39 protein-coding genes and 7 pseudogenes are annotated in these 50,891 nt (G+C 59.0%); 13 read left to right on the forward strand and 33 right to left on the reverse strand.

Translation table 11 applies throughout. The annotated features are described in order from the left end of the window. The 4 genes from FNJ47_RS10705 to FNJ47_RS53890 all read left to right on the forward strand — a co-directional run. The coding region (locus FNJ47_RS10705; RefSeq protein ID WP_163153049.1) for a tyrosine-type recombinase/integrase at positions 1-413 on the forward strand (413 nt) is incomplete at its 5' end. Further along, positions 413-1,318 (forward strand): tyrosine-type recombinase/integrase, encoded by a 906-nt coding sequence (locus tag FNJ47_RS10710; RefSeq protein WP_163153050.1) that lies wholly within the window; start codon positions 413-415, stop codon positions 1,316-1,318. The genes FNJ47_RS10705 and FNJ47_RS10710, both read left to right, overlap by 1 nt. Then, on the forward strand, positions 1,315-1,665 hold the full coding sequence (locus FNJ47_RS53885) for a site-specific integrase (RefSeq protein ID WP_347341651.1): 351 nt from the start codon (positions 1,315-1,317) through the stop codon (positions 1,663-1,665). Before FNJ47_RS10710 ends, FNJ47_RS53885 begins: the two co-directional genes overlap by 4 nt. A gap of 43 nt (positions 1,666-1,708) precedes the next feature. Further along, the gene (locus tag FNJ47_RS53890) at positions 1,709-2,305 is read left to right on the forward strand and encodes a tyrosine-type recombinase/integrase (protein WP_347341652.1); all 597 of its coding nucleotides are present in this window, start codon (positions 1,709-1,711) and stop codon (positions 2,303-2,305) included. A gap of 81 nt (positions 2,306-2,386) precedes the next feature. Here FNJ47_RS53890 and FNJ47_RS10720 read toward each other — a convergent pair. The 8 genes and pseudogenes from FNJ47_RS10720 to FNJ47_RS10750 form a co-directional block, all read right to left on the reverse strand. After that, positions 2,387-2,605, reverse strand: a pseudogene (locus FNJ47_RS10720) (transposase zinc-binding domain-containing protein); the annotation flags it as partial. A gap of 21 nt (positions 2,606-2,626) precedes the next feature. Next, entirely contained in the window at positions 2,627-3,487 is an 861-nt protein-coding gene (locus tag FNJ47_RS10725) for a tyrosine-type recombinase/integrase (RefSeq protein ID WP_163153052.1), read from the reverse strand. A gap of 466 nt (positions 3,488-3,953) precedes the next feature. Then, on the reverse strand, positions 3,954-4,256 hold the full coding sequence (locus FNJ47_RS10730) for an HU family DNA-binding protein (protein ID WP_163153053.1): 303 nt from the start codon (positions 4,254-4,256) through the stop codon (positions 3,954-3,956). A 528-nt stretch (positions 4,257-4,784) separates the two neighbouring features. Then, positions 4,785-5,606: pseudogene (locus FNJ47_RS10735) on the reverse strand (ATP-binding cassette domain-containing protein). Between the two features lie 117 nt (positions 5,607-5,723). Then, a complete protein-coding gene (locus tag FNJ47_RS10740) occupies positions 5,724-6,677 on the reverse strand; it encodes a class I SAM-dependent methyltransferase (RefSeq protein WP_163153079.1) in 954 nt (317 codons plus the stop codon). Between the two features lie 369 nt (positions 6,678-7,046). After that, positions 7,047-7,285: pseudogene (locus FNJ47_RS10745) on the reverse strand (acyltransferase family protein); the annotation flags it as partial. Positions 7,286-8,279: 994 nt separating this feature from the next. Further along, positions 8,280-8,414, reverse strand: coding sequence for a hypothetical protein (locus FNJ47_RS53185; RefSeq protein ID WP_283811232.1), 135 nt, complete (start codon positions 8,412-8,414; stop codon positions 8,280-8,282). 210 nt (positions 8,415-8,624) lie between these two features. Further along, positions 8,625-9,341, reverse strand: a complete 717-nt coding sequence (locus tag FNJ47_RS10750) for an SPASM domain-containing protein (RefSeq protein ID WP_347341653.1) — start codon at positions 9,339-9,341, stop codon at positions 8,625-8,627. Positions 9,342-9,681: 340 nt separating this feature from the next. Here FNJ47_RS10750 and FNJ47_RS10755 point away from each other — a divergent pair. Beyond that, a pseudogene (locus FNJ47_RS10755) lies at positions 9,682-9,860 on the forward strand (isocitrate lyase/phosphoenolpyruvate mutase family protein); the annotation flags it as partial. After that, positions 9,830-9,997, forward strand: a pseudogene (locus FNJ47_RS10760) (IS630 family transposase); the annotation flags it as partial. The pseudogenes FNJ47_RS10755 and FNJ47_RS10760, both read left to right, overlap by 31 nt. An 895-nt stretch (positions 9,998-10,892) precedes the next feature. On the opposite strand, the gene FNJ47_RS10765 reads toward FNJ47_RS10760, so the two are convergent. The 10 genes from FNJ47_RS10765 to FNJ47_RS10810 form a co-directional block, all read right to left on the reverse strand. Further along, on the reverse strand, positions 10,893-11,567 hold the full coding sequence (locus FNJ47_RS10765) for a helix-turn-helix domain-containing protein (protein WP_430649371.1): 675 nt from the start codon (positions 11,565-11,567) through the stop codon (positions 10,893-10,895). A gap of 592 nt (positions 11,568-12,159) precedes the next feature. Continuing rightward, positions 12,160-12,636 (reverse strand): Lrp/AsnC family transcriptional regulator, encoded by a 477-nt coding sequence (locus FNJ47_RS10770; protein WP_163153054.1) that lies wholly within the window; start codon positions 12,634-12,636, stop codon positions 12,160-12,162. 207 nt (positions 12,637-12,843) lie between these two features. Then, positions 12,844-15,165 (reverse strand): N,N-dimethylformamidase beta subunit family domain-containing protein, encoded by a 2,322-nt coding sequence (locus FNJ47_RS10775; protein WP_163153055.1) that lies wholly within the window; start codon positions 15,163-15,165, stop codon positions 12,844-12,846. Positions 15,166-15,265: 100 nt separating this feature from the next. Further along, complete coding sequence (locus FNJ47_RS10780) at positions 15,266-15,625, reverse strand: N,N-dimethylformamidase alpha subunit family protein (protein ID WP_163153056.1); 360 nt, start codon at positions 15,623-15,625, stop codon at positions 15,266-15,268. Positions 15,626-15,651: 26 nt separating this feature from the next. Further along, the gene (locus FNJ47_RS10785) at positions 15,652-17,988 is read right to left on the reverse strand and encodes a N,N-dimethylformamidase beta subunit family domain-containing protein (RefSeq protein WP_163153057.1); all 2,337 of its coding nucleotides are present in this window, start codon (positions 17,986-17,988) and stop codon (positions 15,652-15,654) included. Between the two features lie 45 nt (positions 17,989-18,033). Next, positions 18,034-19,689, reverse strand: a complete 1,656-nt coding sequence (locus FNJ47_RS10790) for a branched-chain amino acid ABC transporter permease (RefSeq protein ID WP_163153058.1) — start codon at positions 19,687-19,689, stop codon at positions 18,034-18,036. A gap of 3 nt (positions 19,690-19,692) precedes the next feature. Further along, the gene (locus FNJ47_RS10795; protein ID WP_163153059.1) at positions 19,693-20,574 is read right to left on the reverse strand and encodes a branched-chain amino acid ABC transporter permease; all 882 of its coding nucleotides are present in this window, start codon (positions 20,572-20,574) and stop codon (positions 19,693-19,695) included. Positions 20,575-20,577: 3 nt separating this feature from the next. Then, positions 20,578-21,354, reverse strand: a complete 777-nt coding sequence (locus tag FNJ47_RS10800) for an ABC transporter ATP-binding protein (RefSeq protein WP_235999816.1) — start codon at positions 21,352-21,354, stop codon at positions 20,578-20,580. A gap of 1 nt (position 21,355) precedes the next feature. Beyond that, entirely contained in the window at positions 21,356-22,126 is a 771-nt protein-coding gene (locus tag FNJ47_RS10805) for an ABC transporter ATP-binding protein (protein WP_163153060.1), read from the reverse strand. After that, positions 22,126-23,412 (reverse strand): ABC transporter substrate-binding protein, encoded by a 1,287-nt coding sequence (locus FNJ47_RS10810; protein WP_163153061.1) that lies wholly within the window; start codon positions 23,410-23,412, stop codon positions 22,126-22,128. Before FNJ47_RS10810 ends, FNJ47_RS10805 begins: the two co-directional genes overlap by 1 nt. A gap of 1,015 nt (positions 23,413-24,427) precedes the next feature. Between FNJ47_RS10810 and FNJ47_RS10815 the strand changes: the two genes are divergently transcribed. Then, entirely contained in the window at positions 24,428-25,450 is a 1,023-nt protein-coding gene (locus tag FNJ47_RS10815; RefSeq protein ID WP_163153062.1) for a helix-turn-helix transcriptional regulator, read from the forward strand. A gap of 87 nt (positions 25,451-25,537) precedes the next feature. Here FNJ47_RS10815 and FNJ47_RS10820 read toward each other — a convergent pair whose 3' ends face one another. From FNJ47_RS10820 to glnT, 5 genes are all read right to left on the reverse strand, one after another. Beyond that, positions 25,538-26,080 (reverse strand): hypothetical protein, encoded by a 543-nt coding sequence (locus FNJ47_RS10820; RefSeq protein ID WP_163153063.1) that lies wholly within the window; start codon positions 26,078-26,080, stop codon positions 25,538-25,540. Between the two features lie 1,127 nt (positions 26,081-27,207). Continuing rightward, complete coding sequence (locus tag FNJ47_RS10825) at positions 27,208-28,536, reverse strand: FMN-binding glutamate synthase family protein (RefSeq protein ID WP_163153064.1); 1,329 nt, start codon at positions 28,534-28,536, stop codon at positions 27,208-27,210. Beyond that, positions 28,536-29,252, reverse strand: a complete 717-nt coding sequence (locus tag FNJ47_RS10830; RefSeq protein ID WP_163153083.1) for a GltB/FmdC/FwdC-like GXGXG domain-containing protein — start codon at positions 29,250-29,252, stop codon at positions 28,536-28,538. Before FNJ47_RS10830 ends, FNJ47_RS10825 begins: the two co-directional genes overlap by 1 nt. A gap of 48 nt (positions 29,253-29,300) precedes the next feature. Next, on the reverse strand, positions 29,301-30,197 hold the full coding sequence (locus FNJ47_RS10835; RefSeq protein WP_163153065.1) for a class II glutamine amidotransferase: 897 nt from the start codon (positions 30,195-30,197) through the stop codon (positions 29,301-29,303). A gap of 26 nt (positions 30,198-30,223) precedes the next feature. Then, positions 30,224-31,621, reverse strand: a complete 1,398-nt coding sequence (glnT, locus tag FNJ47_RS10840) for a type III glutamate--ammonia ligase (RefSeq protein WP_163153066.1) — start codon at positions 31,619-31,621, stop codon at positions 30,224-30,226. 145 nt (positions 31,622-31,766) lie between these two features. Between glnT and FNJ47_RS10845 the strand changes: the two genes are divergently transcribed. Then, complete coding sequence (locus FNJ47_RS10845; RefSeq protein ID WP_347341654.1) at positions 31,767-33,140, forward strand: NAD(P)/FAD-dependent oxidoreductase; 1,374 nt, start codon at positions 31,767-31,769, stop codon at positions 33,138-33,140. An 11-nt stretch (positions 33,141-33,151) separates the two neighbouring features. Continuing rightward, a complete protein-coding gene (locus FNJ47_RS10850) occupies positions 33,152-33,550 on the forward strand; it encodes a Rid family hydrolase (RefSeq protein WP_163153067.1) in 399 nt (132 codons plus the stop codon). Between the two features lie 597 nt (positions 33,551-34,147). Here the strand turns inward: FNJ47_RS10850 and FNJ47_RS10855 are convergent. The 10 genes and pseudogenes from FNJ47_RS10855 to FNJ47_RS10905 all read right to left on the reverse strand — a co-directional run bounded on the left by FNJ47_RS10855 (position 34,148) and on the right by FNJ47_RS10905 (position 44,787). Beyond that, the gene (locus tag FNJ47_RS10855) at positions 34,148-34,837 is read right to left on the reverse strand and encodes a helix-turn-helix domain-containing protein (RefSeq protein WP_347341655.1); all 690 of its coding nucleotides are present in this window, start codon (positions 34,835-34,837) and stop codon (positions 34,148-34,150) included. Between the two features lie 247 nt (positions 34,838-35,084). Beyond that, positions 35,085-36,194: a histidine decarboxylase gene (locus tag FNJ47_RS10860; protein ID WP_163153069.1), complete on the reverse strand. Its 1,110-nt coding sequence runs from the start codon at positions 36,192-36,194 to the stop codon at positions 35,085-35,087. A gap of 98 nt (positions 36,195-36,292) precedes the next feature. Then, complete coding sequence (locus FNJ47_RS10865) at positions 36,293-36,961, reverse strand: GNAT family N-acetyltransferase (RefSeq protein WP_163153070.1); 669 nt, start codon at positions 36,959-36,961, stop codon at positions 36,293-36,295. Between the two features lie 441 nt (positions 36,962-37,402). Next, positions 37,403-38,451 (reverse strand): annotated as a pseudogene (locus FNJ47_RS54655) (LLM class flavin-dependent oxidoreductase). Beyond that, positions 38,375-39,166, reverse strand: coding sequence for an ATP-binding cassette domain-containing protein (locus FNJ47_RS10880; RefSeq protein WP_163153073.1), 792 nt, complete (start codon positions 39,164-39,166; stop codon positions 38,375-38,377). Before FNJ47_RS10880 ends, FNJ47_RS54655 begins: the two are co-directional and overlap by 77 nt. Before the next feature lie 32 nt (positions 39,167-39,198). Continuing rightward, complete coding sequence (locus FNJ47_RS10885) at positions 39,199-40,548, reverse strand: ABC transporter substrate-binding protein (protein WP_206685306.1); 1,350 nt, start codon at positions 40,546-40,548, stop codon at positions 39,199-39,201. Between the two features lie 80 nt (positions 40,549-40,628). Next, a complete protein-coding gene (locus FNJ47_RS10890) occupies positions 40,629-41,696 on the reverse strand; it encodes a branched-chain amino acid ABC transporter permease (RefSeq protein ID WP_163153074.1) in 1,068 nt (355 codons plus the stop codon). A gap of 3 nt (positions 41,697-41,699) precedes the next feature. Continuing rightward, entirely contained in the window at positions 41,700-42,581 is an 882-nt protein-coding gene (locus FNJ47_RS10895) for a branched-chain amino acid ABC transporter permease (RefSeq protein ID WP_163153075.1), read from the reverse strand. A gap of 7 nt (positions 42,582-42,588) precedes the next feature. Then, a complete protein-coding gene (locus FNJ47_RS10900; RefSeq protein WP_163153076.1) occupies positions 42,589-43,359 on the reverse strand; it encodes an ABC transporter ATP-binding protein in 771 nt (256 codons plus the stop codon). Between the two features lie 6 nt (positions 43,360-43,365). Next, positions 43,366-44,787, reverse strand: coding sequence for an LLM class flavin-dependent oxidoreductase (locus FNJ47_RS10905; protein ID WP_163153077.1), 1,422 nt, complete (start codon positions 44,785-44,787; stop codon positions 43,366-43,368). 527 nt (positions 44,788-45,314) lie between these two features. Between FNJ47_RS10905 and FNJ47_RS10910 the strand changes: the two genes are divergently transcribed. The 4 genes and pseudogenes from FNJ47_RS10910 to FNJ47_RS10920 form a co-directional block, all read left to right on the forward strand. Next, positions 45,315-46,538 carry an acyl-CoA dehydrogenase family protein gene (locus FNJ47_RS10910; RefSeq protein WP_163153078.1) on the forward strand — a complete coding sequence of 408 codons (1,224 nt, stop codon included), beginning with the start codon at positions 45,315-45,317 and terminating at the stop codon, positions 46,536-46,538. A 293-nt stretch (positions 46,539-46,831) separates the two neighbouring features. After that, positions 46,832-47,209: a styrene monooxygenase/indole monooxygenase family protein gene (locus FNJ47_RS54660; RefSeq protein ID WP_430649372.1), complete on the forward strand. Its 378-nt coding sequence runs from the start codon at positions 46,832-46,834 to the stop codon at positions 47,207-47,209. A 264-nt stretch (positions 47,210-47,473) separates the two neighbouring features. Continuing rightward, on the forward strand, positions 47,474-47,884 hold the full coding sequence (locus tag FNJ47_RS54665; RefSeq protein ID WP_206685308.1) for a hypothetical protein: 411 nt from the start codon (positions 47,474-47,476) through the stop codon (positions 47,882-47,884). Between the two features lie 1,319 nt (positions 47,885-49,203). Next, positions 49,204-50,891: pseudogene (locus tag FNJ47_RS10920) on the forward strand (hypothetical protein); the annotation flags it as partial.

Below are 50,891 nucleotides of genomic sequence, written 5' to 3' on the forward strand. Positions count from 1 at the left end.
AGTGGCAAACGGGATCGCTGCGGGTCTGCGGCAAGTCGCGCTACGAGGTCCGGCTGCCGCTACCGCAAGACGTCGGAGATGCGATCGCCGCCGACCTCGAATGCCGGCCGTCTACCTGCCGGAACGATCTCTTGTTCCTGCGCACGATCGCGCCGTGCCGGCCATTCCGACGAGGCGACGGCATCTCGTCGGTGGTCAAGCGTATCATGAAGCGGGCCGACATCGCGGCGCCGGTCAAAGGGGCCCACGCTCTGCGGCACACCGCGGCGACCGAGATGCTGCGCCATGGCGTGCCGCTCGACAAGATCGGCCTCGTCCTTCGGCATCGTGGCATCGACACGACGGCCTATTACGCAAAGGCCGACGTCGCGCTGCTGAAGCAGGTTGCTCAGCCCTGGCCGGAGGCGCTCTGATGCTCGACGCCATCGAGACCTATCTCGCGCTCCGCCGCACCACGGGCTTCGCGATGTCGACCGCGGAGCACCTGCTGAAGAGCTTTGCCGTCTTCGCGGCCGAGCGCGGACAAACGTACGTCGAGACAAAAACAGCGATCGACTGGGCCGCGCTCGGACCATCCGTCGCGCAACGCGATGCACGGCTCAGAGCCGTCTGTCGCTTTGTACGCCATGTCCGGGTGGAGGACGTCGGGCACGAGCTGCCGCCGGCAAATCACTTCGGCGCCCGCAAGAAGCGTCGCACGCCGCACATCTACACGACAGACGAGATCAGTCGGCTGGTCGAAGCTGCGCTGCGGCTTCGACCAACGCGCGGCTTGCGCCCGCACACGCAAGCGACCTTGATCGCGCTGCTCTCATCCACCGGGCTCAGGATCTCCGAAGCCCTGAAGCTGACGATCGCGGATGTGACCCGCGACGGTCTGCTGGTCCGCGAGACCAAGTTCCGCAAGACGCGACTGGTGCCGCTGCACGACACGGCGGTCGCCGGCTTGCAGCGATACCTGGCACGTCGCGGGCCCGGCTCAGACGATGATCCGGTCTTCATCGACAAGCGCGGTCGGCCGCTACGCTACATTGCCGTCAAGGAGACCTTCGACAGGCTGGTCGACAAGGTTGGCATCAGATCGACGACGGCTCGCCGTCCTCGCCTGCACGATCTACGGCACACGTTTGCGGTGCGCGCGCTGCAAGGCAGCCCTACCGGCCGAGGCCGGTGCGGGGCGCACATGGCGGCACTCGCGACCTACATGGGTCACGTCAACATCTATGCGACCTACTGGTATCTCGAGGCCACGCCCGACCTCTTGCGCGATGTCGCCATGGCCAGCGAAGCGTTCATGTCCGAAGGGAGGTCAGCATGACTCCGATCGCTCCTCTCATCGAGACGTTCCTGTGCGACACCCTCGCTTGCCAGCGGGGCGCCAGCCGGCACACGAGGGACTCCTATGCCTCGAGCTTCCAGCTGCTGTTCGTGTTCGCCGCCGACCGGCTCAAGGTCAAACCTTCGGCGCTGACGCTCGAACAGATCGATGCCGGGCTCGTCAGCGCCTTCCTTGAGCATCTTGAGGACGAGCGCAAAAACGCGGCCGTGACGCGCAACGTTCGCCTGGCGGCGATCAAGTCGTTCTTCCGCTTCCTCGAGTACCGGCAGCCGGCGGCGCTCGAGCAGATCCGCCGTGTACTGGCGATCCCGTTCAAAAAAAACTGACACGCGCCTGGTGCCCTACCTTCTGCGCGAAGAGCTCCAAGCCGTGCTCGACGCTCCCGATCCGGCGACACGCGATGGCATCCGCGATCGCGCAATGCTGCACGTGGCCGTCTGCGCAGGGCTGCGCGTCTCCGAACTGACGGGCCTCAAGGTCGATGACATCGACCTGCCTTCGATGAGCATCCGCGTGCTCGGCAAGGGACGCCGGGAGCGGACGCTGCCGTTGTGGAAGCCGGCGGCCGTTGCACTGCGTGCCTGGCTGGCCATCCGCGGGCAGGTCGCGACACCCGAGGTGTTCGTCAACGCCCGTGGTGAGCCGCTGAGCCGATGGGGCTTTGCCTATCTGCTCAGGCAGCACGCCGCGACTGCGGCTCGCAAGCAGCCCGGTCTCGCCAAGAAACGCGTCTCGCCCCACGTGCTCAGGCACACCTGCGCGATGGTCGTTCTGCAAGCGACCGGGGACATCCGAAAGGTGTCGCTGTGGCTGGGCCACGCTACGCTGACGACCACCGAGGTCTACACGCGCGGCGATCCAACCGAGAAGCTCGATGCGATGGAGGCGATCGTGCCGCCCCACCTGCGGCGCGGCGTCTTCCAGCCCACCGACCAGCTGATCGAACTCCTCAGGCGTACCTCGTAATGGAGAGCGGGGTTGGCGGTGATTGGTGCAGGAGCGCGATCAAATTGCCGCCAGCTCCCCATTACCGGCTTTGCCCATAAGACAGGAATTATAGGCGATCCGCGTCATGCCGCAGTCGTCGCAAGCCTCCATGTGGCCGCCTAGCGCCTCGGTCCGGCACGCCACGATCGCGCTCATCACGCGCCGCTCGACCCGACCGAGATGACCGGCACGGTCACGACGATAGGCGTCGCCATGCCAGCGCAGGACATTGGCGAACTCGATGGCGGGTCTGGGTGGGCGGACGTCGGGGCGAGCCATAACCCGCATCCCGACGCGCTGTCATCCAGATGGCGTAACTTCCAGCGATAGGCGGTCGAGCGGGCTCTGCGTCGCCCGGATCGTATGGGTGGCAACCTGCGTGTAGCGCGCCGTCGACGACAAATTGTTGTGCCCGAGAAGAACCTGGATGATCCGGATGTCGGTTCCGTTCTCGAGAAGATGCGTCGCGAAGCTGTGGCGCAGCGTGTGCAGCGTGACGCGCTTGGTCAGGCCCGCAGCCTTCACCGCCGACCGACAGGCGGCGTGCAACACGGTCTGATCGATCGGATGATCTTCGTCACGACCAGGGAATAGATAAAGCCGCGGCCGGGCGAGCCGCCAGTACGTGCGCAGGATGCCCAGTAGCTGGGGCGACAGCATCACGTTGCGATCCTTCGCCCCCTTGCCGTGGCGCACCTGGATGACGCCGCGGGCGCTGTCGATGTCTTCGATCCGCAGTCCCGCAACCTCCGAGGCCCTGAGTCCTGCCGCATAGGCCGTGGTGAGCGCGGCGCGGCTCTTCAGGCTGGACACGGCCTCGAGGAACTCAACCACTTCGTCGGCGCTGAGCACGACCGGCAGCTTGCGCGGTTCTCGCGCATAGGGAATGCGCTCCGGGATCAGCGCCTCGCCGAGCGTGACGCCGTAGAAAAACCGTAGCGCACAGACGATCTGGTTCAGCGCCGGCCATGAGATGCCGGTCGAGACCAGATGCACCTGGAAGGCGCGGACGTCTTCCAGCTCTAACCGGTCAGGCGATCGGCCAAAATAGCGGCTGAACTTCGAAACCGCGCTGATGTAGGATCGTTGCGTCGCCGGCGACAGATTGCGGACGGTCATGTCTTCGATCATGCGGCGGCGAAGAGGGCTCAAATCGGCCATCTCGATACTCCTGGCTAAGGGGGTGGGCTCCAACACCCACATCCTCTCAGCCAGGAGGCGATCTACGCCACCTTGCCTCTCACGCCGCGGTAGCGGCTTCGTTCAATCCTCAAAAATGAAACTGCAAGCTTCTGGGCCGTCAAAGCCCGAAAGCTTGCAATCTCAACGCCCGTCTCGCCCGGAAAACCGATTCTTGATCAGCCGCTTGGATGGTTCTTCACGAACGACGAGCCGTAATCAACCGGAACGGGACTGCTTCCCGGCGTCTGTTCGCGGTGGGCCCCTGACCCGCGCCGCGTCTGGGAGATCGTCGCGATTCCCGACATCCGCAACCAGTGCGCCGAGCTGGCGGCGCGCGTCACGGCCGGCAGCGATCCGATCATCGTTCCGCCGGACTTAGCGACGTTGAATGGAGAAGCGTCGTCGCCGACAGCGTCGATGCCCGCAAAGCCGCTGTAAGGACCAGCTATACCGCGACTGCGTCTTTGGCAACCTTGAGCGGTGACGCTTTAACCGATTTGCTGGCAGCCTTGGCCGCGAATTTCATCGGCTCCTTCGTGAAGGGATTAATCCCCATGCGGGCCTCGGTAGCAGGCTTGTTCACGACCGACATTTTGACGAAGCCGGGAACGACGAACTCACCGGACTGATTCAATTCCTTGTAACCGACAGTCGCCAGCTCCTCGATGACGGCCTTTACGTCAGTCTTCGATAGCTGCGTTCCTTCCGCAATCGCGTCAATTACCTGGTTCTTGGTCATCTTGGCCATGATTAATTCCTTTGAGAGGCGCAGAACGGTTCATATCCGTGAACTACGCCGATTCCCTAATGTTGTTCGAGCACGGCATTGCCGCGAATCGCTTCCCGTTCACGCCGAGGTCATGACGCGACGGGCTTAAAACCTATCGGAAGCCAAAACACAAGGATCGGTTTGATGTGCTTCCGGCATTGTGGAATGAGATGGAATGTCCAGCGGCAGGCGGAGCGCTCGCAGCAGTCCTCACTCGGGTGCTTTCGATGAGACAAGTACGATGCAATTCTGACGTGATTATGCGCGGAAGCGCAATATGAAGCTACTCTGTTTACCTTCGACAACCTCAACCGTGCCGAATATCAGCCAATCAAGTTTCATCGAACAATGATCCACCGCGGATGCAGCGATGTATACTCGCTGAGATTGTCAAGCGCCAGCGCCGTGGCGCAAAGTACAATGTGTAGTGTGAGATAGGTCGGAAGCAGACGCCAGGCGTCGAACAAAGCGTCCAATTGGGCACCGGAAAGCAGCCCTGCACCAGCATCAGGCACGGGCAGGTTCGTTCCTGGTCGCAAGCGCGGCGATGCGCTCCGCCTGACGTCTCGGCACTTCCATCAAGGCGGCAACGTCCGGATCGTCGGACCCATCATGAGAGTGTGCGGCGTATCGTCGGCAAGCACGCAGCCGTTCTTCATGACGACGATCCGATCAGCCATCAGCACAGCTTCCTGGATGTCATGGGTGACCATCAGAGTGGTGATGCCGAACCGATCGTGCAGCTCGCGGTAGGAGGACCCCAGGCTGTCGCGGGTGACAGGATCGAGCGGACCCAACGGCTCGTCCATCAGAACGATACGCGGTCGGGCGGCGATTGCACGCGCGACGCCAACCCGTTGGCGCTGACCTCCGGACAGCATGTGCGGAAAGCGGCCGGCGTAGTCCTGCGGCAACTCCACCATATCCAGCATCTGGGGCCACCTGCGTTTCGATCTCGTTCGCCTTCCAGCCAAGCAGCCTGAGTGTCACGGCAATGTTGTCGGCAACGCGCATGTGCGGGAACAAACCGATCCCTTGAAAGACATAGCCTATGCTCCGCCGCAGCATTGGCGGTTCGGCTTCGCTGACAGGCACTCCGTCGATCCTGACCTCTCCAACGTCAGGATCGACGAGACGATTGATGGTCTTCAACAGCGTGGTCTTGCCAGATCCAGAGCCACCTACGAGCGCGACCAGCGAGCCTTGCTGCACGTCGAGCGATACGTTGGAAACGGCAGCACTCCGTCCTCCATCGTAGGACTTCGACACAGCGTCGATCTCGATATACGGCACCGAAGCGGATGGATGCGAAATCGGCGAAGCTGTCATGAGCAAGGCCTCCCTGTAGACGACCGATCTACCAGAAACGGACCACGCAAGGAGTCAGCGCATGTGGCGGCCCGGTTCTCCGGCTCACACCCACGGCTGTCTTCGGAAAACAAGCCATCACGGCTCCAACGCGACGTGTAAGCCCTCGTTGCCGTCAAATTGGACATAACGGGGCCCGATCGGCCGGCCCCTGCCGCTGGCGACGGTGACGATGTCTTTCAAGGGGGCAACGTGCACATCCGCCTCAGGGCGGGACAAGATCAGATCGGCGTGAAACAGCCCTTCCGATTCAAGACCGGTCGCATCGATGCCAAGAGTCGCCAAGGCGGCCAAGCTACCTTCGAACTCTTCGGCATCGCGAAAGCGACGCTGAATGAATGTCGCGCCGGTCAGACGCTCTGTCACAAGGCCATGCTTCTCGAACGTCGCAGCCAACGAATCGAATGGGAACATTCGCAGCACGAAGGAGATGATCCATGGAAGCTTCTCTGTTGCATCGAGGATTCTGCTGAACGTCTTTTCGGTGACGTAGCCGATGCAACCCGTCGACATGATGACATCAGCGGAGCGGATAACACGCGCGCTGTCCGCCGATAGCGACTCACATTCAAGATCGGCGACAATGCCCTGCTCAAGAAGACCAACACCCGTTGCATAGCTGATCGCCGGCGCCGATACATCAAGACCGATAAATCGCGCCAGGCCGACATCCGGCCAAGACGCATAAAAATTGCGATCGAGACGCACCAGTGTCTCGGAACTGATCGCCCGCATCTCGCGGCGCGCGTAGCGATGGCGCAAGCCCCCGAAGGTCAGCGGAAACCGATGCACCGCTGCGTTGATGCCGTATGAACTGCCAACATCAAGCACGGTCGGCTTAAGGCCGGTTGCTGCAGCTTTCGCTGCCAGAATTTGGCGCACCACCGGCTCGGCCACGTCCGGGATCATATAGTCCAGATTTCCCAGCACAGAGAAATATGCCCTGGGATCATCCAAGGCATAAATATCATCGAACACGGCCTTAGAGTCGTTGATACGCGAAAAATCTGCTCGCAACCGGATGTCTCCCATTTCATTTGCAGGCCGCTCGACGGCTGCCGCCCTCAAGCATCGGTGCCTTATCGCAGAGATCGGCCGACGCTTAAACCCCATCACACGTTTTTTCAGTCTCGCGTCGTGGAGGCAGAGGGTCCACCTCTTATTGCAGAGCACGTATGAGAAGATAAAGCGGCTCCAAAAGCGGTCACGAGATTCTTCGGCATTTAGGTTCCGACGTTGAGGCTTCTTGAGTGCCGAATGGCAGCGATTGCAATGACCACACGTTGATGGCACGATTATGAGTGGAGCGAGCATAGAGGCATGCGCTGCATCGCTCGATCCTGCCGATCGTCATCAGCTTGATCGCTGGACGCGACAACGCTGAGATATCCTGGATAGGAAGATTCGGCGAGCGTAGAAGTTCGGGATGCTGATGCGTTTCTCCAGCATCTGCCGAATAATGATTCCAGTTATCAGATAGCCGGAGATGACGAAGAAAATGTCGACGCCGGCGAAGCCGCCGGGCACGGCTCACGGAAACGATATGCCGGCACGGCCAGCACCGCGATGGCGCGCAGGCCGTCAATATCTGGGCCGATACCGGATGGAATCCGGGCGATCTGCACGATCAAGAGGCGCACCGTCGTTGATGCGCAACCGCGCGCCCAAGGCAAACGCACCAGATTTCCATACCGCGCTGACGCGTTCGCGCGTGAATTCCATACCGCCCTTGCAATCGAGGTGCTGCCACTGCGCGGGTTCGCGCGTTCGATGATTTCCCCTGACCTTTCAACGCTGGGCTCACCGAACCCCAAGTCGTCGAAGCGCCACGGAGCTGATCTCGCGAAAAGGTCAGATTTCGTGCGCAAGTCCTATTGATGTCAGGGGCCGGAGCAACTCATACCTTGGTTTAGATATCCTAGGCGGGTATCCGCCGTATCTCGCTGATGATTTGACCACGCACCGCGGCCTCTATCCCCAAAAGGCCAAGCTCTCACATGGCCGGACGGACAACGGACGGACACGCTTTAGCGGTCGATCAGGCCTCGCAGGATGGCCTTCGCCCGCATCGAGACGGCCGTGTAAAGCTGCGCGGCCTTGATGGATTGTGCCTTCCCGGGTCATTCCTGAGCGATGTTGGGATCGGATAGGAGGCGCTGGAAGCGAGCCCTGCGCCACGCTTGCACGCGGCGAAGGCGCGGCAGAATCGCCGACTGCTCCTCTATGCTGACCCGCTTCTCACTTGTCACACCGGCCGCTCCTCTTGAGGTTGTGAGCGTAGCGCAACTCTCGGCGCGTGTGGAAGAGGTTCCCGGTATCCTGCGGGTAGGCGAACCCCACGACTTTTTGCCGCTTAACTAGCCTTGCTTGAGATATCCGGGCTCTGAGCGCCCTGGAATTTTTCGCGTTCTAAAGGCTAACCGCCGGTCAACTTTCAGGCTGGGCCTAACGTTCGACCTGAGAGCCAAAACGGAGCTTGGCGACTGCGAGCTCTCCATCGCCCTGCCTTAGCTTGAGCGACGGACCTGGCCTCTCCGGCGCGATCCTCTTCACCGTCAGAACGGCCATCAAGGTCGCCGCGAAGAAGCCGACCATAGAATCGCACTCCCCCATCGAAAGGTGCTTGCCATACTTTTAGGCCGCACGCTGGTCGGTGCGTTCGCGCCTGATGTATGGGCCGTACAGGACGTCCTGCCGCCGCTTGTAGAGTTTAGCAGAAATCGCATCGAGACCGATCATGACGGCGGACAAGATCATCAATTCAAACATTTGGTCACCTCAACGACTCGCAATGGGCACAATATAGCGAGCCCGCAGCCGGTGTAGGCGTAACACAGTTTGGCCGAAGAGTCCGCTCGAGCGAAAGCTCGGCATGGAGGCCTCAGGTGTCTCATGCTGGGCTCGTCACTGGTCTGGCTATAGGCACATATTGGACCACGAGCCGGTCTCAGCACGATCCTCGACAGGGCTTCACCATCATCAGAGCCGGTGATTCTGCAATTTTGGCCGGGCGTGTTCACACATTCTACAAAGCAGAAAGCCACTTGCCCCGTTCATGCGATCGACGATCTGCCGAAAATCTTGCCCTTCGAAGAGGTCTTCGTAGTCATCGCGTAGAAGATTTCCCAGTACATGGCGCCGCTCAAAATCCATACAGCAGAGCGTGATGTCGCCGTTTGGCAGAAGAACATTGCGATGCTGTCTGCCTTCGGCACATGTGACAACGCCGGCTATGGGCGCTCGTGGTCCAGCGATCTTGGGATCGACGCTTCCGGCCCTGCTGATGAGCGATCTCCTGTGAACCAGCGCCTTGGCAGGGATTAGCTTGGCGAGATCTGGATGGACCTCGCCGAAGGCTAGGAATTGAATCGAGGGAATGTCTGCGTCCACCAGTTGGCGGAACAAATCGAGATAAGGTTGCCGGACAAAGCGGCTATTCATGTGTTCGCCGCTATCAAATACGTGAACCACAAATGCTTTAAAGCGCAGCGCTTGTAGGCGTCGCAGATCACGCCCGTTCATTCCCACAAGCGTCGTGTAGATCCGGATGCCATGGCCACGCGCGTGAGCCTGCTCGACCATCTTGGTGCAATTCGGATTGAGCCACGGTTCGGAATAGCCAGAAAAATGTATGTCGACAGCTGTTGGTATGCGCGCCAGACATCGCGTGAACGCTTCAATTCCAAGATACCTCACGTGAGAGACCGTCCTTTGACGCTCTGCGAACTTGCGCTGCGGACAATACGAACATCCGACAAGACAGCTTGTCGTGGTCGTTATTTCCAAGACCCTGCCGTCGGGAATGTGCGGGTCTTTCGAGGATGACCTATCCATTTTCTTCTTTCTCTGGGGCAGCGCCGCAATCTGAAGCTGGGGCACAAAGCGTGCTCCTGATCGAATCAAGTGCCGCTGGATACGAGGCATAAGGGTGCAGGATTTGGGCCACCGCGATTCGCTAAACTGGCGCGCGATTCAGGGGCGATGTTGGGTTCGCGACACATTGCGCTTTGGCGAAACCCACATACCGCGCGTCCTCATGGAAGCGCATGACGGGCTCTCGGCCCTTTCGCTGGGCGCGCAGGTTTCAAAGGTCTTTGGGCGTCGGGTCTGTCAATCGCCTGCTCTCTTGGCTACCGAGATGCCAACGAAGCGTCATGGAGCCAGCTTGCCGACGCAGTCGAGCGAACTTCAACCCGATCGAGATGGCCTTCTCTAAATTGAAGGCTCTGTTGCGTGCCGCCGCGGCACGCACCATGCCCGACCTCTGGCAAGCAATCGCCAGCGCTATCAAACGCTTCTCACCCGAGGAATGCCAAAATTATCTCGCCGCAGCTGGTTACGACGCAACGTGATCGGAAAATGCTCTAGCGGAGCATTTTGGCCCAATTGCTCAGCATCGATGCGAATGCGACTTGGGCGACCCGAATCACCCTTTTGCCGAGAGCAACGGACCTTCGCTGCCCCCACCGCCGCACCTCATAGGTACATAGGTACATAACCCCCGCAATCCACGCTTGCAGATGCGGCGACGCCGGCGCCCCAGCCCTAAGTGCAATAACCCCGGTGACGACGTGCCGCGGCTCCCGCGCGGGTTTCGGGACATGTTTGATAAGGGCGACCGCTGACAGCGAGCTGACAGGCCGCATCTCGGCGTCACACATGCAGCCGCCTGGGTCACTGTACCTTGAGAAATGCGGAAGGACTTTCCACGTCATCGAACCACTGCGGACGCTCCCTCGCCATTTCCGGCCCCCCCAGGGGGTTAACCCTGACTTTGGCAGCGCGGCCTCTATCCGGTCCCCGGTCGACACAGAGAATATCGATTTGTCGAGCATCCGCTGGCGACAGGACTTCCGTTGAACTGGTAAGTAATCCGCGACGTCCGTCCGGCCGAGGACGTCCTGAAAACCATAACCGAGGAACTGCGTGAAGGTCCGCGAATGCTGCTTGGTCGGGAAATTGATGATCCACTTAGGCCCGCCAACTAGATCCACCGCTCAGTCGCAAATATGTGACCCACCTTGACTTCTTGCTTCTTGCAGGCGGCTGCGTAGGCGCGAAAATTCTCAGGAACGCTTCCTTGAACATCTAGGCGTTCCCCTTTCCCATCACACCAACTGTATTGACCGTGTTGACCAAGGCTTCGGTGTCGGCCTTGAGCAGGTTCCCCTCTTCGAAGGCGATCATTAGAAATACCATCCGCGTTTGGTGTGAACTTGAAGCTCAAGCTTTCGCTTCTTGATCAAGTCATTCGGCATATATGATGATCGTGATGAACTGGATGCGGTCGTCCAGCAGCTTTTCCGGACCATGAAGAACGCCGCCGGAGAACGTGAACGCATCACCCGGCTCAATGAGAAACGTTTTGTCGCCAAAGCGATATTCCATGCGGCCGCTCAGCATGTAGATGAACTCAGTGCCGGGGTGTTGAAACCTCGGATAGCTCTCGCTCTCCTTGTCCATGTTGATGAGGAAAGGTTCGAAGAACTTTTGCGGGCCCTTGTGATATGAAAGCAAGCGATAGGTGTGCCCGTGCTTGGTCCCTGAGCGGACCACCTCCATTTGGTCAGAGGCCTTGATCAGTTGAGCCTCGCCCCTTGCTTGCTCAACCTCGCTAAACAAGCTCGGAAGATCCGTCCCGAGAACCGCACAGATGCGTTCAAGCAGCACGAGGCTCGCTGTCGACTGGCCATTTTCGAACCGGCTGAGCATCGGGACCGAAATGCTCGCCGCCGAAGCAACATCGCTGAGCGTAAGCCCTCGTTCGACCCTGGCCCGGCGAATGGCAGCGCCCGTTCTCTCGTCGATCGGCGGCTTGGCGACCGCTGTTTCGGCGGGGGCAGGCGCCTGCTCGGGAGCCCGCACTTTCTTTACATTGCCCCCGCGCTTGTGGTCGGCCCGCTTACCCTTGCTCAATTCCACGTCTCCTGCACCAAATCACTGTGCAAGATATGCCGTCTTCAGCGTTTTTGCACGCATCGACCGCACGCTGGCGTCGCTTCGCCAATGCTATCCTCCGGATTCGCCCGCCCGGGGCGCGATTGGTTTGTCCGGACGACCTCATTGCGGGTCTAGTCAGCTGTCGCGACCGTCGCCAGGTCCGAATCGGCCGGAGCTTTAGTCGTCTTTAAGAAATGCAATGACCGGCTCTAAGAGGCACCGCACCGGTTAGCCATTCGTCGGAATTCAAAGCGTTCCCGTTCGAATGCGAAGCGCCTGTACGTCATCGATGCATCAGTCGCAGCGGCCGCAGGGAAGGAATCGTAATCCTTTATCTCCTCGATAAGACCACTTCTCGCGCAGATCTGGCGTGTGCAGGGGCTGTCCACACGTCGGCTCAAGATCATCAGGATTTCAGCCCCTCCTTCGCGGCCGTTGCGAATGCGAGCACGACGGCTCAAGAAGCAGCAGCCGTACAATCTGGTCACGGCAAGGAGATGTCCCGCAGGTGCCCACTATCGCAGCTGGGTCTACTGAACATTTCACCATGTCGTTCGGCGTACTGTCCGAGCTATTACCAGCATGCGATAGATGACATCGGCACAGTGAAGCCCGCTTTAAAGCGATCCAAAACGACCATCGTGTCAACGCGCTTGATATCCGGCGTGTCGTGCACGAGGCGCCGTGTAAATTCCTCGTAATCCTCCATGCTATGGGCGGTCACCAGCAGGACGAATTCGGCCTGACCGGCAACGTAAAATCCGCTCATCACCTCGCTCATCTTGCAAACTGCACGCTTGAAACGATCCAGGACGTCGGCCCGAGAGCGCTCAAAGGAGATCAGGACCAACATGGTCACGTTTCGTCCGATCGCTTTCGGAGAAACGATTGAAACGTCTGCTTCGATCACGCGTCTGGATCGCAGCCGCTTCAGCCGGCGCTGGACCCCGGATGCAGACAAGCCGACCTTTTCACCGAGCGCTTCGCTGCTCAGCCGATTGTTGCGTTGCACGAGATCAAGAAGACGAGCATCGAGAAGGTCGAGTTCCATGGCTACGCTGCCGTCAAAGGAGTGTGGTCGCTTCGTCCTGACGCACCGGGTCACTCTGGGAATCGTGCCCGTATCTTCTTCCAGCCTCTCTGCTAGATTGCGCAAATTACAGCTGCACGGTTGCGACTTCGCCCTTGCAAGCATTCGTTGCGGAATTCATTTCAGTGGCCGCCCAGGAGGAACGAGCCTTTGCTTGCTGAAATTGCTTTATCGCCATTGCTTCTCCTCGCTGATCCACCACGACCCGGGCAGTGCTCCCGGCCTCACGAATGCATCCACGACATTGGCGAGGAGCCGAGACACGTTGTTATCGAAATTGTTGACTGGCAATGCTTGTCCAAAGGCCACTGATCCGGCTGAAAACACCGCACCATGGTGCGGCGCCGTGAAATAGGCCATGTCGGCACGCACCCGATAATCGTACGATCCGGAGAGCCCCTCGAAGGCGTAGTGAATGACCTCAGGGTTCACCAGGTAGCTATCGGTGTGGCCGCCCGAAGAAGCGATCAGCTTTGTATGCGGCGGCGTTCCCAGCGCAGGATCACAGCGGTCGAGCCCAACGCCGGCGGCGCCGCCATAGGCCAGACCAAAATCTCCGATGATCTCGCCGTCGATCCCTTTGGTGAGCCAGGACACCGTGCGGTGGTAGCTATCCGGCATCCGGCGGTAAAACTGGCTCTTCCCATACCCTTCCGAGATAAAGCCGACGCCGACGACCTTTTGTGCCGGCCGCCCCTGTGCGCGCCAGGCACCTCCTTTTTGACCGTTGGTGGCCATATAATATTCGCCTGGACGCGCATCCCAGGTTTTCCAGGCCGGCCCAAACTTGCGGCATTCCATTACCCATGGCTCATTGGTTCGGAACGCGACGCTCCAATGAAAGCCATTGCCGCCGAGATAAATGTAGCGGCCGCCAGACGCGATGTAATCCTCGGTGGCATCCAACATGCGTTCGGAATAATACTCCGGATGCGTGCCGCTGATGATGCAGGTATACGGCTCGAGCGCTGATACGCCTTCCCGTTCCAGGTCTTCGTCGGTCAGGATCTCGTATTCGTAGTTCTGGTGCTCGAGCCATGCGATTACCGATAGGTCCGCGGGAAATTGCCAGGCCAGATTTGCGCTGGATGAGCGGTATTTCGGCCGCAGATTAACGATCGGGCGACGGTAGGAGCTGTAGCAAACCCCCTGCCCGTCGGCCCAGTGATCGCAGGCGGAAAGGCCGAGGTCGGAACGCCCCGCCAGTTCGATGTCGATCTCGGACAATACGGCAGGCATGCCTGTGACGGGCTGGGTGACCGGCGCCTCGAAGCTCTGACGTTCATTGGCGTAGGCGATATAACTTGCGGTCGGAAACAGGAATGCGATCGCACTTTTCGGCGTCTTCGGACGCACGAAGAACGGGATGTACTCTTCGCCCAGGCCGGTCCCTTCTCCGGCCCGCAGGCGAAAAGCGTAAGCGCCGCTTCGCAGAGTCTCAGGCAGCTTGACCGCCTTGGTCACCTTCCAATTGCAGTCGGTCAGGGCGTCGGCGTGGAATTCGATACCGCCATACTCCTGCGGCGCCAGGCGGAAGCAATCATTGCGGCCGCTCCAATTCCAGCCGGTCTGCCCCCGCACCGGCCGATTGCGCCCCTCGGCGTGCAGCTGAAAGGGACCCGCGTCGGTGACGATGTCGCCGATACCGTTTTCGGTGTAGCCGGCAGCCGTATCCCAATAGGCGACCATGCCGTGCGAGGATAGCTTTTGGCCGGATCTGATCTGATCCAATTCCTCACCTGAAAGGGCGCGATCGAATAGACCAGGTCGGTCGATCTTACCGCAATAGAGCTGCGATACGAACTGTCCGCGGTCATTCTGCCAATCGCGGGCGCCGCCGATCAGAAACGGCGTGCCTGCCAGGTTCTTCTGCCGCGCCTGAAGGCGGCCAGCTGCACGAGCGTGGTGTTCGACAAGCGCCACTCGGCTGAGCAGACTATTGTAGCGATTGAGGACGCCCTCCTGGAACAGACTTGCCTGACCTGTTGATCCATCAAAGCTGGCTGCCACGAAATACCACGAGTTTGCCTGCAGAGGGACACCGGCTTCGAGCCGATCAATCTTTGCACCCTGTCCGACGGTGAACTCAAGACGACCGGCCTCGGAAATGCCGAGGAAAAATCCGCACCCCTCCTTGTTATCCCAGCGACTGATCAGGGACTGGCACCATCCCGCTTGCGGTCGCGTGGGGCAGATAAAGGCGAACACGGTCAGGCTTTTTTCCAAAGCCAAGTGGCGCGCGGGGTCGGCCACTTCCAGGAACGAACCCAGCTGCGTGACTTGTTTTTCAACGCGCCATGTGCCGTTTGCTTCACAGTCGATCTCCTCCTCCATGAACCCCGGTCCAGAAGGATGCTGATCGCCATGGATCAAACGCACCAACCGCGCTTCGACGCGATCGGCGCCTTCGGCATTCACGTAAAACTGAAGGAGATCGCCCGGTTTGACGGAAAGCTTGTCCGAATAGCCGAAGAGCTTAGGTTTTGTCATTTACAAACTCCAGATTTTTTTCGGCTTCAGTTCAGTGCAAGAGGATCGGCGACAGAAGTCCAATCGATGCAAGTCACGCAGGGTCTCAGCGACAGTGCGATCAGGATTCGAGCAGCTCCTGGACGTTGCGCAGAAAGATGGCGTGCTGCGCCTCGATATGAGAGGGGTATATCTCGTTATCCACGTCCTTGGGGGGCACGCCGCGCTGTCCAGAAAGAGCCACCACCCGATAGGCCTTGAACGGCTCGATAGTCATGATGGCATACCTCTCAGAGAGGGGCCGGCGATTGAAGTAGAGGAGCAATCGATCAAGCGGTTCGCTGTGCTGGCCGCAAGGAGCGATCCGATGTTCCTCCGCCACCTCAGTCGTGACGAGGGTGCGCAGGAAGTCTCGCTGCTTTGCCTCGAACATCTGCTTGAAGAGTTCGTCTCTATCCTGGATTTTCGTTGCGTTCGGCACGTTCGTGAGCCCTTTTCGGATAAAATCTAGGAAGCCGCAGGCGCCGTCTCCGGCGACGTTACCTCCGGACGCGCCGCATCCGGCAGCGGCCCCGGCTTGGCGAATGCGTTCACAACGTTTGCCAGCAATCGAGAGACGTTGTTTTCGAAACCATTAACGGGCAACGCCTGGCCAAAAGCGATCGAGCTGCAAGAGAACACGGCGCCATCGTTTGGCGCGGCGAAATAGGTCATATCCGCACGGACGCGGTAATCGTAGCTGCCGGTGATGCCTGGATGCTGATGCAGTTGAACCTGCACATGCGTGATGTAGTTGTCGGTGTGACCGCCAGATGATGCAATTACCTTCGCATTCGGCGGCGTTCCGAGTGTCAGATCGTAGCGGTCGAGCTCGACGCCGGCAGCCCCATCATAGGCGAGGCCAAAGTCACCGATGATTTCTCCCTCTATACCTTCCGTAATCCAGGAAAGCGACGAATCATAACTGTCCGGCATGCGGTAGAACGGCTCGCTCCTGCCAAACCCCTCGGAGACAAAGCCGACGCCCATGATCTTCTGGGGCGGCCTGCCCAGGCATTTCCAGGGACCACCCTTTTGACCCGTCGTGGCCATGTAGTGTTCGCCAGGCCGTGCCTCCCACGCCTTCCACGTGTCGCCGAATTTGCGGCATTCAAGCACCCAAGGCTCTTCCCTTCGGATGGCCACGTTGCAATAGTATCCGTTGGCCCCGAGATAGATGTAGCGACCGCCGCCCTCGATGTAATCCTCCGTCGCATCCATCATCCGTTCGGAATAGTACTCCGGATGAGTACCGCTGATCACGCAGCGGTATGGCTCGAGCGCAGCAACGCCCTCGAGATCGAGATCTTCATCGGTCAAGACGTCGTAGTCGTAGTTGTGGTGTTCGAGCCAAGCGATCACCGAGAGATCGGCAGGATATTGCCAGGTGATATCCATGCTCGAGATGCGGTATTTCGGCCGCATGTTGATCACCGGCCGGCGATAGGAGCTGTAACAAACCCCCTGACCGTCAGCCCAGGAATCGTAACAGCCGTGCCCAAACTCGGGATTTTTGTACATCTCGACGTCGATGTCTGTCAGAATGGGCGTCATGCCCGTCATGCCCTGAACGATGGGAGCATCGAAACTGAGATGTTCGTTGGCGTAGGCCAGGTAACTTGCCGTCGGCACCAGGAAGGCGATGCGGCCGGTCGGCACCTTCGGACGAACGAAGAATGGAATATACTCTTCACCGAGGCCCGTGCCCGGTCCGGCGCGCAAGCGCATGGCGTAGGCACCGCTGCGCAGATTATCAGGAAGCTTCAGAGCTTTCGTCTGCTTCCAATTGCAGTCGATCAGTGCATCGGAGTGGAATTCGACCCCTCCGTATTCATCTGGCGCTAGGCGGAAGCAATCATTGCGTCCGCTCCAATTCCACCCTGTCTGCGCACGAACAGGTCGATTGTAGCCTTTTGCATGCAGATTGAACGGGCCGACATCCGTCACCGTATCGCCGATTCCCTGATCGGTATATCCATGGGTTGTGTCCCAGTACGCTAGCATGCCTTTGGCTGGCGGCCTGTGTCCGCTCCTGATCAGGTCGAGCTCATCGCGCCCCAGCACGCGATCGAACAATCCGGGCCGATCGATCTTGCCGCAATAAAGTTGCGAGACGAAGTGCCCGCGCTTTTCGTGCCAGTCTCGCGAGCCCGCCATCAAAAAGGGCGTGTCGGCCAAATGCTTCGGGCGAAAACGAAAGACCTCGGAGACATGCGAGCTGAGGTCCAGCGGAGCGACCTTGCCGAGCACGCTATTATACCGGTTGACGACACCTTCCTGGTACAGTGTCGCGCGACCTGTTTTCGCATCCAGGCTCGCGGCCACGAAGTACCACATGTTGGCCTTAAGCGGCACTTCGGCTTCCAGGTAATCGACCTCGTCGCCTCGCCCGACCCAGAATTCCAAGAGCCCATTTTGCTTGATGCCAAGGCCAAAGCCGCAGTTCTTGTCGTTATCCCAGCGCCCCAGCAGGCACTGCCGCATGCCGACTTGCGGCCACAATGGATGGACGAATGCAAACAGGGTGAAGCTGCCCTCAAGCGCAAGCCGGCGCTCGGTGTCCGCAGCCTCAAGAAAGGAGCCCACCTGCGTGTATTGCTTCTCCACGCGCCAACGACCATTCACCGGACATTCGATCTCCTGTTCGACGTGTCCGGGCCCAGCCGGATGCTGGTCTCCATGGATCAGGCGCACCAATTGTGCCTCGGCAGTCTCTGTGCCATCGGCATTAACATAGAACTGGATGACCTCTCCCGGCTTGACCGAAATCCTATCCGAATAGCCAAAGAGCTTAACTTGCGCCATCTCGTGACTCCTCACTTTCAGCAGTGCCGCGTCTCATTTGCGGCTTTAGGATTCGAGAAGATCCTGCACCCGGCGCAGAAATACGCCATGATAGGCTTCAACAGGCGACCTATAGATCTTGTCTTCGACGACGCGAGGGGCGACACCTCGGTGACCTGAAAGTGCGACTATTCGGTAGCCATTCGTCGACTGAAGTGCCGAGATCGCGTATTTGTCCGGTTGCGGTTGATTCCTAAAGTAGATCAGAAGCCGCTCCAACGACTCGCTGTGCTGGCCTTGCGGCGCGCGCCGGTGCTCATTGATCACCTCGGGGGTCACCAGCTTTTTCAGGAACTCGCGCTGCATTTTGTCGTAGCGACGGCGGTAGACGTCATCGGGATTGCGCGCTTCGGTCGCTTCCTCGGGCAGCATTTCCCCGCCCTTCTCGGCGCGAGTGGAGCGACGTTCGCTCTTTTTCTTGTCTCTCCAGGTCCGGAACTGCTGTTTGATGCCAAACAGGCCGTTGCGAAGATAAAGCACAACGAACAGCATGATCAGCCCGATGATGATCAGGCGTATTGGCCCAAGCGTGATCAGGACCTTGTCGAAGAAAACCACAATCAACGTTCCGACGACCGCGCCTTCGGCCCGCCCTATTCCTCCGATCACAAGCATCGCAAGACCGAGCAAGACCGTGTCGAAACTGAAGATGGAAAACGCCACGCCGCCGTAATTTGCGGAATAGAAGCCGCCGATGAATCCGAGCCCGACCGAGGAGATCAGAAACACGCGCACCCGCGCCTGGCGAAAATCGACGCCGGTTGCTTCGGCAAACGCCTCCCGTTTTTCCGGGGCAATTCGCAATATGCGACCGAGCTGCCGTCCATTGATGAAGCGATAGAGCAGAAGCGCAAGCAACATCAGCGTGAAACAAGCATAATAAGCGAGCTGCAGCTGTCCCGTGGAAGACCAGTCCTGCGGTAGATATGTGGCGGCACCATAGAGCCCACCGGTGGCGGAGCCGAACTCCTTGGACGTCACGAAATATACGCGGCATAATTCATTGAGGCCGAGCGTCAACAGGGCGTAGTAGAAGCCATCGAGCCTCGTTGCCGGCAGCGCGATGATGCCGCCGAAGATCAACCCGATGATTGCTCCGAGCGGCGGCAACAACCACCAAGGCAGACCAAACATGGTCGACGCGTATGCCGTCATGAAAGCAGCGGTGCCTACGATCGCGTAGGTGGCCAACGAGAAGATGCTCGCGGTGCCGATGACCAGCATCCAACACAAATTGATGGCGGCATAAATCCCGAAGGTCACGCCAGCTGTGAGCAGTGTGTTTTCCAGCCGCTCCGGAGTGATCAGGGGAACCAGCGCCAGTACCATCAGCCCCACCACCCACCAGATCGGGCGCTTGTCGACAATGGTCTTTTCGCGCCGCAGGCTCTTGTCGTTGTACTCTCCCCGGATGCGAAGCACGCGGCGGCGTGTCGGCCAATAGCGGCTGCGGCGCCAGGTGCTTTGGCCGTGACCTGCCCATTTATGGTAGTACCGCAGCCGGCCGACCTTAAACAGCTCCGTCCTTGATGAGCGCGTCCTCTCCCAGATTTCCTGATGACTGACATAGGACGCAGTCGGAAGCTGTTCGACCTCCTGCGCGCTATCCCACGCGAACAATGGATTTCGCCATGTTCTTTGAGCTTGGCTGAGCTCAGTCATGTTTTAAGCCTCCCTCGCCCGGTCGAGAATTCCCGCGATCCCTCTCGGGCGCACCAGCAGGATCAGGATGATCATTAAGAACTGCGTGATCAGAACGTAGCGGCCGCCGATCGCGACAGTTGTGAGCGCTTCATTCAATCCGAGCACGATCGCTGCAATGATTGCGCCTTGTACGCTTCCAAGTCCGCCGCACAGTGCGATGCTCACGGCCTTGATCATCGGCGTAAGGCCGCCGAAGGGTGAAATGTAATAGGTCTGCGATAAAAGGACTGCGGCTAGCCCAGCCAAGGCGCCCGTGATCGCCATGACGTAGAACGACGTTCGTCGAACGCCGATACCCACGATGGAAGCGGCGTGAGGGTTCATCATCATGGCCCGGATCTCGAGTCCACCCCGGCTCGAGCGCATCCATCTCAGCACCAGCAGAAGCATCACAACAGAGGTGATGACATTGCCGGCTTTATCGGCCGTCAGCGTCATTCCAGGAAGCGAGAGCTTCCAGGTCCCAAATATCTCCGGCAAGCTCTTGGATCGCGGTCCAAACCACCACAGCAGCGACTGCGTCCCGATCAAATTGATTGCAAGCGTCGCAATCAAGCCGCGGATGGTAAAGTTTGGCTTGTCATGGATGGGAATGAAGGCGAGCGCGCAGACGAACAATCCGCCCAAAGCCCCGGCTAAAACCCCGCTGGCGAGAACTGCCGGGCCCCAGGCCGAGACGTGCTGGGCAAACAGCCAAGCCCCATAGCCCGCAAACGCGAAGATGAACCCATAGGCAAGATTGAGCAGCCCCAAGCTTGACCATGTGATGGATACTCCGATGGCAAGCGTTCCGTAGATGCACGCCAACAGGATCGTATTGCTGACAACGAACCAGACATCCATGGCTCACACCCCTCCTTGGTCGTGCAGCATCAGCGCGGCAGATGCCTCACCCTTCAATTTGCCGACATGCATCCCGATAATCCGATCGACGCGTCCCTCAAGCAGGGACACATTCTGCTCTGCGATCACCATCGCCGAACCGCCGAGGTCGAGAGCCATGAGCGCATCGATGACGTTCTTGCCGATTTTTGGCGCGAGCCCGAGTGACGGCTCGTCAACCAGAAAGAGCGACGCCTCCCCCATCAAGCCGCGGCCGATCGACACCATTCGTCGTTCACCACCCGACAGTCGACCAACGGGAACCGCCATCAACTTCTTCAGAGGAGGGAAGATCTGTAGGATGCGCTCCTTGCGCTCCTTACGCTCGCGCCAGGAGCGTGGCGTGAAGGCGCCGGAATCGAGATGCTCTTCGACAGTAAGACCGTGAAAGATCTCGTCGCCTTGCGGGATCAGCGCCAAGCCCGCGCGCACAATCTGATGGGTGTATCGGCCGGGCCCCTGGCTGCGCGTGCGACCCACCTCGATTCCATTGAGCTTGATCGACCCCCTTTGCCATCCCGTCAGTCCGGCAATGGCGTAGAACAGGGTCGATTTTCCGTGGCCGTTGAGACCCACAATGCCGATGCGTTCTCCGGAACCGACGATCAGGTCGAGGTCGTGAATGACCCTCATGGGACCATATCCGGCCGATAGACCGCAGACATTGAGCACCTCGCGTCGGTGCACGTGATTATGTAGCGTATGTGTCTCTCGGCTCAAATCCTGCTGCATGACGTTCATGTCAGGCTGCCTCGTCTACGTTTTCGAAGTAAGCTGCGTGAACCTTGGGATCGTTAAGCACTTTGGCCATCGAGCCTTCGGAGATCACCTCTCCGGCGTCCATCACCATGACGCGATCCGCAATCGTCCCCAAAAGCTCAATTCGGTGCTCGACGATGATGATCGCGATGTTCATCTCCTTTGACAGCAGGCGGAGAAGGAAATCGATTTCCTCCACCTCAGAATTGATCAAACCGGCTGCGGGCTCGTCCATTAGCAAGAGCGACGGCCGGCGCATCAGAAGGCAAGCGAGCAGAAGCTTTCTACGGTTGAGTGTTTCGAGCTGAGCTGTCGGGATATCCTCGTCCACCTTCAAATTGACGAGCTCAGCGCCATATTCCGCATCGAATTTTGTCAGATAGGGCTGAAATGCCTGTCGCGCGGCTTTGAATGTTTCGCCGACCGTCAACTCTTCCGGAATGACCGGCGTCTGGTAGGTCCGACCGATGCCAAGCCTGGCTCTTCTGTGCAACGGCAGCGAGGTGACATCCTGCCCCTTGAATGTCACTTGACCTGATTTAGGCGTCAGTCGCCCCGATAGCACCTCAAACAGGCTCGTCTTGCCGGCGCCATTGGGACCAATGACGCCGAGCACTTCCCCGACCCCGACGTGTACGTTGATATCCCGAAGTATTTCCCGCCCGCCGAGGTCGAGGTGGATGCATCGGCAAGAGAACAGCGGCTGAGACGGCTTGGTGGCCCAAGATCGGCTCTCATTCGTGGTCTTCAACATCATGACCACCAGGGAGCTTTTTGAAGCTTGGATTCGGCGACTTCGCTTGGGAAGATCAGCTTGTGCTCGACGTCCTGAACCTGGAAGTAGAGCTGAGACACTCCCTTATCGATGTCCGACACTTGCAGCGTATCACCGCCATTGTTTGGAAAGTGAAAACTCTCCTGATAGGCATTGTTCATGTTCATGTAGCCGCTGACGCCGCGCTGAGGATTGACCCGGATCCAGTCACAGACCTCCTTAAATTTGCGGGGATCGCCAACCGCTTCCCAAGCTCTCTTCAGATAGTAAGTTTGGTCGTACGAGATGCTCGGATAGGCAAATCCCATAATTCCCGGAAAGCGCTGCTTGTATTTGCGCGCGAACTCCCGCCCCCTCTCGTCTGCGTAAAGACCCATCGTTGTCGACCAAACGAAGCCGTTTGCAGAGGTGCCAGCCAGCTGCAAGAACTCGGGCTGAGAAGGGCCGTACTGGAGATAGACCAGAGAATCCGGCACCGGATCGGCTACGAACTGCTTGCAGAACGCCGCATATTCGGCAGCGACCCAATGATCGATCATAATCGCCGCAGCTCCGACCTCCTTCATCTCGCGGATTACGGGGGCCCAGTCCTGGACCGGAAATTGAATGTCGGTGATCCGCTCCACTTCAAAGTCGCCGCGTTTCTTGAACGCCTCTTGCGCAGCCTTGGAGATGGTTTGGCAGTAAGCGACCTGCTCCTGTACGATGTGAACCTTGCGGTTCTTGGGCTTCCAGACCCCGCGCTTTTCTTCGTGCTCGAGCCAGATCGGGTACGTCCAGCCGTAGTCGACTTCAGAGGGAGGCGTCTGGAAGACGTGGCTATACTTTGCGGGATTGTTCTTGACCGCCTCGCTCCCAGCTCGCTGTGCGCTGCCGTGAATCCAGGGGCATTTGTATTTGACGGAAGCATCCATCGCCGGGACCGGCACCAACGTAAATGCAAAGGAAACGGCATCCACCTTCGCATCGATACATGCTGCAATCGCTTGCTTGCTGCTTTCGGGCGAGAGCACGTCAATATCGACTGTGAAGATCTTGAGCTCGCGGCCGAGCACGCCTCCGGCAGCATTTATTTCCTCGACCGCTAGTGTTGTTCCCTGGACGAAGTCCAGATGATCGGCCACGCCCGCGGCCGACGTCTGCGCTGCGGGAATTCCAATTACGATCGGCTGTCCGCTGAGAGCACCCGAGCGCGCAATCCATGGCATGGCCAAAGATGCGCCGAGGCCCGCCGTCACCGTCCGTCTGGTCAGCCTTGAAGTCATGTCAGTCCTGCCTCCTGCGCTTATCGAAATCGGCTTGATGGAGCCGGCTGCGCCTGCCGCTGCATAAAACGGTATCGCTGCTTTGCATTTCATGCAAGTCTTTTTTACTTAATGCAAATGCTACGGCATGTATACGGCTCTTGCGCAGGCGGCCCTGGTTCGCCTGCCAGACGCTGCCAATCGGCGATGGCATGATTAGATAGCCGATGCAGGATCGTCCATTCGCGTTGCCGCAGGCGATCACGCCGGCCCTGTTCGAAAGTCCGACCTCGTTAGCGATTTGCCGGCAAATAGATCACCGACCCAATTGCCGTCAGCTTCCCGGCGGGCTCTGAAACGATCGAGGCACTTCTTCGAGCAAAGGGAGGTTCGCCATGAGTAATGCCGAACAAGTCCAAACCTGCCGTTACAGACTGCGCATCGCTTAGCTCCGCCATTTCTGAGACCTTCCGAGCAGTGGGACATGATTGTCTCCTCTTGGCTTTATCTGGCTATTTCCCGACCATCCTCTCGCTATCGCAACAGATGAACGTGGGTTACGTCCCACGGACATCGTTCCGGCCAATGCCGTTCCTGAAGATTGCGAAATCGAGCGTTGGTATTGCCAAGCTTCGGACCCGCAACGTCCTGCTTCAATACGTCAGTTGACCGATTTTGCGCGGGACGGCGACGCTGGCGCCTAGCTCATTGGAGGGGAAGATGCGCCCCGCCTTTCGGCGTGGCCCCCTCGACAAAGGGACCGATTTCATGCAGTCCATCGAACTACCTGACGTTGCCGTTCGCATACGGCCGGATTTGCGAAATCGGCGGCCCTTTCCAGTCGTCGGATAGGCCAAATAGCCGGTGCCAACCGCTCTCGTCTGTCGTAAGCTTGCTCAATAAACGAGCCAATTGAAGCCGCCGAGCGCAATAAGGCGGCACGACAGCTGCTCAAAAGAAACTTAGCATCGGACCGAACGCTGCCGGCTAGCTCCTTCCGGAAATAACGTCTCAGGGGGAAGCAGTGAGAGCACACTTGGAAAGTTCGGTGATTGTCCCGTGGGATGCGGCATCCGTCGATCCACGCGCGCAACTGATCGACAGAACCTTGGAGGTCACGCGGCTTATCCGCGACCTGGTGCGGTGCTCTGCTTTCACATTGACTGCGTGGGACCCTCTGTCTCAGACGCACCTTCATCAGACGCTAGCAAGTGACGGTTACGCCGAGAAAGTGCTCGAGCACATCAACGATGATTTCGTAACGGGTAATCCAGCCTTCGCTATTGCGCACCGCGACGATCCGCGCTCTCTCAGGTGGCGGGACTGTGAGCAGGACTGGGATCTTTGGTTTCCCGACACCCTAACGGCTCGCGACTATCTCATTCCGTCAGGCTTTCACGAAGGCTCGACCATGTGCCTGCGGCTAGCTGACGGACGCTACGTCGGAGCCTTCCACATGAATTGGACCGCTTCGACTGCAGCAACGGATGAGCGCAGGGAGATCACTCAGCGCTTTCGTCCCATTCTGGCTGAGCTGTGCGACCAGCTGAGAACGCCGCGTTTGCTCGCCGAAGGCGTAGCTCCCGACTGTTTCGCGCTGGTCATCTCTTCGAGCGGCGCGGCTTTTAACTTGCTGGCACGCGCTCCAGGCCCACATCTCGGCGAAGGAGGCGCATTGCGCCAACGGCTTCTGGAAATGCTCAGGCCCTGGACGCCGCGGCGCTTTCTGTGGAGCGATGATGCGGGTCATTGCCACCGCGTTTCGGTCATACCCTGTCAGCGCAACATGGTCCTGGTCACGGAAGAGAAGATTTCCTGGCCATACGATCTCTCGTTAAGAGAGATCCAGGTCTTGCATCTGGTTGCAACCGGCGCGTCAAATCCGCAGATCGCGGAGCTGCTGTTCGTCGCGCCGCGCACCGTCTCGACTCACATTGAACACATCCTTGCAAAGACGGGATGTGTCTCGCGGGCCCAGCTAGCGGCGAAAGCCGTGTCTGAGGGCCTATTGCTTGCTCATACACCTGCTAAGTGCGCCCGTGGTCGTGATGTTTGGTAGGCAGGAAGCTTAAACTTAGGCGCTGGATCGAACCTCTACCGCTTAACGCAGCAATGTTCGGGTACGATTTATCATCAAGGGTGAAGTTTAAGGACGAAGGAAAACAGCTTTCAACAGGATCGTGAGCGCATGCGGCGAAACCATCTTGAGCTTCAACACATGCGTCACACTATTTATGAAGTCATTTCGACCAACGCCCGGCAGCTTGGAGTCGAGCGAGAAGGACGTCTCCTCGGGCAAATCCCGTCCGAAAATCTTACACTCGTAAAACTGCGCTGCTCGATATCCTAGATCGAAGGCAAGATATTCGCGACCGTATTTCAATAGAAACTCACGAGCCTCATCGGTCGGACCGTCAAATGCGAAGTCATTCACGGGGGAATATCGCCGCAACCAGTAAATCAGATGCGCCGCGCACTTGATGTGATCCGGTGTTTTGACGTTCTTCTCCACAAGCTGAATCCGCTCAAGATCTTGCTTCCACTGAAAATAGGCATCCAAAGCTTTTGCTTTATTCCAATGAGGTAGTGCGCCCATCTCTTCGGACCGAGTGTAAAAGTCCAAATGTACTTCCTCAAGAAACGTCGCTTTGTCCTGAATGCGATCGAAGAAATCCCCCGTGATAGCCATGTTGTCCCTATTGGATTCTCTCAAGAAAAAAGGCGCAGCCCTGCTGCGCCTTTGTCAGACAAATTGCAACTAAAAGTTAGTTACCGGGACGCCAAGAACCCTTCTTCTTGGAGGTACCAGCAACGACCTGACGGTCATTTGCCGGATACGAGTATGGCGAGCTGTCGAACTGGTCGAGATACTCGGCCGTTTTCCCTTGATTTCCTTTTGTCTCTGACATTGCCTGGTCCCCTAGTGGCTGGGGTGGTGTATCACCGCTGGTTGAAATTTGATTGCACTTGTCGGCTTTCCGAGCCGATTTCCGCGTCAAATGTGGCTTTTTTACCACATTGTCAGCCGAAATCGAGGCCTTCTGCTTCTCAAGTTGGTGTGCGTGAGGCTGGCCCGGTTCAACCTGACGTCTCCTTTTCCACAGCTCGACAACCGAATCAAGCATTTCGAGGGGGCCTGCCGGCTGCGACATAGAGTTTGAGGTTAATTTGGCGCTCGCTCGAAGGTTCCTGCCGCTGGGACGCCCGATACGTGCGTACGTTCCTGCTCTAAATAGCGGCACGAAGCCCGTCCGCGTCGCCCGTCGGCGACCGGCCGGGTTGAGGCGGCCTCCTCGTCGTTCGAAGCCCCCTCAAGCGGTCCGAAGCGAACGGCTGATGTCAGCGATTGTAGATCTGCTTTTCGCTCACGACCTCGGCTCCGATTCTGCGAGCGTCCACCCGCGTCCTTGGTTTTACCGAACTGGTTCGAAGTTCGGTAGGGATCCTCACGCGCGCTACGCGATCTTGCTCAACACGATTTCACGGAAGCTCGGCTAGCGAGGGCTCGCACCTCTCAGCAACTCAGCAAAAGCCGATGCCCCATTGCGCGACAACATGCGCGCTTTTTTCTTGCACCTCGCGCGGATCATGGATTTGGGTGAGTACCAAAGAAAGCGCTTTTCCCTGCCGGCCGGATACGCTCAAGCTCCGAAGAGGATCTCGATCTGTCCTAGAACACCATAAGCCCGCGACCCTTCACGATATTCGCTGGCTCATCACAATGACTTCTCGTCACGGCCAACCCGAAAGGCTTGTGAGAGCTGGCATTAGATCACGACCGGCTTACTGGGATCATTGGATTCTGGCTGAAGGCCCTTAGAGGCCAGGTATCCAGTCCGTCCCGGCCAACGGAATCCGTGTCATGGCGGCTGCCTCGACCGTCAAGGCAACAAGATCCTCCGGCTCCAGATTGTGCAGGCGGCTCTTGCCACACGCGCGGGCAATCGTCTGCGCTTCGAGCGTGACGACCCTCAGGTAGTTTGCAAGCCTGCGGCCTGCGAGCACCGGATCAAGCCGCCCCGAGAGAGCGGGATCCTGAGTGGTGATTCCAGCCGGATCTTTCCCCTCGTGCCAGTCATCATAGCAGCCGGCGGTGGTCCCCAGCGCGCGGTAGTCGTCCTCGTAGCGCGGGTCGTTGTCACCGAGTGCAATCAACGCAGCGGTCCCGATTGCGACCGCATCGGCGCCCAGTGCGAGAGCCTTGGCAACGTCGGCACCGCTACGAATCCCGCCCGAGACGATCAATTGAACCTTTCGATGCATGCCAAGATCCTGCAACGACCGTACTGCGCTGCGAATCGCCGAAAGAATCGGAATTCCGACATGCTCGATGAACACATCCTGCGTCGCGGCAGTACCGCCCTGCATCCCGTCGAGAACCACGACGTCTGCGCCGGCTTTGACGGCGAGAGCAACATCGTAATAGGGGCGGCTTGCGCCCATCTTCAGGTAGATCGGCTTTTCCCAGCCCGTTAGTTCGCGCAGCTCGAGTATCTTGATTTCCAGGTCATCCGCCCCCGTCCAATCCGGATGTCGGCACGCTGATCTTTGATCTATGCCCTTGGGCAAAGATCGCATCTTGGCAACGCGATCGGAGATCTTCTGCCCGAGCAGCATGCCGCCGCCCCCCGGCTTAGCGCCCTGGCCGACCACAATCTCGATGGCATCCGCCTTGCGCAGGTCGTCCGGATTCATGCCGTATCTTGAGGGCAGATATTGGTAGATGAGAGTCTTGGATTGACTGCGCTCTTCTGGCGTCATGCCACCGTCTCCTGTCGTGGTGGACGTGCCCGCCAGGCTTGCTCCTCTGCCGAGCGCCTCTTTGGCCTGGGCCGAAAGAGCGCCAAAGCTCATGCCGGCGATGGTCACGGGGATCGCGAGCTCAACCGGTTTCTTGGCAAATCGCGTCCCAAGGATGACACGGGTGTCGCAGCGTTCTCTATAGCCCTCGAGGGGATAGCGCGACATTGACGCGCCCAGGAATAGAAGATCATCAAAATGCGGGACCTTCCGCTTAGTACCACCACCGCGGATGTCGTAAATGCCGGTCGCGGCCGCGCGGCGGATTTCCGCAATGGCATGCTCGTCAAAAGTGGCGGACCGGCGGGGTGGCATGTAGCCCCACGCCTTCTCAATCGTTTTCATCAATAGGCCCCAGCATTGTCGATGTGGAAGTTGTAAAGCTTACGGGCAGACCCGTAGCGCCGGAACTCCGACACATCGGCCTTGTGAGCCTCGTCAGCCTGCTTAAGGAGCGCAAAGAGCTCGGCGCGATGCTCATCCCTCAGCTCTTTTTCAATGCAATCGGCGCCGAGACTTTCGACTTTGCCGCGCACATAGATACGGGCCTCGTAGATCGAATCGCCCAAGGCCTCGCCGGCATCGCCAAATGCAACCAACCGACCGGTCTGGCCCATAAACCCTGACAAGTGGCCGATACCGCCCTTTACGACAATATCTATGCCCTTCATGGAAATGCCGCAGCGAGCGCTCGCATTACCTTCAATCAAAAGCAGGCCGCCGTGAGCGGTCGCGCCTGCACACTGGCTGGCATCGCCCTTGACATGAATTACCCCGGACATCATGTTTTCGCCGACCCCCTGGCCGGCATTTCCGTCGATGATAATGCTGGCACACTTGTTCATGCCGCCGCAATAGTAGCCGACATGGCCGGCGATCTCGACGTTTAGCGGCGCGTCGATCCCGACCGCAATCGCGTGCGCTCCGTTGGGCGTCAGGACTCGAAAGGATGCCTCGTCGCTCCTCGTATTGCTGCCGAACGCCTGCAGCGTCGCGTTGAGATCACGAACGGATGTCGTTAGAAGATCAATCTCCCGGGTGTCACTAGACGTCCGAAGCATATTCAGATCGCGTTGCGACCATTTGCCGATGTCGATCTGGTTCATTGCCTAATGCTCCCAGAAGTAAGGTGTTGCGGGTTTCGGCTCGAAGAGCTTCGCGCTTTTGATTCCAGGCAGGGGTGTCAGGCTTCGATACTCGGATGCAAAGGCCACATAATCATCCGTCTCCGCCATCACCGCAGGCTTGCATGCGATTGGATCGCGCAGAACTCCGAATCCATTCTTGGTGCCGACCACAAAGGTGAAGAAGCCGTCGAGATCTTCCACGCTCGACTTCAACGCTTCTCCAAGCGATCTGCCCCGCTTCAATTCACGGGTCAGATAACCTGCGGCGACCTCGGTGTCGTTCTCGGTTTGCGGGACAATACCGTCGCGCCCAAGCTCGCGGCGAACAGATGCGTGATTGGAGAGCGAGCCGTTATGAACCAGGCATTGATCGGGTCCGGTCGAAAAAGGGTGAGCGCCCGTCGCGGTCACGGCTGATTCAGTCGCCATGCGGGTGTGGGCGATACCGTGTGTGCCGCCAAGCGAGGCAATGCCGAACGAACGGGCAATATCATCGGGATACCCGACTTCCTTGTAGATCTCGAGATGGCCCCCCTCGCTTAGAATCCGGACATCCTGAGCGTTCTCTAGCAACCAATTGCGGCACAGATTCACGAGATCTGCCGGCACAGTCACAACGGCGTGCGTATAACGGCCCACCACAGAAACCGGCGCGCTGACGGCTCGTGAAAGCATCTCTCCGAGAGCCTCGAAATCGGCTCGCTCTTCCACAGAGGTCAGTGTAAGTTTTGCCCTTCCTGGCTCTCCTGCAGTATAAAGCGCAAAACCGGCAGAGTCGGGCCCCCGGCTGCACAGGGTCGACGTCATCGACGCAAGCAGCTCGCCTAATCGCGGCTGAAGTCGCGTTCGCTTGATAAACAGGCCTGCAATTCCACACATCTTGCTCTCCGACGACACAGGTGAGATCAAAAGAAGCTGAGATAACGTTCGACTTCCCAGCTGGACACGTGGCGGTGATATTCCAGCCACTCCGACCTCTTCAGCGAAGTGAATTCTTCGATCACCGACCGCCCAAGAGCGCTCGCAAATAGCTGATCGGACTCAAGCGCGTCGAGCGCTTCAGTGAGCGTTTGGGGAAGAAGGGCGACACCCATCTCCTTGATGGCCTCGAGCGAGAGACCGTAGAAGTTGACATTTCGGGGCGCACCCGGCTCAAGCTTGCGCTCAATACCGTCGAGACCGGCGGCAATTAGAGCTGCGGTTGCCAGGTACGGATTCATGCTGCTGTCGCCAGTGCGGATCTCGAGCCTACCGTAGGGAACCCGCGCCATCGCGGTGCGATTGTTGTCGCCGTAAGCAATAAAGGCTGGAGCCCAGGTCGCACCCGACACAGTGTGACCGACGACAAGACGCTTGTAGGAGTTCACGGTTGGCGCCAGCAGCGCTGTGAGCGCCCTTGCATGAGCGAGCACGCCGCCCAGGAAATGATAAGCCAGTCTGCTCAGGCCCATCCCATTTGGATCGGCGTCATCGTGAAAGAGATTCTGCCCATCTCGATCGGCAATCGAGCAGTGAATATGCATACCACTGCCTGTCGAATTGCTCCGCGGCTTAGGCATGAACGAGCAGATCGCGCCGAGATCATGGGCGATTTCCGAGGCCGCCATTTTGAAATATAGGATCTGGTCTGCCGTCGTCAGCGCGTCCGCGTATTTGAAGTTGATTTCATATTGCCCATTCGCGTCTTCGTGGTCGATCTGATAGACGTCGATCCCGACCGCTTGCAGACATTCCGTCACCCGCTCAAGGAAGCTTCGCCCGCGCATGAGGCCGCGATAATCATAGGCAGGCTTAACGAGCGTGTCCGTGCCGTCGAACGGCGACAGCCTCCCGTCCGACTCGCGTCGCAGGAGAATGAACTCAGGCTCCAGACCCGTATTGAACGTCCAGCCGCGCTCGGCAAGTCTTGCGACCTGCTTCTTGAGGACGTTACGCGTGTCGACTGGATGCGGCGCGCCCTTCACCATACCGACGCCCATCATGCGCGCATATCCCGGGGCCCACGGGGTCACCATCAGGGTATCGAGTTCGCAGACCACCATGTATTCGGCTTCATGGGGGAGCAGACCAAGCCCCCATGCACCTCCACCTGCAAATCCGGCCCCCTCCTTCAAGAGCCCTTCGAGGTGCTGGACTGGAACGGCTTTGCTTTTCGCGACCCCATGCAGATCGACAAATTGCGCAAGTACGTAGCGAACCCCCGCCTGCTTCAGGAATACCTGGGCTCCAGCAAGATCCAACTCCTTCGGAGTCGCGAGGCTTCCTGGTGATATTGCGCTCGTCCACGCGTTCGGGAGATGCATTCGGACTTCTCCTTTAGTTGGCAGCCTCACCATGTTGCATCAGGTCTAGCGAGTTGCCCATGCCGCGAGCCACGTTGTATTGCAATTTTGCATTTACTGCAAGTTCTTTTTATTATATGCAAGTCTACGAAAGGCGGGATCACAGGTGCCGAATTCCATCAAGACAACCCACACAGATGACGAGCCCATTGGGATTCACCTCTGGGCACTTGCCGCAGGCTGGGCAAAGTATTGGTCGACACCCGCCGCTCCGTTCTGGTGGCGAGCAGCCCCGCCAATGGTCGGCCCTTGGCTGGCTCCGGCCAAGAGGGCGGATGTTGTTGTGATTGGAGCTGGCTTTACCGGGCTTTCTGCTGCCTTGGTTCTCGCTCGCGCAGGGCGCCACGTTGTGCTGGTCGATGCCGGCGCGCCTGGCTTTGGTGCCAGCACGCGCAACGGCGGCCAAGTCGGCAGCGGAAATCAGAAGTTTCCAGTAAAGAGCCTCATCCAAATGAAGGGCGAGCGAAAAGCTGTCGAACTTCTTCGTGAGGGCGTCGAAATGCTCGATGGGCTGGATGCTCTCATCCGGCGAGAGAGGATCGAGTGCTCATTTGCGCGCTGCGGTCGATTCCGCGGCGCGATGCGGCCGAAGCACTACGAACGTATGGCTCGCGAAATGGAGGACTTAAGACGCTATGTCGGCGTCGAGTCCTGCATGATCACTCGATCCGAGCAGCGCAGCGAGATTGGCTCGAACCTGTTCCATGGCGGATCGTTGCTGCCGAACGATGCAAGCCTTCATCCGGGCAAGTACCATGCAGGCCTCCTCGAGCGCGTCATTCAGGCCGGCGTCGCGGTCCACGGCGATGCACCGGTACATGGAATCACTAGCGAACGAACGGAGCACACGCTGCACTTCGATGGTTTTACAATTCAGGCCAGGGACGTCCTCGTGGCGACAAACGGTTACACGAAGAATGTGGGCGCCTATTTCAAAAAGCGGATCGTCCCGATCCGATCTGCGCAGATCACGACCGAGACAATTCCGGCCCAGCTGTTTGATCAGCTGATGCCAAGAAGGCGCGTCTACGGGAACAGCAATCGCGTGTTCTTCTATTTTCGTCCGGCGCCGGATGACAATCGGCTGATCTGGGGTGGGCGCGCAAATCATTTTACCGGCGATACCGCACTCGCCGCGTATTCGCATCTGGCGCGCGATGTTCTGCGCACCTTTCCAGAACTAAGAGACGTAAGAGTTTCCTACGCCTGGAGCGGTCTGATCGGCTACACGTTCGATGAGTTTCCGCACCTGGGCCGGACACCCGATGGCATCCATTACGCAATGGGGTATTGCGGAACGGGCGTTTCGCGCTCCACGCATTTTGGACGCAAGATCGCGCTGCGAATGCTCGGTGATAAGGAAGGTCGATCGGCATTCGATGAGCTGACATTTCCCAGTCATATGCTCCACGCTGTCGCAAGACCGGCCATACCCGCCATTGAAGCATGGTATCGCACGCGCGATTTAACAGGACTTTAGAGGGAGGTGAAATGACTACGGACGTGAAGCGAAAACAGCCGCGACAAAACATATCTTCGGGCGGCGCTTACGAGAACGTCTTCGGCTATTCGAGAGCAGTCGCGAAGGACGGTCAAGTCCACGTGTCTGGCACGTGTGCGCCGGCTGACTTCGAGTACGACGGCGCTTTTGACCAGGCGACGGCCGCGATCAAGACAATTGCGACGGCGCTAGGGGCAGCAGGGGCGGAGCTCAGCGATGTTGTGCGCACGGTTGTGTACGTTCGCAACATGGCTGACGCAGACGAAGTCGCAAGGGCACACTTCGAAGCATTTGGTATGATCCGACCAGCATCAACTCTGGTGCAAGTTACGTCGATGTTGCGCACGTGGCAACTGGTAGAAATTGAAGCATATGCGTTAGTCAGCTGAGGTCACCCTTTGATCCTGCCGTGGTCAGACGGTTGAGCGATCATGTCGAGGAGACGTTTGACGCAGCTTGACCGGCTTTGGAATTCGCTCGCCGCCAGCGAGCTAAGCACATTTAGCGAATGGCGGCAGGTGCCCGTTGGGCGCTCCTCCCTCCACTGCCCGGAGCTCAAAGAGCTCCGGGCCTTTTCGATAATCCTTCGCACGAACGACCTGCAACATGCGCAGCTAGCGTTGATGAAGGTGTGCAAATCGCTCCCGTCTGCGTGGAACAACAAAGACCTCATTAGCAACCGGCAGTCGTGAGAGCGCCTGGTCCTAAAGTATTCCCCTACGGGGCGTTCAACCGTACGCAATTGGGTTCAAGGAACCCATTCTGCGACTGCGTACGGGACTGCCCCCGGCCCAATGAAGATCGGGCCAGTGCTAACTTCTTGCTGGCCTGGACCAGCTTTGGATCATCCAGCACAGCTGGCAGAATTGCACGCGGCCAGCAAGCCTATTGGCAGCTGACACCCTGAGGACCGCTTGCAACTATATACATTCGACAAGCACACAGATTGCCCTCTGCATTCTGCATTATAACCGGATACGATGCTTCTACATCTGCACTGGCAACGATGCTCGGTCCCCCGGCAGCTCTTCCGCACATATGAGCATCGTGATAAACTGAACATGGTCATCCAAGATCTTTTCAGGGCCATGAGGAATCTGTCCGGAAAACGTCAATGCATCGCCTGGCCCGACCAGTAAGGTCCTTTTTTCAAATTGATATTGCATCCTCCCTTTCAGCATGTAGACAAATTCCGTCCCCTGATGCTGAAATCGCGGATATGTCTTGCTTCGCTTATCTATACTGATGAGGAAGGGTTCGAATCTCCTTCGTTGGCGATGGGACAGCAAACGATAGCTGTAGCCATGCTTGGCTCCTGCCCGAACGACCTCCACATTATCGGAGGACTTGATGAATTCAGCCTCCTTCCTCGTCTGCTCGACTTCCCCGAACAAAGTCGAAAGATTAATACCGAGCGCCGAGCAGATACGTGCAAGCAGCAATGGGCTCGCGCTAGAATGCGCCGTTTCGAACCGGCTGAGCATCGCGACCGATATACCTGCTGCCGATCCAACATCCCCAAGGGTAAGCCCGCGCTCGAGCCGAACATGGCGAATGACATCGCCGATTCGTTTGTCGATCGGCGGCGCCTCTACTCCCCTAGCGGTTTGCAGACGCTGCCGCGCGCCGCGTTCTCTTGTAAAAGGTCCGCGACGCTTCTGTTCCGCTTGCCTCACCTTGCGCAAACCAAGATCTCCGACAGCAGGTGGCATGTAAGAACGGCGCCGTTTTGGATCGACCAGCGCCCGATCGAGAAGACCACACCACGGTTGGCATTCCTGGAAGTCGCCGCCGCAAAGAACATTGCGAGGCTATCGATCGCGATGTATGCCGTGACAGGGGAGCATTCGCGCGACCTCATATTCGGCTGCCAGTAACCAACCGCAGCATTCTAACCGTAGGGTCCGGCCTCTTCGGTGAAGATCATCGACTTCGATCGGTGATCGCCGCGATCAGCGCATCGATTTGGCGCTTGGTCGTGCCTGGTGTGACCACCAAATGGCTAACGTCCCGGGTCGCAATTTGCCATTTGGCCTTGATGCTCCCGTCGACAGGCGGGAACACAACAGTGAGCGCATTAGTATTACGCCAGGCTCTGACGCCGCGGGAATTGAGCTCGCCGGCCGTGGAAGCGGCGAGTTGCTCACATTCGTGGAACGTTCGTTTGATGCCTTCGATACCCAGACTGCGGATCGCATACCAAAGAATGATTGGTGTATACGCATTGCGCGATCCACTCAAGGTCGTATCGGAGCTGCCGATATAATCGATAGCGCGCATGACGCGCTGAACGTGCGGCTTGTGTGAGAGGACGACCCCGCAAGGTATCGGCGCGCCAAGAAACTTATGCCCGCTGAGCGTGATAGAGTCTGCTCCATCTGCGAAATCGAACGCGGGCTTCGGGTCCAAAAGGGGCGCGTACGGCCCGCACAAGGCAGCGTCGGAATGGATATAGATCTCGCTGATACCCACGTCGCGAAGGGTCGCACGAATTCTTAGCGTATCGTCTTTCGCTTCCTTCATGGTGGTGCCGATATTGGCGACGACCACGGCCGGGCGATTTCGCGCGCGGATCGCCTTCTGTGCTAGATCGTCATAGCTCATTTCTCCATTCGACTGCGAACACACCACGCAGTGTTCCAAGCCGAGCAAACGGACCCCTTTGCTCACGCTATAGTGCGTATCGTGTGAGAAGTACGCGACAGCCCGCGGATAGAGTTCACGAGCGAGATACATCCCGTAGATGTTGCCTTCGGTCCCCCCGTTGGTAATGTAACCCCAAAATTTGCCCGGCGGAGCCCGAAACAACCGCGCAAAAAACTCGACAACTTCGCATTCGAAGTCATGCGAGTTAACACGATAGGTCCCTGTCTCAAACGGATCACCAACGTTATTGCCGGTGAGGCTCATGAAGCGCCACAACGGCTCATAGTTAAAGCCCCTCGCAAACGGGTAGCCTAGAAAACATCCATTCGCCTCTTGCATCGACGCAAATAGTTTCTCCAGTCGTTCCAAATCTTGAGATTCTAGCATGCTGCGCGCTCCTGCGGCGTCCAGTGGACCCGCAGCTTGTCTTGGTTCTCGTTCACGATAGGAAAGCCTGCTTTGGCTGCCGTCCCCTCGCCTTACTCTCAACTAGGGTAGCGGAGCATTGGGAATACGGGCGGCGAGCTGCCGAGCTGAACCTCACCCACGATTTTCCACCCCAGGCGCTCATACAGACGCGCTGATCTCGCGCTGGTAGCTTCTGAAAATGCTAGTCCCTTCGCCTCATCCAGGATGGCAAGTCCATACTGATAAAGAAGGCCTCCCCAGCCAGACCGCTGGTGCACGGGATCGATACCCAGCATTGTAAAATACCAGTGGGGCTCCTTTGGGTGATACTTGCCTAATTCTTCGAACAACCGTTCGGTCTCGGTCCGCCTGTCCTCTGGAACGCTCCCAAGCAAGAACCTCATCATGCGTGCGTCATCGCGGTGCGCCTTATCGTTCAACCATAGAAGCGCGCCTCTGTCTCCACGCTCGAAGTACGCCCCACTTCGATCCGTGTAGGGGTCGCCAGCATAGTAATCGAGGAATCCGCCGAAATGGCGCAGGTAGCGCTCCGGCTCGGGATATAGCCATCTCAGTAGCGGACACATCGTAAAAGCTGTCGTCAGAATCGCGATGACCCTCGACCGATCTTCAGGGGCAACAATCTTGATTGCCCCATTTTTCTGTCGTGAAGACTGCATATTCACTCTCTTCTTCAAGGCTGCGCGGCCAGCTTCGGTCACGCCGCCGATGACGCCGCAGACCAAGTAGCTCCAACACTCCAGGGCTTGGACGGCGTTAGCCTGCAATGCCGGACCGGACCTATTGGCCACACCTAGCTTTGCAGGATTTGGGCCACAGCCGACAGCGGTAGACGCGCGGTCTTGAGGAATGCAATGTCACGTTCGCAACGGAATTGGCGTGCTATGTGCACGGAGCGCGTCCGCTTTCAGACGGAGACACGTGCAGCCTCAGCACCGCTGAATGCTACTCGGGTGCATGGGTGATTTTGTCGCCACAAGCTGCGCTCTGCTGCTAGCATCTTCGGATTCCAGAGCGAGCATGAGGCTCCGGAATGGGTGCGGGAGAAGTCGCAAGGCTGGTTGCTAGTCTAGAGAATAGGACCAAATAGGCCGCCAACTGAGGCGGCCTACTTGTTGAATCCTCTATGGGGCGAACATCGCTATGCCGATGATGATGGTTCTCGATCAGGCTGATCCTGACTCATAGGCGCGGATGCGCTCCGCGATCAGCTCGGGCCGGCCGAGCAGACGGGTCTTGAAGCCGTCGTTGGGCTGGACCAGGTTGGCGTGGCTCGAATCCGCCCACATCCCAATCCTCTCTGCGGTCGATGCGCCGCCTTCACCTGGTCGGCGAAGGCCTGCATGATCTCGGGATCGGCGCCAGCGGCGATCGCCTCGAGCTGCTCGAGCGCTTTCCGTTCGGTCCGCCCCCTGGATGACGAAGCCGTTGACGCCGAACTTGACGGTGCGGCCTTCCGCCTTGGCAAGCGCGCGGACCTCGTCGATCTGCTGCTTCGCACCCTTCACCGTGGTGCCGTTGAGAAATACCAATCCGAATATTTTGCGGCCATGCGGCGCGCGGCCTTGGAATTGCCGCCTGGAAGATCTCCGGGTGCGCCTGCGAGATCGGCCGCGGTTTCAACCAGGCATCGTTGATGCTGTAGAAGTCGCCCTTGAACGTGAAACGGTGCTGCGTCCAGAGCCCCTTGAGCATCTGCTTCCGAGCGGCGATATCGTTCGTCATGTTCCGGCCAAGGTTCGCCGAAGGCACGAAATTCATCCTTGAACCAGCCTGTGAGGATGTTGATCGCAAACCGCCCCTTGGAATAGACGTCGATCGTGGAACCCACCTTCGCGATCATGGCCGGGTGCCAGAAGCCGGCGTGAATTGCGCTGATCAGCTTCAGCCGCGTGGTCTGCGCAGAAAGCACTGCGGTGCAGGGGATGGCCTCCTGCTGCAACTCCCAGCCATGGCTCGCGATAAACCGCGCCGGCGCCAGGCCGTATTCGAAGCCGAGATCTTCGGCCTCGCGGGCAAGCGAGGCGTTGTAATCCAGCGTCCAGTCGGTTCGCTGCGGGACGCCGCTGATGACGAAGCCGCCGCTGCCGAGCGGCATCCAATATCCGAAACGGATTGCCATGACGCGCAGCTCCTGCTCATATACCCGGGGTTTGGATCGGCTCCGCGGTCGACGCTCCCGCCGCTGCGGTACCGAGATAGAATTCGGCAACATCGTCCCGACCGGCGAGTTCTGCGGCTGAGCCTGAAGCGGCCACCCTGCCGTTCTCCAGCACGTAGCCGTGATCCGCAAATTGAAGAACGAGATGGGCGTTCTGCTCGGCCAGCAGAAAGCTGATGCCCTCGTTCCTGTTGAGATCGCGGATGATGCGGAAGATCTCTTCCACGATGATCGGCGCGAGGCCCATCGAGGGTTCGTCAAGCAGCACGAGGGTCGGGCGCGTCATCATCGCGCGCCCGATCACGACCATCTGTTGCTCGCCGCCCGAGGTCAGGCCGCAACGCACGCCGCTGCGCTGCTTGAGCCGCGGAAACCAGCTGTAGATGCGTTCGAGGTCGTCGGCGAGCGCACGACGGCTCGGCCGGCGCACAAACCCGCCGCTGAGAAGGTTCTCCTCGACCGTGAGTTGGGGAAAGACGTGACGGCCTTCGAGAACCTGGACCACCCCCCTGGCAACAAGGTCGGCGGGATCCAGTTTTCTGGTGACCTCGCCGTGCCACGTGATTGTGCCGCGGCTCAAGTGTCCGCGCTCGGACGCGAGCAGGTTCGAGATTGCCTTCAGCGTAGTGGTCTTCCCGGCGCCATTGGCACCGAGAAGAGCAACGATTGATCCCTTTTCAACCCTGAGCGAGATGCCGCGCAAGGCCAGGATCGCCTGACTGTAGAGCACCTCGATGTTATCGACTTCGAGAAACTGTGACGTGGTCATGGCGATCCCTTCGGCGATCCTTCAGGCCAACATCAGTTGGTTGCATCGCGCGGCGTGATGCCCTTTTCCCTGGCATAGGCGGCGGCCCGCTCATAGATCAGCGGCAACAGCAGCTCCCGGTCGGATTTCACCCAACCGTTGGACACCACGTTCCACTTCTCGCCGTCCCACTGCAGCACCTTGCCCGCGCCGCCGCCCTCGTGGTCCTTCGCCGAGAGCTTCAGCGGCTGCTGGAGGCCGGTGGCGCCGATTTCGGCAAGGCGCTTCTCGGAGAGGTCGAGATGCTCGAGGCCCCACTGGGCTTCCTCGCCGTTGATCGGACGCTCGCCGAAATGCGCCTGTGCGGTCCGGATCGCCTCCACCGCGACGATTGCCTCGTCCACGCCGGAATTGTAGTAGACCGAGCCAAAACTCTTCGGATCCTTGAGATCACTGAGGCCCTTGTCGAGAATGTACTTCTTGAGCTTCTGATGGATCTCGAAATTCGCGCCGGCGGGGAATGGCGTGATCGCGAGATAGCCCTTGGCCACGGCACCGGCGGGACGAACATCCTCCTCCGAGCCCGACCAGATGCCACCGACGATGTGGTCGACCGGAAAGCCCACCTTGGCGGCGGTCTTGATCGCAACCGGCGTCATGACGCCCCAGCCCCGCAGGAACACCCAATCAGGCTTGAGCTGGCGGATCTTGGCCCATTGCGCCGATTGTTCATTGCCCGGATGCGGCACCGGAATCTGGATGTCCTCGAAGCCATACGTCTTGGCAAGATGAGCAAGCAGGACCTGGGTTTCCTTGCCGTAGGGCGAGTCGTGATAGACGGTCGCGATCTTGAGGCCCTTCAGCTTGTCCTTGCCGCCGACCTTCTCCGCGATGAAATTGACCGCCGAAGATGCTTCGCTCCAGAAGCTGAAAACGACGGGGAAGCTGTACGGGAACACCCGCCCGTCGATCGCCTCTGTGCGGCCGTAAGCGATCGTGACCAGCGGAATCTTGTCGGCCACCGATTTTTCGGTCAGCGCCTTCGAAATCGGATCGCCATGCGGCAGGAAGATCGGCACCGGCGAACCGTCCTTTCCCGCCTTCACCCGCTCATAGCATTCGACGCCCTTCTCGACTTCCCAGTTGGTCTCGCATTCGTCCCAGACCAGCTTGATGCCGTTGATGCCGCCTTCGACCTCGTTGATGTAGCGGAAATAATCAATCTCGCCGGCCCAAGCCGGAATGCCGCTGGACGCATAGGCTCCGACGCGAAACGTTGCGAGCGGGAAGTATTGTGTTTTGGCATCTTCCGCCGACACTGTGGTGCCAAAGGCCGCCGACAGAACGAGGGCTGTCAGGCCGATCGCCCTGCTCATGATCCGCTTCTGCTTCCGAAAAGACATCTTTTTACCCTCCATTTGATGCAGAATTCAAGTTTGACGCGGCTGTGGCTCACACCCGCGCATGATGGTTTGACTGCCTGCTAGCGATCGAAGCACGAGGCCAGCTGCGTCCATGCCCGCGACAGCAACGCAGCTAGCCCTCTTGGCTCCTTGATCAGGAACCAGACCATCAGCGCACCGAACAACGCCCTCTGAAGATTTTCGAGTTGTCCGGCGTCGATCGCGCCTCCGAGCAATCCGCCCCCAACGTGATCGAGCAGGATCGGCAGCAGGATCATGAAGGCAGCGCCCAGATAGTTACCGCTGATGCTGCCCATGCCACCGATGATAATCGCAAACATCACCTGGAACGAACGATCCAGGTTGAAGCTGCGCGCATCGACCGTGCCAAGATAGGCAAAGGCCCAGAGCGCACCTGCGATTCCGATCACCAGGGAGCTCACGAAGAACGCCTTCAGTTTTCCGGCGGAAACCGGAATGCCGATCACCGCGGCCGCGGTATCCATGTCGCGGATCGCCATCCAGGTTCGGCCGGTCTGACTGCGAACCAGTCGCGTCGCGACGGCTGTGACGACGACGACGGTGGCCAACGTCAGGAAATAGCGGCCGGTCGGGCTTGAGAGATCATGACCGAAGACCGCAAGCCGCGGCGCCGAGATCGAGCTTGAGGTCGAATAGTTCGAGAACCAGCCATACTGATTGAACAACCATTCGAGCAGAAACTGCGTCGCCAGCGTCGATGCGACGAGGTAGAAGCCTTTGATCCGCAGGCTCGGCAGCCCGGCCACGACTCCCACAAGCCCGGAGATGATGCCGCCGAGCAGCAGGCTGATTGGCAGCGGCAGCTCCGGCAGGCGCAGTAGCAGATTGTATGTCGCATACGCGCCGACCGACATGAACCCGCCGGTTCCGAGTGAGGCCTGACCGGCATAGCCCATCAGCAGGTTCAAGCCCAACGCGGTCAGCGACATGATCAGGAACGGAATCAGGATGGCATTGAGCCAATAGTCGTTCGCCATCAGGGGAATACTGACCAGTGTGGCAAGCAGCACCGCCGCCGAGCCCACGCGCAGTCGATCCCGTGTACCCTGGGCGGTGCTCCCTGTCGTGCCGAACCCTTCGATCGCGTCGGTGCCGATCGCAGACATGCATCAAATCCTTTCGATCGGCGCTTCGCCGAACAGGCCAGCCGGACGAACCAGAAGGAAGGCGACCGCGAGCACATAGGCAAACCAGGTCGACACGCTGCCGCCCAGCAGGCTTCCGAGATAGATTTCAGCGACGCTGTCGCCCGCGCCGACGATCAGCCCGCCGATGATCGCACCGGCGATCGAGGTGAATCCGCCGATGATGAGCACCGGCAATGCCTTGAGCACGACGAGAGTGAGCGCGAACTGCACGCCCTGGCGCGCGCCCCACAGCAAGCCCGCAATCAGCGAGACGAAGCCGGCAACGCCCCACACGATCTGCCACAGCGTCTGGAGCCGGATCCCGATCGAGAGTGCGGCCTGAGGATCGTCGGCGATCGCACGCAGCGCGATCCCAACGCGCGTCTTGTTGAAGAAGATCGAAAGCGCGACCACCAGAATGCCGGCCGTGCCCGCAGCCGCCAGGTCGAACTGGCTGACCTGCACTCCACCGATCTCAATCGGGGTATCGACGATGCCGAGATCGAGTTCGTGCACGCTCGCGCCCATCACGATCTGCGCGACGCCCTCGATCACGAAGGAGACACCCAGCGTCGCCATGAACAGCGTGATCTGCGGCCGGTTGACCAACGGCCGCAGCACGACGCGTTCCACCGCGATCCCGAGGGCTACCATCACCGAAAGCGTGATCAGCGCGGCCAGCCAGAAATCGAGGCCCTTGTCGCGCAAGGTCACGAAGGTCAGCGCCGCACACAGCACCATCGAACCCTGCGCAAAATTGAAAACGCCGGACGCCTTAAACACCAGCACAAATCCGATCGCGACAAGCGAATACATGACGCCCGCAAGCAGGCCGCCGACCAGCGTTTCGACGAAGAAGCTCATCTGGACCTCAATGCGCCGTGCCCAGATAGGCGGCGATCACGTCCGGATTCCTGCGCACGTCCTCCGGAGAACCATCGCCAACCTTGCGGCCGTAATCGAGCACGACCACGTGATGTGAGAGCCCCATCACGACGCTCATGTCGTGCTCGATCAACACGATGGTGGTGCCGAGGCTCGCGTTGGTCTCCAGGATGAAGCGGCTCATCTCCTGCTTCTCGTCCTGGTTCATCCCGGCCATCGGCTCGTCCAACAGCAGCAGGCTCGGGCCACCGACCAGGGCACGCGCAAGATCGACCCGTTTCTGGATACCGTAGGGAAGCGTCGCGACCACCCTGTCACGATGGTTGGTCAGGTCGAGAAAGGCCGCGATCTCATCGACTCGTCGATTGAACTCGCGCGATTCGCGCCGGTCGCGGCCGACGCCGAAGGCGTGCTCGACCATGGTCGCGCGGCAATGCCGGATCAGTCCGGCCAGCACATTGTCGAGCACGCTGAGATGACGGAACAGCGCATTGTGCTGGAAGGTACGGCCAACACCCAAATGCGCGGCCTGCGCCGGGCGAATGCGGACGAAACGCTCACCGTTGAAGACGACGCTGCCGCTGTCAGCCCGATACACCCCGTTGATGATGTTGAGCAGCGAGCTCTTCCCGGCCCCGTTCGGACCAATCAGCGCACAGATCTCGCCTCGTTCCACATCGAAGCTGAGGGCATTGAGCGCTTTGATCCCCTTGAACGACAGCGATACGTCACGCAACTGCAGAATGGGCTCGGGCATTGCAAATTACGCCTCGACGGGCTGCCGCGGAGCGACATCGGCCACCTCGCGCTCGCGGCGCTTGACCGCCTCAATGTCGCGATAGGCCGCAGCCGGATGGCTCGACGGCAGATAAGGGCCACCTCCAAACAGCTTCTCCCGCAGAGTCCCAGGACAATAGCTGGTCGGATAGACGCCGCGCTTCTGCAACTCCGGAACCAGCAGGTTGACGACGTCCTCGAAGGTCTCCGGCGTCACCGCATAGGCGAGATTGAATCCGTCGACGTCCGTCTCCGCCACCCACTCCTGCAGGATATCGGCCACCGTCAACGCCGAGCCGACAAACACCGGGCCGAGCCCGCCAATGCCGCCCCAGCGCGCCAGCTCCCCGATGGTCCAGGACTTGCTGCCACTGGCGAGATTGTCGACGACGGAGACGATCGCATTGGTCTCGACCTTCTTGACCAGATCAGTCGGCGCGTATTGTCCGAAGTCGATGCCGCTCCAGCCGGACATGAACACCAGCGCGCCGTCATAGGAGGCGTATTGCTGATATTCCCTGAACTTTGCCTCGGCCTTGGCGTCAGTTTCATCGACGATCACCGTGACCAGATTGTAGGTCAGGACCTTGCGGGGATCGCGACCGGCTGCAGCCGCTAGCCGCCGCACGTCGGCGACGTAGGATTTCAGGGCCGACTTGATCGGGGCGGCGACAAACACGCATTCGGCATGGCCGGCTGCAAAGGCCTTGCCGGCACCGGACGCACCGGCCTGATACAGCACCGGCGTCCGCTGTGGCGACGGCTCACAGAGATGATAGCCCGGCACGTCAAAGTATCGTCCCTTGTGCGCGATCTCGTGAACCTTCGAAGGATCAGTGAATATCCGCCTCCCGGCATCGCGCAGGACTGCGCCCTCCTCCCAGCTCCCCTCGAGCAACTTGTAAAGCACCTCGGCATATTCGGCCGCCACCTCGTATCGGTTGTCATGACGGCGCAGCCCGCCCTGGCCGATATTCTTCGCCCCGCTCTCCAGATACGAGGTCACGATGTTCCAGCCTACGCGGCCCTTGCTGTGATGATCCGCAGTCGCAAGCCTGCGGGCGAACGTGTAGGGATGCTCAAATGACGTCGATGCCGTGATGCCGATGCCGAGATGTTCGGTGGCGAGTGCGATGGGCGCGACCAGCTGCAAGGGATCGTTCACGGGAATCTGCGCTGCTTGCTCGAGCGCATGGAACAGGGAGTTCTTGTAGACGTCATAATAACCGATCACGTCGGCGATGAAGATGCCGTCAAAGACCCCGCGCTCGAGCGTTCGCCCGAGATCCTGCCAATAGTCGAGATCCTTGTACTTGTGTGAGCGATCTCGCGGATGCGCCCAGACACCAGGAGACTGATGGCCGACACAATTCATGTCGAACGCATTAAACCTGATCTGTCTTGCCATTCACACATCTCCGTCGCGTCGCTCAGCGCGACGCTGTTGGTTCATTCGCGCGACATCTCGCCACAAGACGCGATCAATCGTCCATCGCGTTTATCGATCATTTTCGAAATGCATCTTTCGTCGCATCTGCCTGCGAGATGAAAAACTCGCCCCGTCATGTTCCAGTGCACTGTCGCAAACTCACGTCGGTGCAGCACGCCGGATGCGGTTCGCGATAACAACTCGTCTCTATTCGATCGCACTTCGACACGATCTGATCCGCCGACTGCGCGTCACGGAGAAGACTTCTTTCGCGTTGGATGCAACCGCGAGCATCGCAGTCTTCTTCCGCGAGCCTCGCTTCACGCCTGAGAATTTCGGCCGACAGATCGCGCAGCAGATTTTTCTTCGACCAACGGCTCGCGCCAAATAATCGTGTTTCATTCAAACACAAATACAGTCTGGCCCTCGCGAGAGAGCCCGCTATTATTCGAAGCGAATAAGACTCTATCCCTGCATGGACACACGGAGCGAGCGGACGCAGCACGATGACGATTCATCCCGGCATACTCAGCATCAGCGACGACGCCCTCCACAAGCGTTTCGCGCCAATCTTTGAGACGATCGCGGCAGGCGCCGTGGCGCGCGAACGGAACCGCACGCTGCCGATCGAAGAGATCCGACTGTTGAAGGAGGCCGGCTTCGGCGCCCTGCGTGTGCCGACCGATTTCGGAGGGCTCGGCGCGACGCTCCACCAGACGTTCGAGCTGCTGATCGAACTCGCGGCCGCGGATTCCAACCTGCCGCAGGCGCTGCGGGCGCACTTCAACCTAGTCGAGGACTTGCAGCTAAACAAGGATTACGCGGTCAAGGCACGATGGCTCGGCGCCATCGCGAACGGCGCGCTTGTTGGTGTCGCCGTGACCGAGCCGGGCCTAGGCGCGGTCGATCGCTATCGGACCGCCGTCACGTCGGAGGGAACTCTGCTACGGCTCAACGGGGTGAAGTATTACACGACCGGCACACTTTATGCCGATCACCTGCTTGTCGCGGCCGACCAGGACGGCAAGCGAGTGACCGTCCTCGTCGACGCCAGCCAGCCCGGAGTCAGCGTTGCGGACGACTGGGACGGCTTCGGCCAGCGGCTCACGGCAAGTGGCACCGCAGAGTTCAAGAATGTCACGGTCACCCACGACCGGATCATCGGCCCCGGCTATGGAACGGAAGGCCGGGTGTTTGGAACGGCCCACGTCCAACTGATCCTGCTCGCCACGCTCGCAGGGATTGCGAAGCGCGCCGCGGCGGATACCAGCGACTGGATCAAGGCACGAACGCGCACGTTCACCCATGCCGTCGCCGACGTGCCGCGCAACGACCCTCTGGTGCAGCAGGTCATCGGTCAGCTCTTCAGCGCCGCTTTTGCCGCGCGGGCAACGGTCCTTGCCGCGGTTGACGAGCTAGCGCGAACGCTTGATGGCCGTCACCAGGACCCTCAACAGCTCGATGCCTCAGAACTTGCGGCGGCACAGGCGCAGGTGACCGTCGTCAAGCTCGTGCTGGACGCCGTTACGACGCTGTTCGAAGTAGGCGGCGCCTCCCTGAGCTCGGAGAAGCTCGCCATTGATCGGCACTGGCGCAACGCACGCACCATCGCTTCCCACAACCCCGCGATCTTCAAGCTCCGCTCAATCGGAGCGTACGAGCTAAATGGCGCAGCGCTTCCATATGCCTGGAGTGCGGGCGTTCGTTCCACACGACAACAGGGTAACTAGCACCCCGCCTTCTCGCGAGGTTCGCGCGTCGAGACGATGACGCACGTCGAGATACCGCCTTCGGCGCCGAGAATCTTTCCTTCAGGAGAACCACGTGTCCAATACCAACCGCAAAGTCGCGATCATTGGAGCAGGTCAACGCGGGATTTGATGTCACCATTCACAGCGACCGTGACCGCGCGTCGCTACGCAACGATGCGCCTCCCACGGGGACGGCTGTCCATTTTGGCAAATCCCTCGAATACAATGCCGAAGTCATCGAGAATCTCTATGAGATCGGGACCAGCACCGGCATGAGCGTTCGGATATTCTCCGGCATCGGCGAGGCTCGAACTCCCGTTATCGAGTTCGACCGTCCCTTCAACTATCGGGCGCAGGCGGTTGATACGCGACTCCGTGCCGGCGATCGCCTCGGTCGTTTCCTGGCGCGAAGCGGAAAATTTGTCGTGCGCCCAGTCACGCCGGAAGATCTGGATGCGATTGCGCAGGACGCCGACCTCACCCTCGTGGCGACAGGAAAGGGCGGCTTGTCGTCCCTGTTCCCGGTTGATCCGGATCGCACTGTCTATACCGAACCGCAGCGGCACCTGCTGCTCGCAACATTCAAGGAGCTGGATCGCGCCGATCAGCAGTTTGCCTATCGTAGCTCGGACGGCGCCAGGCACAACTAGTTCAACATTCATGCCGATTTCGGCGAGACGTTCTTCGGTCCTTATCTGCACAAGGATCTCGGCGCGACGCGGGCGTTCATTGGGTTCGCCAAGCCCGGCAGCCCGTGGATCGACATCTTCAATACTGTGAGCGATACCCAGAGCGCGCGTGACGCTGTGCTGAAGCTGTTCGCGACCTATTTCCCGGAAGATTCTGAGGTGATCGACTAGTTGACGCCCCTGCACGAGGATCCGCACTCTTGGCTTCTCCGCGCAGTCCCGCCGATGGTTCGACGCGCCGTCGCCCGCACCAGAAATGGACACGCTATTGCAGCAATCGGGGATGCCGCAGTCTCCTTTGATCCGCTCGGCGGTCAGGGTGCGCAAAATGCTGTTGTCCAATCCGTACTGCTGATCCGAGCGCTCAAAGAGTACAAGGACAACGTCACCTATGAATGGCTGCAGGATCAATTCAAGCGGCACTGGGATAATCGCGCTGAGGCGGCAACGGAAGTTACCCGACTGCTTCTCGGCGATCCAAAATACGCGGCGCATGCCGAGCTGCTCTTCCCGGCAGCTGCGGTCAACGCAAAGATTGGAAGCGCGTTCTTCGATTTTCTACTCGGAGCCACGGCCGTTGCTCGGTATCCGGAGTCGGGAGAAGATAATCGAGTTAATTTCGGGTCTCGCTGGTGAGACAGCGGACAATGTCTTGGCAAGGTTCAGACCACCGGGGCAGTTTGCGCGCGGGCAATCGGTCGAGCGCGCGCTCGCCTCGTCATAAGCGACGGAGTTCACTAATTGGGCGATGATCGAAGCCTATGCCGAACCTTACGAAAAGTCGGCAGCCTGCTATGATGCGTACGTGAGCAGACCGAAGGCCGTATACGGCAGCCGGGCTCGATGAAATCGAAGCCGATTCGAGACGTGCCAAGTTGTCGGGCACGTCCCTCAGCTATACGATCCCCCCCCTGAGACGGGTTTGCAGTGCCTGCCGATCAATGACGAGGTTGCTAAGGTTCAGGTCTGGCCGTCTTCCCGCCAACCACCTGACCAGCGCCCGCCCCGTCGACCACAAGACCCTACAATCATAGCTCCTACCCCATGGGTGGCCACACGCGCGCCAAAGTACACGTGTGCGAAGATGCCGCCGCAAATTTGCAGGAGCACGACCGGCCGTGGAAAGACGCGCAGGTCCGATCTGTCGAACCATGAACGTACCTGTCGCTGGAACAAACCTGGGTCTTTCGACGTAAGCCATTCGTGATGCCGATACATGAACGAAGTCGCCCCCTCGCCTAGCTGCCCGACGCGGTGGTCTGACGAGTTCATGCGAAACTCCATTCGAGGATTGAAAAAGTTTTACTCGTTGTAATGACGGATCTGGGTCCACACTGATAGTACAACCTGACGCCACGTGCGCTTCAAGCCGTTGCGCCTAGTATAGGAGTTCGGCCATTTGGCTTTGCCCTCACCGCCAGAGATCGGGCCTGTATACCAATTCGACGATGATGCCGTCTTCGAGCACGTTGGAGACCGTTGGTCTGATGTGTCTTTGCTGGATTGCGCCTTTTGGGGTAAGCGGAAACGCCGGTCATGCACCGAGGATCGTGTACAGCGGAACTCATCGCCCTCGGCAAGCTGAGAGGAAGGCTACAACGCTCTTCGAAGTAGCCACCTCAGCCTGCAACGCGGCCGCAAGTATCTGCCGGGCGCCATCGCCGATGATCTGATCGAGTAGCGACCCACCGGCCGGCTCGTTGGACTCCTCGGCGTCATGGACCACCTTGAGCATGGGCGTATCTTCCCGAGCCGTCGCTCCAACGCCGACCTGATCGGAGTGACGGATTGCAGATCTTGTTCGGAAGGTGCGGCCGCTTCACGTCACCCGCCGATGGCCAGCCACAGGTTCTGATCATTGCTCCATCCTGCCGCGGCTCTACGTGGCCTCGTCAGCTTCTCGAAAGCTCACGCGACTAGAGGTCTACTCAGGTGATCTTGGACGTGAGGCTAGCGTGGACCAGCAGAACTTTGTCCCATTCAACGTAACAGCTTGGTCGCAGGTGCATCACGAAGTCTCGAGTGAGCCACGGGCGGGCCAGGCCGGGCAAGAAGGCTTTGAGCAGCAATTGGCGGAGGCAGGTCAGGCCGCTCCCGCCGCCCCTAAGCGGGCTAATCGCGATTACTATCCGCATTTGTCTGAAGATGACCGGGACCTTATCGATAAAGCGATTGCTCAACGGGCGGCTCAGAGGAATCTAAGTCCATCCTCGGCTTCTACTTATATTCAAGCACTTCGAAAGCTCGTCAATGATCTCCGCGCTCGTGGCCAAACGACTAGTTTAAAGGACCACCAATCCCTGATCGATCACGTCAACACCTACTTTTCCAATCCCAGCACCCGAAGCACTATGTTGATTGGGTTGAACGCCCTTGGTGCGCATCTCAATCCGGCCCGTAGTCGCTATCCACATTTGTCTGAAGAAGAACAAGACCTTATCGATAAAGCGATTGCTCAATGGGCGGCTCAGACGAATCTCCGTCCAAAAACAGCTGCCAATTATACTTCTGCACTTCGCCAACTCGTGAATGACCTCCGCGCTCGTGGCCAAACGACTGATTTAGGGGACCATCAGTCCCTGGTCGATCACGTCAACACTTACTTTTCCAACTTTCCCGTCGGAAAGACTATGTTGGCTGGGTTGAACGCTCTTGGTGCGTATCTTGATTCGGCCTATGTCGCTTGTCGCGCCGGACGGCCGACCATTGCCCCCTCAGCGGCCGACGCGCAGCTCTTGGATCGGCTTGATCTCAGCGGACTCGCCACGAACAGCGTTGCTCTGTATGATTCAAGTTTTCGCAGATTTTCTAAAGCCCTTAACGTTGCGGGCCATACGATATCCGGGCTAGATGATGCTGCGCGTATAGAATTCGCTCGGAAGTTGTTCCCGCAAGACAGAAATCTAGTGCCGGCGTTAAAAAGGGTTCGGGATGCCGAGCACGATTCCGGTGCGGGCGCCTCTCAGGAGCCAGCCGGCCATGCTGACCCGTCGCCCAGATTAGATGGGGTTCCCGAGGAGCTCTGGCTGCTGTTCGATGATGAAGCCCAGGAGTCGCCGACCGATCCATCGGAACTTGAGCGGCTGGAAAATGAGCTTCGCGGGGAAATTCAGAAAGAGCGAGATGACCGTCCCATTCAGCCGCCCTTCCTCCCGTTTAATCCGGAGGACTTCCCTCCTGTGAAAGTTCGCCGATTGCTGGATGATCAACCCGCCCAGCCAGCAGTCCCCGTCAACCCAAAGGACCTCAATACAGGCGCTGGCGTGCTGAGGCATGCTCCCCTCCACGAATTGGAGAGGCAGTCGACAATGCAGCAAAGCGGGCACGAACAAACTGCTGCACTGGGCAGGAGCAGCGTCCTGCCGAGCGAGGACAGCCGACAGACCAGCTTGGTGATCGACACTGACCATTACACGGCGCTATTTGTGCCCGCGGGGATGACCCGGCAGAACACCCCACTCTATCCGCCTAACGCCGCCAGTGAGTTCGGATCTCGATCGGAAAACGCTTCGCAGCCTAGTCTTACTGCGTCACAAACGATGATCTGTGTAGTGGTCGAACTTGATCGCACAACAAGGACATCTCGACAGCATTCGGACCAGCCCATGTTCGAGCCGCCGTCGCATCGTCGCGATCGAATTTG

The organism is Bradyrhizobium uaiense, assembly GCF_010811875.1.
GTDB lineage: Bacteria > Pseudomonadota > Alphaproteobacteria > Rhizobiales > Xanthobacteraceae > Bradyrhizobium > Bradyrhizobium uaiense.

Excerpts from the sequence above, each read along its gene's own strand:
- FNJ47_RS53185 (WP_283811232.1), bottom strand. The coding sequence starts at position 8,414 with ATGTTTGAATTGATGATCTTGTCCGCCGTCATGATCGGTCTCGATGCG.
- FNJ47_RS10885 (WP_206685306.1), bottom strand. The coding sequence starts at position 40,548 with ATGTCTTTTCGGAAGCAGAAGCGGATCATGAGCAGGGCGATCGGCCTG.
- FNJ47_RS10805 (WP_163153060.1), bottom strand. The coding sequence starts at position 22,126 with ATGTTGAAGACCACGAATGAGAGCCGATCTTGGGCCACCAAGCCGTCT.
- FNJ47_RS10825 (WP_163153064.1), bottom strand. The coding sequence starts at position 28,536 with ATGAAAACGATTGAGAAGGCGTGGGGCTACATGCCACCCCGCCGGTCC.
- FNJ47_RS10830 (WP_163153083.1), bottom strand. The coding sequence starts at position 29,252 with ATGCTTCGGACGTCTAGTGACACCCGGGAGATTGATCTTCTAACGACA.
- FNJ47_RS10895 (WP_163153075.1), bottom strand. The coding sequence starts at position 42,581 with ATGAGCTTCTTCGTCGAAACGCTGGTCGGCGGCCTGCTTGCGGGCGTC.
- FNJ47_RS10890 (WP_163153074.1), bottom strand. The coding sequence starts at position 41,696 with ATGTCTGCGATCGGCACCGACGCGATCGAAGGGTTCGGCACGACAGGG.
- FNJ47_RS10835 (WP_163153065.1), bottom strand. The coding sequence starts at position 30,197 with ATGTGTGGAATTGCAGGCCTGTTTATCAAGCGAACGCGACTTCAGCCG.
- FNJ47_RS10710 (WP_163153050.1), top strand. The coding sequence starts at position 413 with ATGCTCGACGCCATCGAGACCTATCTCGCGCTCCGCCGCACCACGGGC.
- FNJ47_RS10785 (WP_163153057.1), bottom strand. The coding sequence starts at position 17,988 with ATGGCGCAAGTTAAGCTCTTTGGCTATTCGGATAGGATTTCGGTCAAG.
- FNJ47_RS10770 (WP_163153054.1), bottom strand. The coding sequence starts at position 12,636 with ATGGAACTCGACCTTCTCGATGCTCGTCTTCTTGATCTCGTGCAACGC.
- FNJ47_RS10775 (WP_163153055.1), bottom strand. The coding sequence starts at position 15,165 with ATGACAAAACCTAAGCTCTTCGGCTATTCGGACAAGCTTTCCGTCAAA.
- glnT (WP_163153066.1), bottom strand. The coding sequence starts at position 31,621 with ATGCATCTCCCGAACGCGTGGACGAGCGCAATATCACCAGGAAGCCTC.
- FNJ47_RS10725 (WP_163153052.1), bottom strand. The coding sequence starts at position 3,487 with ATGGCCGATTTGAGCCCTCTTCGCCGCCGCATGATCGAAGACATGACC.
- FNJ47_RS10900 (WP_163153076.1), bottom strand. The coding sequence starts at position 43,359 with ATGCCCGAGCCCATTCTGCAGTTGCGTGACGTATCGCTGTCGTTCAAG.
- FNJ47_RS10810 (WP_163153061.1), bottom strand. The coding sequence starts at position 23,412 with ATGACTTCAAGGCTGACCAGACGGACGGTGACGGCGGGCCTCGGCGCA.
- FNJ47_RS53885 (WP_347341651.1), top strand. The coding sequence starts at position 1,315 with ATGACTCCGATCGCTCCTCTCATCGAGACGTTCCTGTGCGACACCCTC.
- FNJ47_RS10730 (WP_163153053.1), bottom strand. The coding sequence starts at position 4,256 with ATGGCCAAGATGACCAAGAACCAGGTAATTGACGCGATTGCGGAAGGA.
- FNJ47_RS10850 (WP_163153067.1), top strand. The coding sequence starts at position 33,152 with ATGACTACGGACGTGAAGCGAAAACAGCCGCGACAAAACATATCTTCG.
- FNJ47_RS10860 (WP_163153069.1), bottom strand. The coding sequence starts at position 36,194 with ATGCTAGAATCTCAAGATTTGGAACGACTGGAGAAACTATTTGCGTCG.
- FNJ47_RS10795 (WP_163153059.1), bottom strand. The coding sequence starts at position 20,574 with ATGGATGTCTGGTTCGTTGTCAGCAATACGATCCTGTTGGCGTGCATC.
- FNJ47_RS10910 (WP_163153078.1), top strand. The coding sequence starts at position 45,315 with ATGACGATTCATCCCGGCATACTCAGCATCAGCGACGACGCCCTCCAC.
- FNJ47_RS10880 (WP_163153073.1), bottom strand. The coding sequence starts at position 39,166 with ATGACCACGTCACAGTTTCTCGAAGTCGATAACATCGAGGTGCTCTAC.
- FNJ47_RS10905 (WP_163153077.1), bottom strand. The coding sequence starts at position 44,787 with ATGGCAAGACAGATCAGGTTTAATGCGTTCGACATGAATTGTGTCGGC.
- FNJ47_RS54660 (WP_430649372.1), top strand. The coding sequence starts at position 46,832 with ATGAGCGTTCGGATATTCTCCGGCATCGGCGAGGCTCGAACTCCCGTT.
- FNJ47_RS10820 (WP_163153063.1), bottom strand. The coding sequence starts at position 26,080 with ATGGCTATCACGGGGGATTTCTTCGATCGCATTCAGGACAAAGCGACG.
- FNJ47_RS10800 (WP_235999816.1), bottom strand. The coding sequence starts at position 21,354 with ATGAACGTCATGCAGCAGGATTTGAGCCGAGAGACACATACGCTACAT.
- FNJ47_RS54665 (WP_206685308.1), top strand. The coding sequence starts at position 47,474 with ATGGTTCGACGCGCCGTCGCCCGCACCAGAAATGGACACGCTATTGCA.
- FNJ47_RS10740 (WP_163153079.1), bottom strand. The coding sequence starts at position 6,677 with ATGGGAGACATCCGGTTGCGAGCAGATTTTTCGCGTATCAACGACTCT.
- FNJ47_RS10790 (WP_163153058.1), bottom strand. The coding sequence starts at position 19,689 with ATGACTGAGCTCAGCCAAGCTCAAAGAACATGGCGAAATCCATTGTTC.